This window comes from Veillonella parvula, from assembly GCF_048309325.1.
In the GTDB taxonomy this organism is placed as follows: Bacteria; Bacillota; Negativicutes; order Veillonellales; family Veillonellaceae; genus Veillonella; species Veillonella parvula_T.
The window spans coordinates 57,672-115,342 of sequence record NZ_DBFBTX010000004.1 but is presented as its reverse complement, the minus strand read 5'-3'; the positions used below and the strand labels follow the sequence as shown (position 1 = coordinate 115,342).

51 protein-coding genes and 4 tRNA genes (2 of these 55 cut by a window edge) are annotated in these 57,671 nt (G+C 39.0%); 48 read left to right on the top strand and 7 right to left on the bottom strand.

What is annotated here, in order from left to right; all coding sequences use genetic code 11:
* The 12 genes from ACMKPP_RS03120 to ACMKPP_RS03065 all read left to right on the top strand — a co-directional run.
* Positions 1–292, top strand: partial view of a 1-deoxy-D-xylulose-5-phosphate synthase gene (locus ACMKPP_RS03120; protein ID WP_008602856.1) — the 3' end only. The gene continues 1,466 nt to the left of window position 1, outside the view; only the last 292 of its 1,758 coding nucleotides appear in the window; its start codon lies off the left edge, out of view; it ends in the stop codon at positions 290–292.
* Between the two features lie 329 nt (positions 293–621).
* Positions 622–1,308: a carboxymuconolactone decarboxylase family protein gene (locus tag ACMKPP_RS03115; protein ID WP_038125785.1), complete on the top strand. Its 687-nt coding sequence runs from the start codon at positions 622–624 to the stop codon at positions 1,306–1,308.
* A 201-nt stretch (positions 1,309–1,509) separates the two neighbouring features.
* A complete protein-coding gene (trmB, locus tag ACMKPP_RS03110; protein ID WP_008602852.1) occupies positions 1,510–2,169 on the top strand; it encodes a tRNA (guanosine(46)-N7)-methyltransferase TrmB in 660 nt (219 codons plus the stop codon).
* Between the two features lies 1 nt (position 2,170).
* Positions 2,171–3,496 (top strand): FtsW/RodA/SpoVE family cell cycle protein, encoded by a 1,326-nt coding sequence (locus ACMKPP_RS03105; protein WP_039965363.1) that lies wholly within the window; start codon positions 2,171–2,173, stop codon positions 3,494–3,496.
* A 128-nt stretch (positions 3,497–3,624) separates the two neighbouring features.
* Positions 3,625–4,908 (top strand): uracil permease, encoded by a 1,284-nt coding sequence (gene uraA, locus ACMKPP_RS03100; RefSeq protein ID WP_008602848.1) that lies wholly within the window; start codon positions 3,625–3,627, stop codon positions 4,906–4,908.
* Between the two features lie 197 nt (positions 4,909–5,105).
* Positions 5,106–5,570, top strand: coding sequence for an NfeD family protein (locus ACMKPP_RS03095; protein ID WP_418369290.1), 465 nt, complete (start codon positions 5,106–5,108; stop codon positions 5,568–5,570).
* A 36-nt stretch (positions 5,571–5,606) separates the two neighbouring features.
* Positions 5,607–6,563 (top strand): flotillin-like protein FloA, encoded by a 957-nt coding sequence (gene floA, locus ACMKPP_RS03090; protein WP_004693762.1) that lies wholly within the window; start codon positions 5,607–5,609, stop codon positions 6,561–6,563.
* An 8-nt stretch (positions 6,564–6,571) separates the two neighbouring features.
* On the top strand, positions 6,572–7,228 hold the full coding sequence (locus ACMKPP_RS03085) for a hypothetical protein (RefSeq protein ID WP_008602844.1): 657 nt from the start codon (positions 6,572–6,574) through the stop codon (positions 7,226–7,228).
* Between the two features lie 252 nt (positions 7,229–7,480).
* Positions 7,481–8,212, top strand: coding sequence for a sortase (locus ACMKPP_RS03080; protein ID WP_008602843.1), 732 nt, complete (start codon positions 7,481–7,483; stop codon positions 8,210–8,212).
* Between the two features lie 54 nt (positions 8,213–8,266).
* On the top strand, positions 8,267–9,205 hold the full coding sequence (locus tag ACMKPP_RS03075; protein WP_039965362.1) for a hypothetical protein: 939 nt from the start codon (positions 8,267–8,269) through the stop codon (positions 9,203–9,205).
* A 148-nt stretch (positions 9,206–9,353) separates the two neighbouring features.
* Entirely contained in the window at positions 9,354–9,947 is a 594-nt protein-coding gene (locus tag ACMKPP_RS03070; protein ID WP_008602839.1) for a DNA glycosylase, read from the top strand.
* A 223-nt stretch (positions 9,948–10,170) separates the two neighbouring features.
* Positions 10,171–11,457, top strand: a complete 1,287-nt coding sequence (locus ACMKPP_RS03065) for an MFS transporter (RefSeq protein WP_155086384.1) — start codon at positions 10,171–10,173, stop codon at positions 11,455–11,457.
* A gap of 77 nt (positions 11,458–11,534) precedes the next feature.
* Here the strand turns inward: ACMKPP_RS03065 and pepT are convergent, their stop codons facing one another.
* On the bottom strand, positions 11,535–12,758 hold the full coding sequence (gene pepT / locus ACMKPP_RS03060; protein WP_004693751.1) for a peptidase T: 1,224 nt from the start codon (positions 12,756–12,758) through the stop codon (positions 11,535–11,537).
* Between the two features lie 249 nt (positions 12,759–13,007).
* On the opposite strand from pepT, the gene ACMKPP_RS03055 reads away from it, so the two are divergent.
* From ACMKPP_RS03055 to mmuM, 3 genes are all read left to right on the top strand, one after another.
* Positions 13,008–14,945, top strand: coding sequence for an OPT family oligopeptide transporter (locus ACMKPP_RS03055; protein ID WP_004697976.1), 1,938 nt, complete (start codon positions 13,008–13,010; stop codon positions 14,943–14,945).
* Between the two features lie 351 nt (positions 14,946–15,296).
* Positions 15,297–16,082: a basic amino acid ABC transporter substrate-binding protein gene (locus ACMKPP_RS03050; RefSeq protein ID WP_004693747.1), complete on the top strand. Its 786-nt coding sequence runs from the start codon at positions 15,297–15,299 to the stop codon at positions 16,080–16,082.
* 76 nt (positions 16,083–16,158) lie between these two features.
* Positions 16,159–17,184 (top strand): homocysteine S-methyltransferase, encoded by a 1,026-nt coding sequence (gene mmuM, locus ACMKPP_RS03045; RefSeq protein WP_083791386.1) that lies wholly within the window; start codon positions 16,159–16,161, stop codon positions 17,182–17,184.
* A 96-nt stretch (positions 17,185–17,280) separates the two neighbouring features.
* Here the strand turns inward: mmuM and ACMKPP_RS03040 are convergent.
* The 3 genes from ACMKPP_RS03040 to ACMKPP_RS03030 form a co-directional block, all read right to left on the bottom strand.
* Positions 17,281–17,371 (bottom strand) — tRNA-Ser (locus ACMKPP_RS03040).
* Between the two features lie 225 nt (positions 17,372–17,596).
* Positions 17,597–18,832, bottom strand: coding sequence for an FprA family A-type flavoprotein (locus ACMKPP_RS03035; RefSeq protein ID WP_008602831.1), 1,236 nt, complete (start codon positions 18,830–18,832; stop codon positions 17,597–17,599).
* Between the two features lie 165 nt (positions 18,833–18,997).
* Positions 18,998–22,738, bottom strand: coding sequence for a phosphoribosylformylglycinamidine synthase (locus ACMKPP_RS03030; protein WP_039965361.1), 3,741 nt, complete (start codon positions 22,736–22,738; stop codon positions 18,998–19,000).
* A gap of 267 nt (positions 22,739–23,005) precedes the next feature.
* On the opposite strand from ACMKPP_RS03030, the gene ACMKPP_RS03025 reads away from it, so the two are divergent.
* From ACMKPP_RS03025 to ACMKPP_RS02940, 18 genes are all read left to right on the top strand, one after another.
* Positions 23,006–23,911: a LysR family transcriptional regulator gene (locus tag ACMKPP_RS03025; protein WP_004693739.1), complete on the top strand. Its 906-nt coding sequence runs from the start codon at positions 23,006–23,008 to the stop codon at positions 23,909–23,911.
* 254 nt (positions 23,912–24,165) lie between these two features.
* Positions 24,166–24,741, top strand: a complete 576-nt coding sequence (locus ACMKPP_RS03020) for a xanthine phosphoribosyltransferase (protein ID WP_008602825.1) — start codon at positions 24,166–24,168, stop codon at positions 24,739–24,741.
* 27 nt (positions 24,742–24,768) lie between these two features.
* Positions 24,769–25,215 carry a hypothetical protein gene (locus tag ACMKPP_RS03015; RefSeq protein WP_278466919.1) on the top strand — a complete coding sequence of 149 codons (447 nt, stop codon included), beginning with the start codon at positions 24,769–24,771 and terminating at the stop codon, positions 25,213–25,215.
* Between the two features lie 11 nt (positions 25,216–25,226).
* Positions 25,227–25,667: a hypothetical protein gene (locus tag ACMKPP_RS03010; RefSeq protein ID WP_004693734.1), complete on the top strand. Its 441-nt coding sequence runs from the start codon at positions 25,227–25,229 to the stop codon at positions 25,665–25,667.
* A gap of 433 nt (positions 25,668–26,100) precedes the next feature.
* The gene (purE, locus tag ACMKPP_RS03005) at positions 26,101–26,592 is read left to right on the top strand and encodes a 5-(carboxyamino)imidazole ribonucleotide mutase (protein WP_156697151.1); all 492 of its coding nucleotides are present in this window, start codon (positions 26,101–26,103) and stop codon (positions 26,590–26,592) included.
* 119 nt (positions 26,593–26,711) lie between these two features.
* Positions 26,712–27,440, top strand: a complete 729-nt coding sequence (gene purC, locus ACMKPP_RS03000) for a phosphoribosylaminoimidazolesuccinocarboxamide synthase (RefSeq protein ID WP_287541326.1) — start codon at positions 26,712–26,714, stop codon at positions 27,438–27,440.
* A gap of 11 nt (positions 27,441–27,451) precedes the next feature.
* The gene (gene purF / locus ACMKPP_RS02995; RefSeq protein ID WP_101928954.1) at positions 27,452–28,870 is read left to right on the top strand and encodes an amidophosphoribosyltransferase; all 1,419 of its coding nucleotides are present in this window, start codon (positions 27,452–27,454) and stop codon (positions 28,868–28,870) included.
* Entirely contained in the window at positions 28,857–29,918 is a 1,062-nt protein-coding gene (gene purM, locus ACMKPP_RS02990) for a phosphoribosylformylglycinamidine cyclo-ligase (protein WP_278452069.1), read from the top strand. The genes purF and purM overlap by 14 nt, the downstream gene beginning before the upstream one ends.
* Complete coding sequence (purN, locus tag ACMKPP_RS02985; protein WP_278470626.1) at positions 29,911–30,534, top strand: phosphoribosylglycinamide formyltransferase; 624 nt, start codon at positions 29,911–29,913, stop codon at positions 30,532–30,534. The genes purM and purN overlap by 8 nt, the downstream gene beginning before the upstream one ends.
* A gap of 24 nt (positions 30,535–30,558) precedes the next feature.
* On the top strand, positions 30,559–32,088 hold the full coding sequence (gene purH / locus ACMKPP_RS02980) for a bifunctional phosphoribosylaminoimidazolecarboxamide formyltransferase/IMP cyclohydrolase (protein WP_118091014.1): 1,530 nt from the start codon (positions 30,559–30,561) through the stop codon (positions 32,086–32,088).
* 147 nt (positions 32,089–32,235) lie between these two features.
* Positions 32,236–33,498 (top strand): phosphoribosylamine--glycine ligase, encoded by a 1,263-nt coding sequence (gene purD / locus ACMKPP_RS02975; protein WP_311574191.1) that lies wholly within the window; start codon positions 32,236–32,238, stop codon positions 33,496–33,498.
* A gap of 262 nt (positions 33,499–33,760) precedes the next feature.
* Entirely contained in the window at positions 33,761–34,903 is a 1,143-nt protein-coding gene (locus tag ACMKPP_RS02970) for an isochorismate synthase (protein ID WP_205112885.1), read from the top strand.
* A 40-nt stretch (positions 34,904–34,943) separates the two neighbouring features.
* Positions 34,944–36,707, top strand: coding sequence for a 2-succinyl-5-enolpyruvyl-6-hydroxy-3-cyclohexene-1-carboxylic-acid synthase (gene menD / locus ACMKPP_RS02965; RefSeq protein ID WP_311574189.1), 1,764 nt, complete (start codon positions 34,944–34,946; stop codon positions 36,705–36,707).
* Positions 36,704–37,564, top strand: coding sequence for a 2-succinyl-6-hydroxy-2,4-cyclohexadiene-1-carboxylate synthase (gene menH / locus ACMKPP_RS02960; protein ID WP_418369289.1), 861 nt, complete (start codon positions 36,704–36,706; stop codon positions 37,562–37,564). The genes menD and menH overlap by 4 nt, the downstream gene beginning before the upstream one ends.
* Before the next feature lie 4 nt (positions 37,565–37,568).
* Positions 37,569–38,411, top strand: a complete 843-nt coding sequence (gene menB, locus ACMKPP_RS02955; RefSeq protein ID WP_004693709.1) for a 1,4-dihydroxy-2-naphthoyl-CoA synthase — start codon at positions 37,569–37,571, stop codon at positions 38,409–38,411.
* A 207-nt stretch (positions 38,412–38,618) separates the two neighbouring features.
* The gene (gene menE, locus ACMKPP_RS02950) at positions 38,619–40,025 is read left to right on the top strand and encodes an o-succinylbenzoate--CoA ligase (protein ID WP_418369288.1); all 1,407 of its coding nucleotides are present in this window, start codon (positions 38,619–38,621) and stop codon (positions 40,023–40,025) included.
* 13 nt (positions 40,026–40,038) lie between these two features.
* Positions 40,039–41,190 (top strand): o-succinylbenzoate synthase, encoded by a 1,152-nt coding sequence (gene menC / locus ACMKPP_RS02945; protein WP_316581336.1) that lies wholly within the window; start codon positions 40,039–40,041, stop codon positions 41,188–41,190.
* A complete protein-coding gene (locus ACMKPP_RS02940; protein WP_418369287.1) occupies positions 41,187–41,564 on the top strand; it encodes a PaaI family thioesterase in 378 nt (125 codons plus the stop codon). Before menC ends, ACMKPP_RS02940 begins: the two co-directional genes overlap by 4 nt.
* A 236-nt stretch (positions 41,565–41,800) precedes the next feature.
* On the opposite strand, the gene ACMKPP_RS02935 is transcribed toward ACMKPP_RS02940, so the two are convergent.
* Positions 41,801–42,436, bottom strand: a complete 636-nt coding sequence (locus tag ACMKPP_RS02935; RefSeq protein ID WP_418369286.1) for a hypothetical protein — start codon at positions 42,434–42,436, stop codon at positions 41,801–41,803.
* Positions 42,437–42,756: 320 nt separating this feature from the next.
* On the opposite strand from ACMKPP_RS02935, the gene ACMKPP_RS02930 reads away from it, so the two are divergent.
* The 4 genes from ACMKPP_RS02930 (at position 42,757) to ACMKPP_RS02915 (ending at position 43,851) form a co-directional block, all read left to right on the top strand.
* Positions 42,757–42,832: transfer RNA gene (locus ACMKPP_RS02930), tRNA-Asp, on the top strand.
* A gap of 21 nt (positions 42,833–42,853) precedes the next feature.
* Positions 42,854–42,929, top strand: a tRNA-Phe gene (locus ACMKPP_RS02925).
* 12 nt (positions 42,930–42,941) lie between these two features.
* Positions 42,942–43,027, top strand: a tRNA-Leu gene (locus ACMKPP_RS02920).
* A 182-nt stretch (positions 43,028–43,209) separates the two neighbouring features.
* Positions 43,210–43,851, top strand: a complete 642-nt coding sequence (locus ACMKPP_RS02915; protein WP_008602791.1) for a hypothetical protein — start codon at positions 43,210–43,212, stop codon at positions 43,849–43,851.
* A 109-nt stretch (positions 43,852–43,960) separates the two neighbouring features.
* On the opposite strand, the gene pgtP is transcribed toward ACMKPP_RS02915, so the two are convergent.
* Entirely contained in the window at positions 43,961–45,334 is a 1,374-nt protein-coding gene (gene pgtP / locus ACMKPP_RS02910) for a phosphoglycerate transporter PgtP (RefSeq protein WP_418369285.1), read from the bottom strand.
* A gap of 211 nt (positions 45,335–45,545) precedes the next feature.
* Here pgtP and ACMKPP_RS02905 point away from each other — a divergent pair, with 211 nt between their 5' ends.
* A complete protein-coding gene (locus tag ACMKPP_RS02905; protein ID WP_008715600.1) occupies positions 45,546–45,758 on the top strand; it encodes a hypothetical protein in 213 nt (70 codons plus the stop codon).
* A 101-nt stretch (positions 45,759–45,859) separates the two neighbouring features.
* On the opposite strand, the gene ACMKPP_RS02900 is transcribed toward ACMKPP_RS02905, so the two are convergent.
* Positions 45,860–46,651: a carbon-nitrogen family hydrolase gene (locus tag ACMKPP_RS02900; protein WP_004698326.1), complete on the bottom strand. Its 792-nt coding sequence runs from the start codon at positions 46,649–46,651 to the stop codon at positions 45,860–45,862.
* Positions 46,652–46,820: 169 nt separating this feature from the next.
* On the opposite strand from ACMKPP_RS02900, the gene ACMKPP_RS02895 reads away from it, so the two are divergent.
* The 10 genes from ACMKPP_RS02895 to ACMKPP_RS02850 form a co-directional block, all read left to right on the top strand.
* Positions 46,821–47,384 (top strand): nitroreductase family protein, encoded by a 564-nt coding sequence (locus ACMKPP_RS02895; RefSeq protein WP_004698371.1) that lies wholly within the window; start codon positions 46,821–46,823, stop codon positions 47,382–47,384.
* Positions 47,385–47,452: 68 nt separating this feature from the next.
* Positions 47,453–48,256 carry a polysaccharide deacetylase family protein gene (locus ACMKPP_RS02890; protein ID WP_004693679.1) on the top strand — a complete coding sequence of 268 codons (804 nt, stop codon included), beginning with the start codon at positions 47,453–47,455 and terminating at the stop codon, positions 48,254–48,256.
* Between the two features lie 11 nt (positions 48,257–48,267).
* Positions 48,268–49,206, top strand: coding sequence for a phosphodiester glycosidase family protein (locus tag ACMKPP_RS02885; RefSeq protein WP_004693677.1), 939 nt, complete (start codon positions 48,268–48,270; stop codon positions 49,204–49,206).
* A gap of 8 nt (positions 49,207–49,214) precedes the next feature.
* The gene (locus ACMKPP_RS02880) at positions 49,215–50,162 is read left to right on the top strand and encodes a hypothetical protein (RefSeq protein WP_004693675.1); all 948 of its coding nucleotides are present in this window, start codon (positions 49,215–49,217) and stop codon (positions 50,160–50,162) included.
* Between the two features lie 72 nt (positions 50,163–50,234).
* On the top strand, positions 50,235–51,410 hold the full coding sequence (locus tag ACMKPP_RS02875; RefSeq protein WP_418369284.1) for a glycosyltransferase family 9 protein: 1,176 nt from the start codon (positions 50,235–50,237) through the stop codon (positions 51,408–51,410).
* The gene (locus ACMKPP_RS02870; protein WP_004698343.1) at positions 51,397–51,723 is read left to right on the top strand and encodes a hypothetical protein; all 327 of its coding nucleotides are present in this window, start codon (positions 51,397–51,399) and stop codon (positions 51,721–51,723) included. The genes ACMKPP_RS02875 and ACMKPP_RS02870 overlap by 14 nt, the downstream gene beginning before the upstream one ends.
* Before the next feature lie 544 nt (positions 51,724–52,267).
* A complete protein-coding gene (locus ACMKPP_RS02865; protein WP_008602782.1) occupies positions 52,268–53,620 on the top strand; it encodes a pyruvate carboxylase subunit B in 1,353 nt (450 codons plus the stop codon).
* 449 nt (positions 53,621–54,069) lie between these two features.
* Complete coding sequence (locus ACMKPP_RS02860) at positions 54,070–55,410, top strand: sensor histidine kinase (RefSeq protein ID WP_038149708.1); 1,341 nt, start codon at positions 54,070–54,072, stop codon at positions 55,408–55,410.
* Complete coding sequence (locus tag ACMKPP_RS02855) at positions 55,407–56,096, top strand: response regulator transcription factor (RefSeq protein WP_004693664.1); 690 nt, start codon at positions 55,407–55,409, stop codon at positions 56,094–56,096. Before ACMKPP_RS02860 ends, ACMKPP_RS02855 begins: the two co-directional genes overlap by 4 nt.
* A gap of 668 nt (positions 56,097–56,764) precedes the next feature.
* On the top strand, positions 56,765–57,671 hold the 5' portion of the coding sequence (locus tag ACMKPP_RS02850) for a S1C family serine protease (protein WP_004698370.1). The gene runs 191 nt beyond the window's last position; only the first 907 of its 1,098 coding nucleotides appear in the window; it begins with the start codon at positions 56,765–56,767; its stop codon lies off the right edge, out of view.

The following is a 57,671-nucleotide window of genomic DNA, read 5'->3' as shown; positions in this document are numbered from 1 at the left end:
CGGTATCCATGTAACTGTAGTAAACCCTAAATTTGCATCTGGACTTGATGAAGAACTACTAGAAGAATTGAAAGCAAATCATTCTGTAGTATTTACGTTAGAAGATGGTGTCGTTGAAGGCGGTTGGGGTCAGCGTGTAGCTAGCTTCTATGGTCCATCTAATATGCGTGTTAAAAATTATGGTATTGCTAAAGAATTCCACGATCGTTATGATGCAACTGAATTGTTACGAGAAAATGGCGTTTCTCTAGATCAGATTGTGGCGGATGCAAAACAAGTGTTATCTGTTTAGTTTGATAAAATATTAAATAAATAATTCTCTGTAAATATAGTAGAAATCTGGAATTGGCAGATTTCTACTGTGTTATTTTTTTATTTGTTCAATTTCATTCTATAATTAAGTGTGGTTTATAAATATATAATTTTTATAGATAAATATATATAATTTATTAAAAGATTATAGATTTTTTTCGAATAGGACTATAAAAATTAGATGAAGTATTATATAATAATATCTACAGTATGTATTACAGTAGAACAGTAAAATAAATCCATTGATAATGTACGCTACTATTGCAGTATTATACAATTAGTATTAATGATAAGGGAGATTGTAAGACTTTGAAAAGAGTATTAACCTTAACATTAGCCGTGGCCATCGTTGCCGGTGGCTATATGTTTGAGGCTAATGGGGCGGGAGAACAACCTTCTAAACAGGCACCATCTATATCTGAGATAAATATATATACGCCAAAAGAGCTTAATGCACGTCAGAAAGACTTGGTTGAAATCGGCCGCTATACTGCGTCTGGTGATCAAGGTGCATTAAAGAGTGTAATTGCATCTGCTATTGAGCGAGGCACGTTGACGCCACAAGAGGTGAGTATTGCCATTCGTCAACTTTACTCTGCTGCTGGCTTGAAACAAATGAATGCTGCTTTAGCTACATTTGATCAATTACGTGATGAACGCCCTGAGTTTGGCGATGAGTACGAAAAATTGGTTCCAAAGCAAACAGGACTTAGTGCTTTATTGGGGAATGGCACTAATGGGGCACCTTTAACAAAGCCGAAAGCTGAGGAAACAAAAGAGGGGGTTCAATATAATACGTTCCGTATGAAAAAACCAAAACCTCAAAATCGTAATCGTTCACGTTTAGGTAAATTGGACCGTGAATTGGTCGCTGCGGCAGCACTAGGTACTCGAGTTGGTAAAAATAATCTTTTTACTGCAGCTGAAAAGAGTTTATCTGAACTTGGCTTAAGTCAATATCAAATTGAAAATTTAGAAGCTATGATTTTCCAATAAAATGTAGACCTACTTCTTTCGGAAGTAGGTTTTTTTTTATGGCTTCTACTTTCACAGTTTTAATGATTAGGGTTAAATCCATAGAATGTAATTGACGTTTAAGGTCCCCTTTTCTATAATTAATAAGATAGGTATATGACCTGTAATAATAAATATAAACAAATATAAATATATTATTAAAAATAGATGTAAGGAGAAAGTATGCGCCTTCGTAGAAAACCATGGATTGATGAAGCTATTCACGAATATGACTCTCACATCATTTTGTCTGGCCAAGAAGAGTTTAAAGGCAAGTGGCGTGAATTATTTGAACATCCTGAGTACCCATTATATATGGAACTAGGGACGGGGAAAGGTCGCTTTATTGCGGGGATGTCTGAAGCGTATCCAAATGCTAACTTCGTAGGTTTTGAAGTACAAATGGGTGTTATCTATTATGCAGCACAAAAAATCTTTGAAGGAGAGCGAAACAATGCAAAGGTCTCTCTATTTGATATTGCAGGTATCGAAGAGATAGTGGCACCTGGAGAAGTTGATCGTTTCTATATTAACTTCTGTGATCCTTGGCCTAAGGCTAAACATGCAAAACGCCGCCTTACATATCACACATTCCTTGATCGTTATGCCCGCCTTTTGAAAGATGGTGGAGAAGTTCACTTTAAGACAGATAATGAAGGGTTGTTCATGTTCTCTCTTGAAGAGTTTAAAGCGTGTGGTTGGGAGCTTAAAAATGTAACGTATGATTTACATAGCACAGACCTTCCAAATGTAAAAACTGAGTATGAAGAGAAATTTAGTAAAAAAGGACAACCTATTTTTCGCTTAGAAGCAATTAAGCCAAAAGTTCAAAAGGAGGCTTAACATGCAAACACCGAATAAGGGGGATAGTCGGTGGGGCTCACTCTTTAAAAATGATTTACAAGGTATGCTCTTACCTATTCTTCTCATTACAATTATAGGCAGTGTAAATATCTTTAGTGCTACGTATATCAGCTCTATCTATGAAAATACGGGATTACTAGGATACTTTTTAAAACATATGACATTCTTGTTTTTGTCTATGGCGGCTGGTGTTATATTGTATCGTTACGATTACCGTAAGTTACAGAAGCCTCACATGTTGCAAAGAATTATGATTGCTACACTAATTGGTATGATTTTGGTTCTTGTGATTGGTGCAGTCATTAATGGTGCGCGTCGTTGGATTGTTATTGGGCCTGTATCGATTCAACCTTCAGAATTTGCGAAATTGGCTGCCTTGATATGGACGTCGGCTAAATTGAGTACCATGCGGAAATGGGGAAAACCAAAGCATACTAACCCTCTCATTAATTTACAAGGTTATTTTAGTGAACGTATAAGTTATATGTTGCCCATGTTAATATGGCCAATTATATTTGCAGGCTTAACAATCTTGCAACCAGATATGGGCACGACCGTACTGATTTTTGGCTTTTCCTTTGTGCTCATTTACTTAGCGGGCTTTGATGGAAAATTCTTTGGCGGAGCGTTTGCGATAGCTGGATTTCTTGGCTTTATTGCAGCTCGCATGTCACCATATCGCTGGGAACGTATTCAATCTTGGTTTGATCCTTGGCCTCATGCGCAGGATATGGGGTATCAAACAGTTCAAGGGCTGTTGGCCGTAGGTTCTGGCGGTATTTTAGGCGAAGGCTTTATGCAAGGTACATCAAAGTATTTTTACTTACCAGAAGCACATACGGACTTTGCCTTTGCTGTATGGGCCCAAGAAATGGGTTTCATTGGTGCAGTGTTTGTTGTCGTTCTGATTGCGGCTTTTACCTATTTTGGGTTCCGCATTTCTAATAAGGCTCGTGATGAATTCGGGAAATGGTTAGCAATGGGCATAACATTGCTTATCAGTGGTCAGGCTTTGTTTAACATCGCCATGGTATGCGGTATCATGCCTGTAACAGGGGTACCATTACCGTTTGTTAGTTATGGGGGCTCTTCATTATTGATGAATTTCATGGCTATTGGGTTGTTGGCAAGCATTGGTCGTCGTAATGTAGAAGGGGTAAAAGAAGTTGGTACAGCTGAACCATTACCATCTTTGCGTGAAGAAACACAAAGTCGTTTTAAGCCTGCTGCTACGACGCGTACTAATAAGACAAATATGCCTGGATCGTTTAAACCACGGCCTTCTAAAAAGTCGACTCGTAGATAGACTAAATTTGAACGTTAATATCTAACGTATGTATCATAAGATAAATCTGTTTGTGTAAATTCATAGAGTATATTTAAGGACTGTACTATATGAACTTAGCATCGTTATATTGTGTGTGAGGAGAAATGATGAAAGATTATATTGATATTCAAGAACGCCCATCATGGGGCCGAATGTTACCACTTAGTTTTCAACATTTATTTGCCATGTTTGGCTCTACCGTATTGGTACCGTATTTATTAAAAGTAGACCCTGCAACAGCATTGTTTATGAATGGTATTGGTACATTATTATACTTATTCGTGTGTAAGGGTAAGATTCCTGCATATCTTGGTTCCAGCTTTGCTTTTATTGCGCCTGTAGCAGGTGTATTATCTGCTGGTCTTGGCTATGAAGCAGCAAAGGGCGCCTTCGTTATATTTGGTCTATCTTTTGTTATTTTATCTGTTCTCGTCCGTTATATTGGTACGCGTTGGATTGATAAATTATTTCCGCCAGCTGCTATGGGTGCTATCGTAGCGATTATCGGCTTAGAATTAGCGCCAGTAGCGATGAGTATGTCTGGCCTTATCGGTAATCAAGATTTAGGCATGAGCCATAGTCAAGCTGTTATTATCTCTATGTTTTCCTTAGTTGTTACCTTACTAGGAACTGTTGTGTTCCGTGGTTTCTTAGCTGTTATTCCTGTTCTTATTGGTGTTGTATCCGGTTATGTATTGTCTGCTGTGATGGGAGTTGTTGACTTCTCTGGAGTAGAAGCTGCTCCTTGGCTTTCATTGCCTCAGTTCTACGGCATGCCTGTGTTTGATATCAATGCGATTATCATGATTATGCCGGCGCTCTTCGTAGTATTTGCAGAGCATGTTGGTCATTTAGTTGTTACTAGTAATATTGTCGCTAAAGACTTGATGAAAGAGCCAGGTCTACAAAGATCCTTGCTTGGTGATGGCCTTGCAAATATTCTTTCTGGTTTCTTTGGTGCTACACCAAATACGACGTATGGTGAAAACATCGGCGTACTTGCAATTACTCGTTGTTTTAGCGTATGGGTAATTGGCGGTGCTGCAGTGCTTGCGATGATTATATCCTTTGTTGGTAAAGTGGCAGCACTTATTCATGCTATCCCAGTACCTGTTATGGGTGGGGTTTCTATTCTCTTGTTCGGCATTATCGCAGCATCTGGGTTGCGTATGCTTGTAGAACGTAAGGTGGATTATACAAACCCTGTTAATATGATTCTTACATCCGTTATCCTTGTGGTAGGTCTTAGTGGTGCAGAACTTGCGGTTGGACCTGTAGTTTTAAAAGGGATGGGGCTTGCTACTGTAGTAGGTATGGCGATGAGCATTTGTTTGTTGATCCTTCAAAAAACAGGCGTTGGCAATGACCAATTGAAAAAAACAGAAGTATAACCTTATACGACTTTAAGCTCTTGGCATAGAACCTTGAGATTAAAGTGAATTGATTTGTATTCAATACAATAAACGACTACTGAATCAGATTGTATCTGTGAAAGTAGTCGTTTTTGTTTAGTATCTTTATAATTTATCTTCAATATTGTATAATAAACATATAAGTTGTATAAAATTAATTTTAGAGAGGAGGGCCTATGGAGTTTTTAATATGGATGGCTATCGGTGTTTCTTTGATGGCTGTAGAACTCGTAGTACCAGGCGGTATTCTAGGTCTTATCGGTTACTGCGCGTTTCTATGGAGCGTTTATGTAGCTCTTGGGGAAGGTACGGTAGCATTGTATGCTGTGCTAGGATTAACAGCCTTGTTAATTGTCATTATCATTGTGTTCTTTAATCACTTTGAAAAGACGTGGATAGGCAAATTGTTTACCTTAGGGCAAAGGTCTACGACAAAAGCTGGTTATGTATCTAATGATGTATTAGAAGATTTGGCTGGCAAGGAAGGCGTAGCTCATACAACACTACGCCCTGCAGGTATTGCTAAGATTAATGGTAATTTGGTAGATGTTGTAACCGAAGGTGACTTCATCGATGCCGGTTCACCTATTGTGGTCCTTCGAGTTGTAGGTGGTCGCAATATTGTTAGAAAGCTAGATTAAGCTTTCACAACATCGTCGTAAATCATGGAGGTTATTATGGATGTAGGTATTTTAATTTTGATTCCCATTCTGCTGATTGGTATTATGGTATTCTTATATGTTGTGCCATTAGGGCTTTGGGTATCTGCTTTAGCAGCGGGTGTTAATGTTGGTATCTTTACACTTGTAGGTATGCGCTTGCGTCGCGTAAATCCGTCTCAAATTGTAATGCCGTTGATTAAAGCTAATAAAGCGGGGCTTGATGTGAATGTAAATCAGTTGGAAGCTCATTACCTCGCAGGTGGTGACGTTGACCGCGTTGTAGATGCTTTGATTGCCGCTGAACGGGCATCCATTCCGTTGACCTTTGAACGTTCCGCAGCTATCGACCTCGCCGGTCGTGATGTATTGGAAGCGGTTCAAATGTCCGTTAATCCTAAAGTGATTGAAACTCCAATTATTTCTGCGGTAGCAAAAAATGGTATCGAATTGAAAGTTCGTGCTCGTGTTACTGTACGTGCGAATATCGATCGCCTCGTTGGTGGTGCTGGTGAAGCCACAATTATTGCCCGTGTAGGTGAAGGTATCGTAACGACTGTAGGTTCCTCTGAAGAACATACAGATGTATTGGAAAATCCAGATCACATTTCCCGTACTGTATTGGGTAAAGGCCTTGATGCGGGTACTGCATTCGAAATCTTGTCCATCGATATTGCTGACGTAGATGTGGGACGTAACATCGGTGCTCAATTGCAAACTGACCAAGCGGAAGCAGATAAGAAAATTGCTCAAGCTCGTGCCGAAGAACGCCGTGCAATGGCGGTTGCGACAGAACAAGAAATGCGTGCTAAAACACAAGACATGCAAGCTAAGGTTGTGGAAGCACAAGCTGAAGTTCCTAAAGCGTTGGCAGAGGCTTTCAGAAATGGTAATCTAGGCGTTATGGATTACTACAATATGAACAATATTATTGCAGACACTAAAATGCGTGAAAACTTAGCAGATGGTGAATAGGAGTAGCTATGGACTCTATTTTGTCTTCAGTGCTATCCATCTTTTCGCATAATCCAATCTTTGTTTTAGGTATCATCGCGTACATTGCTTTTTCCATTATAAAAAATAAGAATACTGAAGAGTCTGAAGAATATGATGAGTATGAAAGCTCTGGTGGCGGAACTTGGGAAGATATGGAGCGCGAATATGGCATCTCCATAGAACGCAAGGTAGATGAACCGTCTATGGGTGATTTATCTAAGGTTGATGACTTTTATCGGGACTCTTATGAAGATAAACCGATTGTAAATCAGCAACCAGAAGCTCCATCGCAAACTATGGAGGACATACATTTCAATGAAGAGGCTGCAGCAGCTCAACGAGATATTGAGGCCTTATCAATGAAAAGTTCCAGTAGCAATCCGAGTTATACTACCAGTAAGACTCGCTTAGATAGAGAAGCTGTTACGGGGCCGACCTTAAGTGAAAGACTAGCTGAGTTTAAACGAGATAAAGCAGCTAAAGAGGGACAAGTTCTTGTTGAAAATGTAGGCATTACAACTGCGCCTACTGCTCTAGCTGCGACTTCAACTCATGGGCGTAAATCTAATCATGCTTTAAAAGAGGGCATGAAATGGTCGATCATTTTAAGTAAACCTAAAGCTCTTGAACGTAGATACCGCTAATGAAGCAATCTATTTATAAGCGTATAAACTAATTATGGTTTTATTAGAACATAAATAATAACGGATTGTGCACTGATGTGGTATAGCAACCATACTGTCACATATCATAATGTGGGGCATATAATTACATATTGAAAGAGGTTCCTATTGGTCACCTATGTGACTATTAGGAACCTCTTTTTTATTGTTTTTTCCTAGTGAAACTTTCACAATAATAGGGGAAGGAGTTCGTTTATAAGGAAGGGCAAAATTATGTATCGTAATGTGCGTGTTATACCAAAACAGCTGTTGCAGCAATTATATATAGAGAAACAATGGAGCGTTCGCGATGTGGCGGATTATTTTCAATGTAGTGTAGATACCATCATGCGCCGTATGAAAGCGTACGATATCGAACGGAGGCCTCTGAAGAAAGAAATCAATATGGTTCATGTACAAGCTTTGTATGAGACCGGTAAGTGGTCGCTCCATTCATTAGCAAAGCGTTATGATGTGTCTATTACGACGATGGCGAATCGCTTGAAGGAATATGGATTGGCTTGTCAGCAATCAAATAAAAACGTCTCTATAGATGTAGTACGTATATGTAGGGCTTATAAAAGTGGAAATAGTACAGATGCCATTGCTCGTATGTATGGTATATCGCGATGGAAAGTTCACCATGTATTGCGGCATATGGGGAATTGCTTACTTCCTAAAGTTCGAAAGCCTATGCGCGTAGAAGAGATGGCTTATTTATATATTCATCATCACATGAGTACAGATGACATTGGACTGGCTTATGGGATACGTGGTTCTACAGTGGCGATGTATTTGCGAGAGCAAGGTATAGAAATAAGGGCAAATACTCTTGATCTAGACGAAAATAAGATTAAAAAACTCCGTGCACAAGGTTATGGAGTTGCAAAGATTGCACAGGTGATGGGATGCTCTACCTCTGCTGTGCGAAAGCGTCTAGCTATGAAAAAATATATCTCTCCTTGATGTAGTGTGGTAGATACTATATACTTAAATTTATACAATGATGGGAGGAATATTATGCTCGAAATTATATCTGCTTTAACCCCGTTTTTATTACTGGGCTTAGTGGCTGCTGGTTTATCTCGCCTTTCTGGGGTAGCCTTATCTATGGTTGTAGTACCAACTTTATTGATTTGGGGTGCAACTGCGGTTGACGTAATCGCCTTTATGTTGCTCTTTGTGGTGTACAATAACTTCACTATGGAAACACAAGATATTCGTTTAGATTATAAAGATCTTGTTTTATTCCCTAAATGGCGCTTGTGCATTCCCTTCATTTTGAGTTTGGTAAGCGCGTTCTTTGTTCCTGCTGCAGGCATTGCTGTTTTTATGGCTTGCTTTGTTTTAGAGTTATTGGCTACTGTGTATAAACGCATTCCTGAAAATAAACGACCTCGTTTACAGCGCGTAATAGTAGCATCGATTTTGAGTGCTGTTGCAACAGCTGTAGGTGCTTATATAGGTCCTAAAATTCCTAGTGAATTCTATTTTGTCTGTGTAGGCTTATCCATTTTAATCGTTACGGACTTTGCATGGTATGCCGGCAAGCATAGAGATGCTTTTAGAAGCGTATGGGATAGCATTTGGGCTGGTTTTAATATATTCTTAGGCATGTTTGGCGTAGAGGCTTCATATTATCCAGCTGCACTTACGCGATCTATTCCAAATCCAATGGATCGCATGTTGCCTATGGTTACTGTAGTAGGTGGCTATGCAGGCCTTATGGTAGTATTCGGCTTTTATAACATTTTTTCTATACCGTCTTTGATTACAGCTATTGGTGCTGCTATAGGGATACGCCTCTTTGGTATGTATGAATTTCCTCGGAATGGCAGTTTCTCTTATTTAGCAATCGGTTTTGCCGTGGCTGCTGTAATTTGCTTGTATCTCGTATCTCCGACACCAGTTGGTTTTGATCATATTAATACCTTAGTTTCTCAACCAATTGGCCAATAATAATAGATAATGTAAGTCTGTTGATATATTTTAATAAGTTCTTTAGTTGCTTTCACCTAGGAGCTAATTGGATTATAATGTGTGATATATCTCATATATTGTATTGAAAATTAAGTTCATATTAGAATGTGAAAGGAGTTGATGCTATATGGCAGAAACAATTGAAACAAGACCATTCCCTCCATTCTTACCAAAGAAGGCAACAGTCATGATGATGGGCACATTTCCTCCAGAACAATCAAAACGTGCTATGGAATTCCATTATCCAAATTTCCAAAATGATATGTGGCGTGTTTTTGGCCTCGTATTCTTTGATGAAAAGGATCATTTTAGAAATGGTGAGGAAAAAGCGATGGATCCTGAGAAGATTAAAGCCTTTTTGTCTGAAGCTGGAATTGCATCTTGTCCTACTGTTTTGAAAGCTATTCGCGAAAAAGGGAATGCATCTGATGCATTTCTTAAGGTCGTTGAACCAGTTCCACTTGCGGACGTACTGGAGCAAATCCCTGACTGTAAGCATATTGGTACAACAGGCGGCAAGGCTACGGAGATTTTATTGAGCCTTTTACCAGAAAAGGTTAAATTACCTAAAACTGGTGAAACAATTCCTTTTGTATTTAATGGTCGGGAATTGACATTGACACGTTTGCCATCTACATCACGTGCCTATCCGTTGAGCCTACCGAAAAAGGCTGAAGCGTACAAGAATTTCTTCAAAGCTTGTGGTCTAAAAACAAAATAAATATTTAAAGTAGCACCTTTAATAGTTGGCTTTGAGTCTTTTGGTCTCATCTGTCGCTATTGAAGGTGCTTTTATATCGTAAAAATATATGAGGTATTAAAATGGAAATTAATGCATATTTATTGTGAATATGTAGTTTGTTATAAATAAAATTGATGAGATATATAATATTTTAATTCTTGTTTTTTATAATGAGAGGTTTATAATTAACCGTTGTCGCAAACTGGTTGACAATAATTTAAAAAATGGAGTTGATAATATGGATAAGGCTAAGGAGGCCTTGTGGACAAAATCCTTTGTCCTTGATACTTTGATTAATTTCTTAGTATTTTTAATTTATTATTTATTAATCGTTATTATTGCGGTTGTAGCAAAAGATAATCTTCATGCTACGGCTAGTCAAGCGGGACTTGCTGTTGGTATATATATTATTGGCACCGTTGTAGCCCGTTTGTTGGCAGGGCGGTTTATCAGTATCCTAGGGTGTCGCAAGATGCTCTATTTAGGGTTATTGATTTACTTGATTTCAACGGCTATGTATTTCTACACACCTAATTTACTAATGCTTGATAGTGTTCGTTTCTTAAATGGTTTTGCTTATGGTATTACATCTACTGCTACAAGTACTATCATAGCTGCTATTATTCCTACGTCACGCCGTGGGGAAGGGATTAACTATTATGGTTTATCTACCTCTCTAGCAGCTGCAGTAGGGCCATTCTTAGGTATCTTGATGCTTCATAGTCTTGGTTATGATTTCATCATCGCATTCTGTGTTGCACTTATCATCCTCTGTGGTATTGGCTCAGTAATCATGAAATTTAATGAACCTAAACTTGGTATCGAATCTGAAGCACATAAGGGCATTAGAATCTCGGACTACATTGAACCACGGATGAATTCAATCAGTCTTGTTTCCATTCTAGTCGGTTTTGCCTACTCTGGTGTTATTGGCTTTATGGCAGCCTACACAAAAGACCTAGATCTTATTATGGCAGGTACCTTCTTCTTTGTTGTATATGCTGTAGTTATTACTATAACAAGACCATTGCTTGGCATTGTGTTTGATATGAAAGGGGAAAACTTTGTTCTTTATCCTTGTTTTGTATCCTTAGCACTTGGTATTTTCTTATTATCCATCGCTCACTCCACATGGCTTGTGCTTTTATCGGCTGTGTTTGTTGGTCTTGGATATGGTACATTTATGTCCAACGGACAAGCTGTTACTGTTAAAATAGTACCTGTTCATCGTATTGGTGTTGCTACATCCACATACTTCATTGCCTTGGACATGGGGCTAGGCTTTGGCCCCTATATTTTAGGTGCTGTTAAAGAGGTTGTAGGTTATACTAGTATGTTCCATGTAACCGTTGTTGTGGCGCTCCTTGCACTAGTTGCTTATTATTTATTATATGGTCGTTATGTGGGGACTGAAAGAGATCTTTCTTTAAAAGCTCGCGCTGAAGAGGAAGAAATTAGAAATCGTAAGCGTAATAATAAGCTTGCGTAATATGTAAATTAAAAGGACTATACGAGCCTAGGCTCGTATAGTCCTTTTGGTTATCTACTACTGCTTTGCTAATGCTATTATTTTTCAATATTTACAATATTAACGATAACTTCAACAGCTTTTTTCATATCATCGATACATGCGAATTCATGACGGCCATGTAGGTTTTCTACGCCTGTAAAAATATTTGGTGTAGGAATGCCCATGAAGGAGATTTTGGATCCATCTGTGCCACCGCGAATAGGATCACAAATAGGTGTAATCCCAGCTTTTTCCATTGCTGCTTTGGCTACATTTACACATTCCATATTATCTTTGATGACATCGTACATGTTGTAGTATTGGTCTTTTACAGATACTTCACATACTTCACGACCATATATTTCGTTCAATGTTTGACCTGCTTGTAAGAAAAATGCTTTTTTCGCTTCAAACAATTCCTTATCATGGTCGCGGATAATGTAGTTCATTTTACCGGTATCTACTTGTGTTTCCATGCTCATGAGCATAAAGAAGCCTTGGCGACCGCAGGTGTGTTCAGGAACAGCTGCTCCTGGTAATAAAGCGTCAAATTGCATAGCTAGTTTAGCACAGTTAATCATAATGCCCTTGGCTGTTCCTGTGTGAACAGAAACGCCTTTAAGGATAACGGTACCGCCTGCGGCATTAAAGGTTTCGTATTCGAGTTGACCTAGGCTTTCACCATCAATAGTGTAAGCATAGTCTACAGGGAATTGTTTAACATCGAAGTGGTCTGCACCAGTACCGATTTCTTCGTCTGGACCGAAAGCACACATGATTTTACCGTGTTTGATTTCTGGATGAGATACGAGATAGGCGAGAGCTTCCATGATTTCACAGATTCCAGCCTTGTCGTCACCACCGAGGAGTGTTAAACCGTCAGTTACGACTAAAGATTTGCCAATGTAATTTTTTAGATTTGGAAAGTCGGCACGTCGGGTGAAGATTTGGTGTTCTTCGTTGAGGCAAATATCACTACCATCATAGTTTTCTACGATACGAGGTTTAATATTTTCTGCATTATAATCAGCTGTATCCATATGGGCAATGAAGCCGATGGAAGGAGCTTTCTCATCAGTGTTAGCATGTAATGTGCCGATGACAAAACCATTTTCACGATTGTAAATAACCTCATCTAAACCTATTGCCTTTAAATCGGGAACGAGCACATTCGTAGCAAAGTCTACTTGAGTTTGAGTACTAGGAATGGTTGTACTTTCCTCATTAGACCGTGTATTTATGCTCGTATAGCGTACAAAACGTTCGACCATTGATTCCATAATGAGCCTCCTCGTAAGTAAACATACGTGTTATACAGGGCAGTATACGATACCGTTACATAATAATAGAGATTCTTAATATACTTTCATTGTAGAACAGGGACGCCAAAAATGCAAAATAATTATTTATAGAGGGTGTATTGTTTTATTCGCATAGTGCATAGAAAACCATTGAACCATGTGTAGTACCGTGTTAGTATAAAGGTGAATAGTTATACGTTTGTACTTTTTCTGTGAGGAGGTTTTACTATGTCGGACGAGGTTCGTTCCATTCCACCCATAGAACCGGTGTTAGATCCTAAGAAAGATTACGTAGAGATTAACTCATATGTAGTCTTCTGGGGCTTGTTCTATGCGGCAGTTTTCACACTGGCTGTTGGCTATTTATGTTTGAAAATCGGTCAAACAGTAGATGCTTTTGCACCAGTATCTGTACTTGCTATGGGTACAGCAGTTATTTTAAAGCGGCAAAATGCTTTTGCCGAAACGGTACACATTCAAGCTATCGCTAGTTCTAGTACGAACACATTGGCAGGGGCTATGTTCTTCTTGCCAGCTCTTTACATCTGGAATGTAACAGATGTATCCTTTGTACAAATGGCGATTCCTATCATTCTTGGCGGCGTTTTAGGTGTTTTATTATGCGTTATGTTCCGTCGCTATTTCGTTGAGGAAATGCACTATGTGTATCCGTTCCCAAGTGGTCGTGCTGCAGCGGAAGTATTGATGAGTAATGAAGGTAGCAAAGCAAAACTCATGCTTGGCTCTGGTTTAATTGCTCTTGTGTATGACTTTATTCTCAATAGTTTGGGGTGGTGGCAAGAGGTTATTCGCACTGCTACCTTTAAGTGGGGGGCAGCCCTTGCAGATCAAACTAAGCTAACCGCAGCGGTAGATACTGATGCAGCATTGCTTGGCCTTGGTTATTTTACGGGACTTCGCTATGCGGCTATCATTGCAGCCGGTTCTTTCTTCTCTTGGTTTGTATGTATTCCGATTGTGTACTATTTAGCGCCTGAACATATCATGCAAATTGGCGGCCATGCAGTTCCATTAGGGGAGGCCCCAATTCGCAAGGTATTCCTTGATTATGTTCGTCATATTGGTATCGGCATGCTCGCTATGGCAGGCATCATCGGTCTAATTACAATGTCTAAAGTGGTAGCAAATGTTGTTAAAAATGCAGTGCTTGACATCTTTAGTTCTAAAACTGTAGATGTTAATTTGCTTCGTACACAACGTGACGTACCTACATCTTGGATTGGTGCTGGTATCTTGTTATGTACAGTTTTATTTGCAGCATATTTCCATTTTATGTATGCTGAAAGCTTCGGACAAACAATTGTAGCGTTCTTAATCGTTCTTATTATGTCCTTCCTATTGTCTGTAGTGGGGATTAGCTCCATCGCTTATACAGGTACAGAACCGGTTTCAGGTATGACAATCTTTATGATTATTATCTCCGCTGTATGCTTAACCGCAGCAGGTATGACTGGTAAGGTCGGTATGATAGCAGTCCTCATGATGGCATCCTTTATTGGTACTACTATTGGGATGGCTGGTAACTTCATGTCTGAGCTTAAGGTGGCACATATGACAGGTGCTACACCTAAGAAAATGGAACAATGGCAAATCGTTGGTACTATTCTTTGTGCCGTACTTTCTGTAGGTGTTATGATTCTTTTGAACGATGCTTATGGATTTGTAGGAGATCACGCATTAAATGCACCTCAAGCGAACGCTATGGCTGCCATCATTGAGCCAATGATGACTGGTGGTAGTGCTCAATGGCCTCTATACATGGCTGGTGCATTATTTGCAATTATCTTGTGGATGGTAAGAGTTCCACCGTTGGCATTTGCCTTGGGCACATACTTGCCAATGGAAATTAATACACCATTACTTATCGGAGGTTTGATTGCGTATCTTGTACAAAATAGTACAAAAGACAAAGAATTGGCAGATCTTCGCTTCTCCAAAGGTAGTACAATTGCCTCTGGTCTCGTAGCTGGTGGTGCTATTGGCTCCTTGTTTAGTGCAGTGCTTCGTATTGCAGGTGTTGATGTATTTGCTCAAGCTTGGGTAGAAACACCTGAAGCGACATATCTCAGTATCGTAATGTATTTATTACTCTGTACGTTCTTGTACAAGGTAGCTATGTATATAAAAGCTAAACATGCTAAATAAATTACATACTATATATCCTAAATGAATTGAATAGCTTATTTATTCTATAAATAACCAGGAATCCTCCATTTTGGAGATGACCGCCTTTATCAAGTTTCATCTATGCTTGGTAAAGGCGGTCTTTTTATATACTTAGGAATGTTATTTTTGATATAGCTAAAAACTATATCAATTCAATACCTATTGGTATAGTTGGATTTATTGACCCGTACTATATCGAATGTTATCATAAAACTATAATACCTTTAGAGGTATTATTTTTATTATGCTCATAAGTGTAAGTATAGATATATTAGTTGATTAAGAAGAACTCTGTTTCTAGATAGAACAGAGAGAAGTAAGGATAATAATATGAAATTTAAGAAAATAGCAGCTCTATTAGGGGCTTTCACCATTGCTAGTAGTTTATTAATCGCAGGCTGTGGTCAGGAGGGGAATAGTCAGAAGGCATGGCGCGTAGGTACTGATGCGACCTATGCACCATTTGGTTTTAAAGACAAAGATAGTGGTAAATTAGCTGGATTTGATATTGATATTATCAATGCGATTGCAAATGAAGAGGGTATAGAAGCAGATATTCAAAATCTAAACTTTGATGCGCTTTTACCAGCATTACAAAGTAATACCATCGACATCGCTATTTCGGATATGACTATTTCTGAAGAACGAGCAAAATCCGTTGATTTTAGTAAACCGTACTATATTGCAGGTAATGGTCTCGTTGTGAACATAGATAACACCAATATTAATAGCTTTAAGGATCTAGAAGGTAAACGCATTGGTGTATCCATCGGCTCTACTGGTGCAGAGATTGCTAGCAAGATTCCCAATGCCGATGTACATCAGTTTAATATAATTGTCGATGCGTTCTTAGAATTGCAAAATAAAGGCGTCGATGTAGTTATCAATGATACACCAGTAAACGAATATTATGTTAATGGTAAGGGCAAAGGTATCGCAAAGGTTACTGGAGAGGACTATGATGCGGCACCACTAGGTATTGCTGTGAAAAAGGGCAATACAGAATTGCTTAACAAAATCAATGATGGTTTGGCTAAGATCAAAGCAAACGGTAAATATGCAGAAATTTATAAGAAATGGTTTGGTAAGGAGCCTCCAGCAGAGGTATTAAGATAGTTTGTAGATAGTACCAGAATGTATTATTTGATATAATATGCTAGGTAAGCCTCGTGTTATAAGAGGTATGTATAGAATGGGTGGTATGATGGCTAAACGAAGTGCATTTTTAGATATTATTAAGGAAAAGGGCGCCCTCGTCTTAGATGGGGCTTTAGGGACCGAATTAGAGCGTTATGGCTGTGATATTCAACATAAGTTGTGGTCTGCTAAGGTTCTCATGGATCAGCCAGATATCATTAAGAAAATACATATTTCTTATTTAGCTGCGGGTGCCGATATCATTCAAAGCTCTGGCTATCAAGCGACAGTAGCAGGCTTTAAAGGTTTAGGTTATGGAACGGAAGAAGCGATAGAGCTCGTTAAACTATCTGTTCGTTTAGCCGTGCAAGCTCGTAATGAGTTTTTAGAAGCAAAGGCGAGTGGGGCGCTTACATTGCATGGTATTAAGCTCGGTGAAGAGACTCCTGAGGGGGTTAGATATTTTTCTGAAGGTGCTTTACCTAAACCGTTGGTGGCAGCCTCTGTAGGACCTTATGGCGCTTTCTTGGCTGATGGCTCTGAATACCGTGGTTATCCTGATGTGCAAACAGAATATCTAGAGATATTCCATATTCCACGGCTAGCATTATTCTGCGAAGAACATCCAGACATATTATCCTTTGAAACTATACCGTCTTATGCTGAAGCGATTGCTATTGCGAGAGCTATGTCTGATCCATTTACATCAAAAGGTATTCCCGGATGGATTGCTTTTTCCTGTAAAGATGGGCACCATGTTTCTAGTGGCGAAACCATTATTAAATGTGCACAAATGATCGATAAGGTACATCCTATTACGGGGATTGGCATTAATTGTAGTAAACCGGAATATGTAGAATCATTGATAAAAGATATCCGTACCGTTACAGATAAACCAATTGCTGTATATCCTAATCTTGGTGAAAGCTATGATAGTAAAACTAAAACTTGGTATGGCGATGCTGCATCATTTGTAGACTACGTTGAGGTATGGCGAAAAGCTGGAGCTGAAATCATTGGTGGCTGTTGTAGAACGACACCTGAAATTATCGGTGATATTGCAAAGAAAATTCACAACTAATATAGTGTGACATACAAAAAGCTATTCGAGTATAATTCGAATAGCTTTTTCTTTATATGCAAATAAAAAAGCAGTGCGAAAGCACTGCTTTTACTATGGCGGAGAGACAGGGATTTGAACCCTGGGTACGGGATAACCGCACACATGATTTCCAATCATGCTCCTTCAGCCGCTCGGACACCTCTCCATGTATTCTGTTGTGTAACAGGTACTTGTATAGTATATGAAAAAGTTAGATTTATGTCAAGCAAAAAAATAGTAGAATTATTGCATATTTACAAGGCTTTTAAAATATAGTATTTGATCTCAATAAATGGATATAAACCAAAAAACATAGCCTGGTTTTAGGCGTATAAAATCTAGTATATAAAAAGAAAAAAGCCGCCTAAATAGGCGGCTCTTGTATTAGGTATTAGAATACGTCTTTAATTTCAGCAGCTTCAATGGATGCTTTGATATCGTCTGCCATTTTTTCAATTAATGGAAGATCTTCTTCTTTCAAAGAGGATTTGATATCTAGTGGTTCGGAAACGATTTCAATGTCTTTGAAGTCATTTTCGAAATGGGAAACCATTGTTTTCATCGCAGCGGAAGCCCAAGAGTGGTTACCGATGATGGATATCTTATGGTTTTGGAAGTTAAGGGCTTTTAATTCATGGATAAAGTTTTCCATAGTAAGGTATAGATTCAAGTTATATGTAGGTGCGATAGTTACCAAGTTAGTATATTTCCAAGCATCGGAGATGATGTAGGAAGCATTAGTTTTGGAAACATCGTAAATTTTGATATCTGTAACGCCACGTTTGGAGAGTTGTTTAGCCAATTGTTGAGCAATAGCACGAGTATTGCCATACATGGAACCAAAAGCGATGACAACACCTTTTTGCTCGGCTGTATAGCTGGACCAATGTAAGTATTTGTGCGTGATATATTGGATAGATTCAGGGGTGCGCCAGATTGGACCATGAAGTGGAGCAATGCGTTTGATATCAAGGCTAGAAATTTTGCGAAGTGCATTTTGTACTTGCGGTCCGTATTTACCAACGATATTTGTATAGTAACGGCGAGCTTCTTCTTCGTATGTAGCTACGAAATCGGTTTGATCAGCAAAGATATTACCATTAACTGTACCGAATGTACCAAAAGCATCTGCAGAGAACAATGTGCCTGTAGATTTTTCGTATGTACAAGTTACTTCAGGCCAGTGAACCATAGGCATAGTGTAAGAAACCAAAGTATGTTTACCTAAACAGATTTCATCGCCTTCTTTAATTTGATGGTATTGTTCTGGTTTTGGAGTGTTATAGAATTGCTCAAACATGCGGAATGTTGTAGCATTACCTACCATTTTACAATTTGGATACCGTTCCAATGTTTCCAATAATGTTTGGCAATGATCAGGCTCCATATGGTTTACGACGATGTAATCAAGTTCACGACCATTTAAGAGGTGAGTCAAGTTGTCGAAGTACTCTTCGCGAATTTCAGCATCTACGGAGTCTACCACACAAGTCTTTTCATCGTCGATGAAATAGCTGTTATAGCTAACACCATTTGGAATAGGGAATAAGTTTTCGAAACGTTCTGTTGTCCAGTCATTACTACCAATCCAGTAGATATTATGAGTCATTTTCTGAGCACAATGCATAATAAAATCCTTTCTTAACCCACACTAGGTATGTATAGCTTTACATGAGAACTCATGTCTGTAAATATAGTATCAATTTATAATACTAATATTTTCGAAAAAAATCAATATTGAAAAAGCCTACTTGAAGAAGTAGGCTTTCACATGAAAGTTCATAGTGACCAATTATTTGAAGTATTTTACACCAGATGTAAAGATTGGCATTTCTAATTGGCCAGGAATATTTTTGCTGATGCCTGCACCACAGCGTTCGGAGTGTGCCATTTTGCCGAATACGCGACCATCAGGGCTATAAATACCTTCGATAGCAGCTACAGATTGGTTAGGATTGAAGTGACTATCCATGGAGGCGATACCATCAAAGTCTACATATTGTGTAGCGATTTGGCCAGTTTTATTGAACTCCAACACTTGTTGAGGAGACGCTATAAAGCGACCTTCGCCGTGAGAAATTGGTACCGTGTAAATTTCTCCAGCTTTAGCATCACTCATCCAAGGGGACTTTGTGGAAATAACTTTCGTATTAACCATGCGAGATAAGTGACGACCAATAGTATTGTATGTCAATGTAGGATGATCTGCAGTTAACGTTTCAATATGTCCACCAGGTAACAAGCCTAACTTGATGAGCGCTTGGAAGCCGTTACAAATACCTAATACAAGGCCATCTTGTTTATACAAGAGGTTTTCTAAACCTTCTGCAAGGTATGGGTTGCGGAAGAGGGTGGCTATGAATTTACCAGAACCATCTGGCTCATCACCAGCACTGAAACCTCCTGGGAACATAAGAATTTGAGACTCTGCTAATTTAGCTTTGATTACGTCGATAGATTCTTTTAATTGTTCTGGAGTTTGGTTGCGAATGAGCACGATATCTGTTTCTGCACCAGCTCGTTCAAAGGCACGAGCAGAGTCAAATTCGCAGTTTGTACCAGGAAATACTGGGATGAGAACTTTTGGTTTTGCACCTAAGGATGTGCTACGAGGCTTAGCGTGTTGGTCATGGATGTAAGCGACTGCTTCACCAAAGCCGTTTGATGCGTACATTGGGAAGATATCGTTTAGAGGTGCTTCATAGGCCGCTTGTACTTCTTTGAGCGATACGGATTGACCTTCCCATTCGATAACAGGTGTGGCTTGGGTTACGCCGATAACTTTCACATCAGGTAATTCTAAAAGATAATTAACAGCCGTAATATCTACTTCAACGATGAAGGAACCAAGGGCTGGTTGGAAGATACCACGTTCAGCGTATTTATCGAATTTAACACCGATATTGTTGCCAAGGGCCATTTTTGTGACTGCTTCAGGAATGCCGCCTTGATCAACTACATAGGCAGAGTAAACGCGACCTTTTTCAATTTGTTCTTGTAGTGTATCGCAGTTTTCTTTGAATCGATCCCAATCAGGGGTGTCATCGTATGTACGAGGTACATCGAAGAATACGAGGCGGTGATCTACGCCTTTAAGGTCTTGGCTCACGATATTATCTACATGAGCTGTACCAACTGCAAAGGATACGAGGGTAGGGGGAACGGTAAGATCCATAAATGTACCGCTCATAGAGTCCTTGCCGCCGATAGCGCCGATTTCAAGTTCTTTTTGTGCTTTATAAGCACCAAGTAAAGCTGCTACTGGCTTACCCCAAGATTCTTTAGAGTTGAGGCGTTCAAAATATTCTTGTAATGTTAAGTATGCGTCTTCTCGGCGACCGCCAAGAGCTACTAATTTTGCTACAGATAAAAGTACTGCATATTGCGCACCATGATAAGGGCTCCATGCAGATAACTCAGGCACAAAACCATGAGTCATAATACTAGCCGTTGTAGTTTCACCGTTTAGAACCGGTAATTTAGCAACCATGCCTTGGGTAGGCGTTTTTTGGAATTTGCCACCGAATGGCATGAGGACTGTATTGGCGCCCACAGTGCTGTCAAAGCGTTCTGCTAAGCCTTGTTGGGATGCTGCATTTAAATCGGATACGGCTGCGATCCATTTTTCCTTGAAGTTATCTGCACTAGCTGAACCACGTAAGAAGTAGGATCGATCTGTAGGTGCTTTTACGATAGCTTCTTGTTGTTGACTAGCACCATTTGTATTTAAAAAGTCGCGGCTAATATCTACAATTGCTTCGCCATTCCAGTTCATAACAAGGCGATTTGTATCAGTTACCTCTGCCACAACTGTACACTCCAAGTTTTCTTCGTCGCAGTATGCTTTGAATGCCTCTACATCAGAAGCATCGATGACACAGGCCATGCGCTCTTGGGATTCAGAGATGGCTAACTCTGTACCATCGAGGCCAGCATATTTTTTAGGGACTAAGTCGAGATTGATTGATACACCATCAGTTAGTTCACCGATAGCAACAGATACACCACCTGCACCGAAGTCATTACAACGTTTGATAAGTGTCGTTACTTCGCCACGACGGAATAAGCGTTGGATTTTGCGCTCTGTAAGAGCATTGCCTTTTTGGACTTCTGCACCGCATGTAGAGAGAGATTCAACGGTATGTTCTTTAGAGGAACCTGTAGCGCCACCACAGCCATCACGGCCAGTTTTACCACCTAGCAATACTACCACATCGCCTGCAACTGGTACCTCACGGCGAACTTGGTTGCGAGGTGCAGCACCGATAACTGCGCCGATTTCCATGCGCTTTGCTACGTAGCCAGGATGGTAATATTCTTTTACTTCACCTGTAGCAAGGCCGATTTGGTTGCCGTAAGAGGAGTAACCACGAGCTGCTTCTTGGGTGATCTTTCTTTGTGGTAATTTGCCTTCCAATGTATCTTCAAGTTTTGTATGTGGATCGCCAGAGCCTGTGATGCGCATAGCTTGGTATACATAAGCGCGACCGCTCAATGGGTCGCGAATACAACCACCTAAGCAGGTAGCTGCGCCACCAAATGGTTCGATTTCAGTAGGGTGGTTATGGGTTTCGTTTTTGAATAGTAACAACCATTCTTCAGTCTTGCCATTTACATCGACAGGGACGATGATTGTACATGCATTGATTTCATCAGATTCATCGAGATTTGTAAGTCCTCCAGCGTGGCGTAATTCTTTTACAGCCAATGTAGCCATGTCCATGAGGGAGCGAGCTTTTTTCTTAGTCGTGTAGAGCTCAGCACGGCCTTCCATATATTCTTCGAAGGCTTCCTTTATAGAACCGGTGAAGCGGCTGTCTTCAATGGTAATATCTGTTAACTCGGTCATAAAGGTAGTGTGACGGCAATGGTCAGACCAATATGTATCGAAGAGGCGAATTTCTGTAATCGTAGGATCGCGGTGTTCCACCTCTGCGTATTGTTGTCTAATCATTTGAAGGTCTGCTAATGTCATAGCAAGACCGTAGTTCTTGATGAGAGCTTCTAAATCATCATTGCTCATCGTAGTAAAGCCATCGATTGTTGCTACCGGTTTTGGATCTTCTAAATCGAGAGCTAAGGTATTTGGTACGTCAAGGCTCGCTTCGCGGGAATCAACAGGGTTAATGTAGTAGGCCTTAATGACATTTTCTTGTTCTTTTGTAAAGGTGCCTTCGATAGCATATACGCGAGCACAACGCACGATGTGGCCGGATGTAAGTGTGAGCATAGAAATACATTGCTCTGCGCTATCAGCACGTTGATCGTATTGACCTGGCACATATTCAACAGCAAATACAAAGCCTTGTACACTTGGAATTTCTTCTAATACAGTATCTACAGGAGGTTCAGAAAAAATTAAATTTTTAGCAGACTCTAGATCTTTTGCATCTAAATTTTCGATGTCGTATCGCTCATAGATTGTCACATCTGTAGCAGGCATAGATAATTCCTGTTGTAAGGTTTGTAACATGCGTTGCGCTTCTAGGTTGAAAGATTCTCGTTTTGTTACGAATAATCGTTGTATAGCCATTGTAGCCTCCTGTAATGTATATAATTCCCTATGGGATATTGACAAATTAAGTATAGTCGGTCTAGACTTATAAGTAAAGATAATCTTACTAATGAAAAGATTAGAAATACTAATAAATATGAAAAGTTCATGAAGGTCATAAGACCTAACTTTCATGAAGATTTCTACATATTCATTATATATTGAGAGTCTATAGTTATAATAAGGTAATGATATGTGTATTTAAAAGTAAGACGTTACTATTAGTATATAACAGAGGTGAATAAAATGGCAGTATCTGCAGATTTATATAGAACCTTTCTAGGGGTAGGCTTATATTTATCTTTTTCCCGTGCCGCAAAAGAATTAGGCGTGTCCCAATCCGCCATCAGTCAAAGTATTAAACAATTAGAAGGAGAACTTAATATGCCTCTCTTCGTGCGTACTACAAAATCTGTAGGGTTCACGCCAGAAGGTAAAGAATTGTTTGATACGGTAGCTAAAGCTTTCTCCATTCTTGATAATGGTGTTACCCAATTACAAGAACGGGTTAGTCAAGCTTATGAAAGTTTAAATTTGGCTGCCACAGATACTTTGTGTCGCCATTTCCTATTGCCTTATTTCCACAAATGGCAATTACAAGAAAGTGAAATTGGCTTACATATCATTAATCGTCCGTCTCCTGATTGTGTAGAATTAGTACTCAATAAAGAGGCGCAATTAGCCGTGGTTAATGATTATGAGGGCTTGAGAGATAATCCTCAGTTAGAGGTAACTACGCTAGCTACCATTCAAGATGTCTTTGTTGGCGGTCCTGACTATAAAGGGGCAGGATTCTTTGATCAAGGGCGCCTTCTTAACGAGCCTATTTTACTCTTGCATAAAGGCTCTGCTAGTCGTACATTCTTTGACGATGTAACACATGGTGCTTGTCGTAAGCCTCGCTTTGAATTGGGTAGCGTCGATGTATTACTAGATCTTGTAGAAATCAACATGGGTATTTCCATGTTACCTAATCATGTGGTACAACAAAAAATGCAAGAAGGGACTATTGTGCGCATCGATACAGATATTCCGGTACCAACACGCGACATTGTGCTTGTGCGTTCTCGCTTGGTTCCTCAATCTGAAGGGGCTGCAAGATTTACGTCCTTGCTAGTTAATCGTGAAAGTACTCGAGATAAAGTTTTATAAGAAAAAGACATGTTTAAAGACATACTTTAGGAAAATTTCTTAAAGTGTGTCTTTTTATATATTAGTGTGAGTTTTACCGTGCTATATTATATTCCTATAAAGCAGTTGAGTTATATAATTCATATATGAAATATTTAAGTCTTATTTGCAATGATATTTATGGGGTATATTATAAGACTTTTACTAGATATAGGTTGACCCTAAGGGGTTGTTTACGTTAAAATTTAAAGATAGTTATGCGGAGGTATGAGCACATGGAATTATTAAAAGAACGCATTCGTGAAGAGGGGATTGTCCTCAATAATCGAGTGCTGAAAGTAGATGGGTTCTTAAACCATCAAATCGATCCACAATTGTTTAAGGCGATTGGTAAAGAAATCGCGGATCGTTACCGTGATGCAGGTGTACAACGTATTGTTACCATCGAAGCATCTGGTATTGCGTTGGCGTTGATGGCCGCGCTTGAACTAGACGTGCCATTGGTATTTGCGCGTAAGAAAAAATCCATCCTTATGGTAGATGATGTATATCATAGTGTTGTGTACTCTTATACAAAAGAAGAGAATTATGATATCACTATTTCTAAAAAATTCTTACCAGCTGGCGAAAAAGTGTTGATTATCGACGATTTCTTGGCGTCTGGCGAGGCGGCTATGGGCCTTGCTAAGTTGGTTCAAGACGCAGGTGATGAAGTAGTTGGCATTGCGATTGCTATCGAAAAGTCCTTCCAACCTGGTCGTGAACGCTTGGAAAATGCGGGCTACCGTGTAGAGTCTTTAGTTCGCATTAAAGAATTCAAAGATAATGGTTGTGTGTTTATCGAAGACTAATTAGTCTGATTATTGTTAGAGGGAATTATGAATAAAAAAGCAGAAAAATTCGACTTACTCGTTGCTGACCTTAATAAAGGCGGTAACACTTGGTTTACAAAGGAAGAAATGACAGACGATCTTAACACAGTTGTATATCATGGTCGTTTGGATGTTCATGAGCATAGCTTGCCTGTGTTCATCGTTGTAGACGATTCTGCGTTCACCTATGTACGCATCGCTATCACAACAACATCTATTGATAGAAAAGTGATTCCTGCGGTATTGAAAGAACTTAACACGTTAAATCAAGATTACAAGATATCTAAATATTACGTGAGCAATGAAGACAATAACATTTATATGGATGTGTCTATACCATGTTTGAATGAACAATTTGATCCTACTGTAGTAGTGAATCTTATGCTTGAAGTTATTCAACCGCATTTAGATGCTGTACATAAAGATATTCTTAAAGTAGCTGGCTTAGCTTAATAGAGGTTGTTATGAATCCTAAATCCTTATTATTTGATAAGTTTTTGAAAGAAGAAGAAATCATATCTTTTGAACGGAAGGATTTTGATGATGAAGACGGTACAGTAGTATATCGTTCTTATATCAAGTCTCCTTTATGGGATATGCCTTTATTCGTCATTCTCGATAACAGTATTTATAGTGTAGTTCGTTTAGTGTTAGGCCCTGAAAAGGTAACAGCACAAAATATGAATGCCTTGAATGCATTAATTAATCGTGACAATGCGACATATAAAAATTACAAACTATATATTGATGAACAAGATTCTAGCCTATACTTGGATTGCGTATATATGTGTGGTGATGATGCGTTCGAGCCTGCATTGATGTATGCGTTGATGTCTTCTATCGTAGATTATATTCCAGAATCTGTAGGTGAATTGAAGGCTGCCTTTGAAAGTGGTACTCACTAATCAATAATAGATACAAGTTAAGTGATCTAATGTTCGGAATTATGAAAAGAGGATAACCTGTTTATAAATGGGTTATCCTCTTTTTGTATGGATAAGAAAAAACATATAAATATTTTAATCGATAGAATAAGTTTGTGTTGTTATAAGATTGAATAGGCAGTATTTTATTTTATAGATTTATTTAAAATTAATTTATACGATGCAATCTATATTTTTATAATAGTTCGGAATATAACGAATAATAAAAATATTTAATAAAAAAATATTCGAAAATAGTATTGATTTTGTAAATGTTAGGTGTTACAATTTGAGTACAAGAAGGAGGTAGCACCGTGAACTATGCAAATCAACAAATTCAAAGCAAGTCTACGGAGGCTATTTGCGCGTATTTGTCCCAGTCTGTTTTGGCTGGGCTTTTTTATTAGGAGGATCTATGAAGGTCGGTATTATCATGGGCAGCAAGTCTGACCTAGACACAATGAAAAAGGCATCTGCCGTACTTGATGAATTCAAAATCCCTTATGAAATGGTTATTGCCTCAGCTCATCGTACCCCAGAGGCTGTGAAGAACTTTGTCACACGACTTGAAGATGAAGGGGCTATCGCTTTTATTGCTGGTGCTGGCGCGGCGGCTCATTTACCTGGTGTGGTGGCGAGCTTCACTACATTACCTGTTATCGGCATTCCTCTTAATGCAACGGCTCTAAAAGGCATTGATTCTTTGCTTGCTATCGTTCAAATGCCATCTGGTATGCCTGTAGCAACTATGGCTGTAGATGGTGCTAAAAATGCAGCGCTCTTTGCAGTACAAATTGGAGCAGCTTTCAATAAAGACCTGAAAGAACAATATCAACTATATCGTAAAGATATGGCTGAAAAAGTCTTAGCAGACAATGCAGAATTACAAGGTGCTATTCATATTTAATCATGTAAATCATCGGCGATTAAATATTGGTTAAGAAAAACAGTTTATTTAGATATCTATTACATAGTTTGTATCATTAATTAGTTTGTATCATTAATTTATGATAAAGGAGAAAGATCATGGCTAACATCGATTTGGAAAAATTAACATTATTGTACGAAGGCAAAGCAAAACAAGTATATGCAACAGATAACAAAGATGAGTACATCGTTCATTACAAAGATGATGCCACTGCATTTAATGGCGAGAAACATGATACCATTCTTGGAAAAGGTGTTTTGAACAATAAAATTTCCTCTTTCTTCTTTGAATTGTTGAAAAAAGAAGGCGTACCAACTCATTTCGTTCGTCGTGAAGATGATCGCAACCAAACAGTACTTGCATTGAAAATAGTTCCTCTTGAAGTTATTGTTCGTAATATTGCGGCTGGCTCTATGGCTAAACGCTTTGGCATTGAAGAAGGTACACCACTTAAACATCCAATCCTTGAATTCTGCTACAAAAATGATGAATTAGGCGATCCATTTGCCAATGAATCCCAAATCACAGCACTTGGTTGGGCCACTCAAGAGCAACTTGACGTAATTTCTACAATTACTTTAAAGGTAAACGATATTTTGAAAAAATTCTTAGCTACTAAAAATGTAACCCTTGTAGATTTTAAATTAGAATTTGGTACCCATAATGGTGAAATTTTATTGGGTGATGAAATTTCTCCTGATACATGCCGTTTCTGGGATGCTACAACTGGTGAAAAACTCGATAAAGATCGTTTCCGTCGGGATCTTGGTAATATTGAAGAAGCATATAAGGAAATGTTATTCCGCCTTACAGGTGAGCGTGCCTAATAGGGGGGAAGATGAACTACGATTCTGTTTTTGATAAATGGCACGAAGAGTGTGGTGTGTTCGGCATCTATGATAGGACCGTTGATGTAGCACGCTATGTATATTGGGGGCTATTTGCTCTCCAACATCGTGGTCAAGAAAGTGCGGGTATTGCTGTTACCGATGGTCATGATGTAGAACTGAAAAAAGGCATGGGCTTGTTGACTGAGGCTATCAAAGAATTACCAGCATTGCCAAGCTATATGGGGACTGGACATGTGCGGTACTCTACGACAGGGTCTAATAATCCGCGTAATATTCAACCTTTGGTTATTCACTACCAAGGCGGTCAAATTGCGGTGGCTCACAATGGCAATTTAACGAATGCCTTATCTATTCGAAAACGCCTAGAAGCCGATGGTTCCATCTTTCAAACGACGATGGATTCTGAGGTTATCGTAAACTTGATAGCTCGTTCTAAAGCAGAAACACAAGCGGAACGCATTGCCGATGCGGCGCGTCAAATTGAAGGGGCGTTCTCTTTAGTCATTACTACGAACGACTCTTTAGTAGGTGTACGAGACCCTCAAGGATTTAGACCACTTTGTTTAGGTAAAACTGAAAATGGTTATGTGCTCTCTAGTGAAAGTTGTGCTTTTGATGCGATTAAGGCAGAGTTTATTCGTCATATAGATCCTGGTGAAATGGTTATCATCGATGACTCTGGTGTGCGTAGTACTATGTATGCGGAACCAGAAAAAATCGACAAAAAACTTTGCGTCTTTGAATACATCTATTTTGCACGTGGCGATAGTCATATCGATGGTCAATCCGTATATCAATCTCGGCTAAATATGGGCCGCGAACTATATAACGAAACTAAGTATGATGCAGACATCGTAATGTCCATTCCGGATTCCGGTACAACAGCTGCATTAGGTTATGCTCGTGCATCGGGTATCCCTTTTGCGGAAGGTTTAGTTAAGAACCGTTATAGCGGCCGTACCTTTATTAAACCAAATCAAGAGGAACGAGAATTAGCTGTTCGTATGAAGCTAAATGCATTGCCACATATTGTTGGAGGTAAGCGTATCGTCCTTATTGATGATTCTATTGTGCGCGGTACTACGAGTGGTATCATTGTAAAAATGCTAAAAGAAGCTGGTGCTAAAGAGATTTATATGTGTATTAGTTCTCCAACTATTGAGTATTCCTGTCACTATGGCATTGATACATCAGTGCGTAAAGAACTTATAGCAGCTACTCATACAGTGGATGAAATTAGAGATTTTATCAAGGCTGATAAATTACATTACTTGTCTCGTGAAGGCCTATGTCGTGCTGTATCTGATGTAAAGCCAGATGATTTATGTTTTGCATGTTTCAATGGTGATTATAGTGTAGCGGTTCCTGCGGACCAAGAGGAAGGGGTCAAATATGTGCTCGAATAAAACTAGTTTAACCTATCGCGATGCAGGTGTTGATATCGATGCAGGTAATCGCGCCGTAGAATTGATGAAAGAATCTGTTAAACGGACGTATACACCAGGTGTTGTTGGTGATTTAGGTGGTTTTGGAGGACTCTATTCTTTAGCTGGTCATGCTATGTCTGATCCTATGCTCGTATCTGGTACAGATGGGGTGGGCACCAAATTACGTCTCGCTATCATGATGGATAAACATGATACTATCGGTCAAGACTGTGTAGCTATGAGTGTTAATGATATCCTCGTACAAGGTGCTACACCTTTATTTTTCCTCGATTATATTGCGGTTGGCAAACTAGAGCCTGTAAAAGTGGCAGATATCGTACGCGGTGTAGCTGAGGCGTGCGAAGAATCAGGCTGCGCCTTACTAGGCGGTGAAACTGCTGAGATGGCAGGTTTCTACGATGATGAGGATTATGATGTAGCTGGTTTTGCCGTTGGTATCGTAGATCGTCCTAAATTGATTACTGGTGAAAGTATCAAGGCAGGAGATGTTATCCTTGGGTTACCATCTTCTGGGGTTCATTCTAATGGTTTCTCGTTAGTTCGTAAAATTGTATTTGATCATAAGGGTTTCTCCATTGATCAAGATATTCCTGAATTTGGCAAAACACTGGGAGAAGAATTATTAACGCCAACGCACTTATATCCTAAAGCTGTATTACCGTTGATTAAAGAAGATTTAATTAGAGGTATGGTTCATATTACGGGCGGCGGTTTCTATGAAAATATTCCTCGCGTCTTACCTACGGGAGTAACGGCAGAGATCGATTGTGATACATGGCCTCGCCTTCCAGTTTTTGAAAAGCTACAAGAATGGGGCAATGTAGATTGGCATGAAATGTACCGTACTTTTAACATGGGCATTGGCATGATCCTCATAGTGGACGCTGCGGATGTGGATCGAGTAAAGGCAAATCTTGAAAGTCGTAATGAAGCGGTTTATGAAATTGGTCATATCGTTAAAGGCGAAGGTCCAGTTGTTGTAAAAGGGGCGGTATTTAATGACTAGTTCCGTAGTTAAAAAACGTCTAGCTCTATTCGCAAGCGGTAGAGGCTCCAATGGGGAAGCCCTCTATAAAGCCATGCAAGAAGGATATATTAATGGTGAGTTTGTAGTTATCATTACAGATCACGGTGATGCAGGGATTGTTAAACGTTCTAAACCTTGGAATATCCCACTCATTGTCATCGAGCGTAGCGACTATGATTCTAAAGCTAGCTTTGAACAGGCTCAGTTAGATGCGTTAGAGCCCTATAAGGTAGATGGTATCGTTTTGGCCGGATATATGCGCATTGTAGGGGCTCCATTGATTGAGCACTATGAGCATAGAATTTTAAATATCCATCCTGCCTTGTTGCCATCCTTTCCGGGACTACATGGACATCAACAAGCTATTGATGCGGGCGTAAAGGTAACCGGTTGTACGGTACACTTTGTTGATGCCGGAATGGATACAGGACCTATCATTATGCAGAATACGGTTCCTTTATTACCGGAGGATACAGAGGATACTCTGAGTGATAGATTATTGCCTATTGAACATAAAACATATAAAGAGGTATTACGACTATTTTGTGAGGATAAGCTCACTATAAAAGGTCGTGTTGTATATATTGAAGATTGATGTGTAAGCAAAGGAAGACGTTAGATGATTAAAAATGCATTACTTAGTGTTTCTGATAAAACAGGTATTGTAGACTTTGCGAAAGGTTTAGTTGATTTAGGGGTAACCATTTATTCCACAGGTGGGACCCTTAAAGCCATAACCGAAGCAGGTATTCCGGCAAAATCGGTAGAGTCTTTGACTGATTTTCCTGAAATGATGGATGGCCGCGTAAAGACATTACATCCTAAGGTGCATGGTGGTATTTTGGCGATCCGTGATAATGCGGAGCATCAACAAGCTATGGCAGAACATGGTATTGAACCAATCGACCTTGTTGTAGTCAATCTTTACCCGTTCCGCGAAACCATTGCAAAACCTAATGTATCCTTAGAAGAGGCCATCGAAAATATCGATATTGGTGGTCCTACGATGGTTCGTTCTGCAGCAAAGAATCATGCCTTTGTGGGTATCGTAGTAAATCCAAATCATTACGATGAAATCTTAGAGATGCTCAAGGATCAAGGTGAATTGACTAAGGAATATCGCTTTGGACTTGCCAAAGAAGCCTTTGCTCATACGGCGGCTTACGATGTGGCCATCGCTAATTATATGAGTGGAATCTTGAATGAAGGCCCTACACCTCCAGAATATTTGAGTGCTTATGAGAAGGTAACAGATCTTAGATATGGGGAAAATCCGCATCAACAAGCCGCATTCTATAAAGAAATTGGTACAGCTCATGGCATGGGGGCCTTGAAACAATTACATGGCAAAGAGCTTTCCTATAATAATATTGTAGACATGGAAGCGGCATGGAATATGGTATGGGAGTTTACTGAGCCAGCTGCATGCATCATTAAGCATACGAACCCATGTGGTGCCGCTACTGCAGCTACATTACATGATGCCTATGTAAATGCTTACGAAGCTGATTCCGTATCCGCCTTTGGTGGCATCGTAGCCTTAAACCGTGAAGTAGATGCAAGTACAGCGGAGGAAATGAGCAAAATTTTCTTAGAAGTTATTATGGCACCTGCTTTCACAAAAGAAGCATTAGAAATCCTTGAAGCTAAGAAGAATATTCGCCTCATTGAACTATCTAAGCCGGAATCTGGCCAAGTGACAGTGAAAAAGGTGTCTGGTGGTTTATTAGTGCAAACAGAAGACGATATCCTAGAAGACCGCGCCAATTATAAAGTTGTTACGAAGGTACAACCAACAGAGGAACAATGGAAAGCTCTTGAATTTGCATGGAAACTCGTAAAACATGTAAAATCCAATGCGATTTTGATTTCTAATGAAAAGCGTACTCTTGGAGTTGGGGCCGGTCAAATGAATCGCGTAGGTTCTGCAAAAATTGCTCTTGAACAAGCCGGGGAAGCCGCTAAAGGCGCTGTATTAGCATCCGATGCATTCTTCCCATTTGGCGATACCGTAGAAACAGCGGCAAAGCATGGCATTGCAGCTATTATTCAACCAGGTGGCTCTATTCGCGACGAAGAGTCCATCAAAGCGGCTGATGAAGCGGGCATCGCTATGGTATTTACAAATATTCGTCACTTTAAACATTAACTAGTTAAGAATTTTTAGCGGATTGTTAAGCACTATTAGGGCAAAATATCTATTGAACGGTCACAACAATTATTGATGTTTGGAGTGCCCTGTTATGTGTTTATATTATTATGGATTTGATGGCGTTTAGGCGCCGATGGAGGACTTATGAAAGTATGTGTAATCGGTAGCGGCGGCCGTGAACATGCATTGGCGTGGCGATTGTCCATCAGCCCTAGCGTAACAAAGGTATATGCTATTCCTGGCAGCGCGGCTATGTTAGATTGTGCAGAGCTAGTTGGCATCGATTGGCAACAAAGCGATCATTTAATTAGCTTTTTGAAAGATAATCAAGTTGATTTAGTTGTTGTTGGGCCTGAGGCTCCTTTAGTAGCGGGCTTAGCAGATGTACTTAATAAGGCGGGAATTCCAGTTTTTGGCCCATCTAAAGCAGCCGCTCAACTAGAGGGATCAAAGGTATTTGCTAAAGACCTCATGAAAAAATACAACATTCCCACTGCTGCGTATGGTGTATTCCACAAGGTAGATGAAGCAAAAGCTTTTATTGCTCAAACAGGAGCTCCTATTGTTGTTAAAGCTGACGGCTTGGCGGCAGGGAAGGGCGTTGTAGTAGCCATGACCATCGATGAAGCGAATGTAGCCGTAGAAGATATGCTCAGCGGTAATCGATTCGGTGACGCAGGCAGCACCGTTGTTATTGAAGAGTTTATGGAAGGTGAAGAGGCTAGTTTATTAGCCTTTGTAGATGGCAAGACCGTAGTTCCTATGATTGCCTCTCAAGATCATAAACGTATCTTTGATGGTGATAAAGGGCCTAATACAGGTGGCATGGGGACCTATGCACCGGCCCCCGTTCTTACAGATGCATTGCGGGACGCAGCGATGAAAACCATCTTAGAACCTATGGTAGCGGCTATGGAAAAAGAAGGCATGCCGTATGTAGGCTGCCTTTACGCGGGGCTTATGATTACTGACGAAGGTCCTAAGGTGGTAGAATTCAATGCGCGCTTTGGTGATCCTGAAACACAAGTTGTATTGCCGCTGCTCGATAGTGATTTAGGTGAGATTATGATGGCCTGTGCTAAGGGCACATTAACCTCTAATATGGTGAAATGGAAAGATTCCTCAGCGGCTTGCGTTATCCTTGCTTCTAAGGGCTATCCTGAAACTTCATCTAAGGGCGATGTCATCAGTGGGGATATTAAACAATATGACACAACCATTGTATTCCACTCTGGTACAAAGCTTGTTGGTGAAAATTATGTCACTAATGGCGGTCGTGTGCTTGGTGTTGTCGGACTTGGCAAAGACCTTAGAACGGCACTTGATAGAGCCTATGAACGTATAGAGCATATCGACTTTGAAGGCATGCAATATCGTACAGATATTGGGGCTAAGGCTTTTAAATAAAGTAACAACATTTTGAATATAATGAAAACCTCTACATTCATGCACGACGCATGCGGTGTAGAGGTTTTATTTTCTACCTTTTAACTGTTACCTATGATATAATAAATTAGATATAAAGAGGGCCCATCGACGTGTGATGGCGTTAGGCTCATCTCAAAAATTTGGAAACTTATTGATGACGCCTGACGTGTAGAAGTAAATCTTCTACACGTTAGGTGTTTTTACTATAGTCTATTTTATTTCTTAATAGTGATATACAACTATGATATATAATAAAGAACCGTTAGAACTGAATAGTCCGGTAGCCTTTTGGCTGAATTTTCCAAACGAAGAACGCGTATTTTGGGTGGATCGTCAAAGTGACCGCATCGTTGTAGGCGCTAAACGTTTGGCGACGGTCAAAGATGATGAAGATCGCCATAATTACGCTTACGTGTTTTATGGAGATACTTTTTTTGAGAACTCTAAGGACCCTAAATGGGCTGGCATGGGTCATGAAATGATTGCTTTCACCCATTATTACATCGTAGAAAATGGGGAGTCTTTCTACTTGCACGCTGGTGAAAGCGTCCCTATTACGGATTTCGAGGTGCCTCGAGTTCGCCATAACTACAAGGAAACCAGTGATGATAAGGCTGCTTGGAATAGATTGATGAATGCTATTTCTGAAAGCATTAGTAGTGGTGAAATGACGAAGGTCGTTTCTTCTCGAGAGGTACAGTTTACTAGTGAAACACCATACAATGTGGCAAGTATTTTGGAAAATTTAGTAGATAATAATCCCAATTGCTTTATCTTTGGTTACGAAAAGAATGGACGTACCTTTGTGGGCGCATCGCCAGAGATTCTAGTTCGCCATCGAGGTAGTGAAATTCTTAGTTATGCTTTAGCGGGTACAGCTCCTAAACATGGACCAAATGCGTGGACTAAGGAACAACTGTTAACAGATAAGAAAAATCTCTTTGAACATAATATTGTGCGCGATCGTATCGTGAAAACAATGGAGACTATAACACCTGATGTTACCATAGGTGAAACGGGCATCATGGAGTTAGCTCATCTCTATCACTTGCGCACCATTATTACTGCTAAGGATAGCACAAAATCCCTCGTAGAATGGGCAAAGTTGCTCCATCCTACACCGGCTCTCGGTGGTGAACCGCGAGAAAAGGCGTTGGCATTGCTACAAAAGTACGAAGCTCATGAACGCGGCATGTATGCAGCACCTTTTGGCTTTATGAAAGATATGGGGGACGGCATTGTCATCGTTGCTATTCGATCTGCCCTCATTATGGATAATGTTCTTTATGCCTATGCAGGATGTGGCGTCGTAGCCGATTCTGATGCGGATGAAGAATATGCAGAAACTAATAATAAAATGCGCACCATTTTGGATGCGTTATGATAAATTTCCAAACCCTTAGAAGTTGTTGAAAGGGAATATAATGAACGAATATATTGCTGCCTTGGTAGATGAGTTTTACCAACTCGGCGTCCGGCATGCTGTGTTTAGCCCTGGTTCTCGTTCCACGACGATGGCTATGCTTTTCACGGAGTATGAAGGCTTTGAAACATATATGAATATAGATGAGCGCTCTGCTAGCTTTATGGCACTTGGCATTGCAAAGGCTCATAAAGAACCAACTGTGTTAGTTTGTACATCCGGTTCCGCAGTGGCTCATTATTTGCCCGCTATTTTAGAGGCTCAATATAGTGGGGTACCTCTTATCGTATTGTCTGCCGATAGACCTTATACCTTGCTACATACAGGGGCTCCACAAACAGTAGATCAACAAAAAATCTTTGGTACAGCTGTAAACTATTATGAAGAATTATCGGTGCCCCAAGATGAGCATTACTACACATATCCACGACAAGTAGCACGCAAGGCGTATATGAAAGCTATAGATACTAAAAAAGGACCCGTGCATATCAATATACCTCTCTTTGAGCCATTAGTGCCTGAACTGGACCGTAAGCACTTTGAAGCGGGACGTAGCCCTTACAAAGTATTTAAACCTAATTACGGTGATGTGTTTAGCTATCAGAATAGAAGTCTATTGCTTGCACAGTATAAGAGAGTTCTTATTTTAGCTGGTCCACAAATTGATGTAGATGAAGTTGAGTCTATTCATTCCTTTGCGGAGAATTTACAAGCTCCTATCTTGGCGGATCCATTGTCCAATGTAAGACGTTGTCATAAGACTGGTACTATTGATGACAATCATGAAGTTGCTAGCAATCGTAACAATGATACAGATATGATTCAGAAAAAACATTTCTCTGATGTTGTCATTTCTACGTATGATGCGTTTTTAGCGGATAAAGACCTATGGCCTGTACTAAAGCCAGATTGCGTAATTCAGTTTGGACAAATCGTTGTATCGAAACGGGTACAGCAAATGGTGGCAAGTTGGGATAATGTGGAGTATATTGAGGTAAATCCCACGATGGACTCCATGAACCCTATGGGGAAAACCACCATACACATGCAAGCAAGCATCGATATGTTTACGCATTTGTTCGCTGTAAAGAACGAATCTAATGCATATCTTAATAGATGGCAACGTTTAGAAGTAGCTGGTAAAGCTCAACTAAGTACAGCTATAGAAGAACCAAGTTGCTTTGAAGGACGCACGATACGCGAGTTGCAACAGCATATTCCTGACAATAGCCAAGTACTTGTGGCGAATAGCATGACCGTTCGCGACTTTGATTACTTTTGGCTTTCTGGGGAGTCCGATGCCGTTCTTTACGGTAATCGTGGTGTTAATGGTATCGATGGTACAGTTTCCACTGCGCTTGGACTTGCAACGAATCATCAGCCTACATATCTCGTAACGGGTGATTTGTCTTTATTCCATGATCTAAACGGTTTAGCGGTTGCTAAAACGCACAATCTCAATTTGACGATTATTTTGCATAATAACGATGGAGGCGGTATTTTTGAATATTTACCGCAAAAGGGAACGAAATATTTTGATTATTTGTTCTCTACGTCACAAGGTTTAGATTATAGTGGGGTTGCTAAACTCTATGGCTGTGGGTACACTAAAATCTCTAGTCCTGATGAATTGGTCCCTGTATTAGCTAAAGTTAGCGAGGAATCTGGCGTTCATATTATTGAAATACCAACAGACCGGGAATATAGTCGTCAGTTACATAGGAAATATACAAAAGTTTCAGTTGATATGGAGGCATTACTATGAGTCAGTATTTTTGCAGTATTGTAGATAATGCTTTGTGTAATCCAGCTCAGCGCATGTATTTTGACTTGGGAGAGTATCGCTACGGTTTGACTGTGGTAGGTGAAGGGGAACCTATTGTATGTTTCCACGGCTTCTCTGAATCAAGCTATACTTGGGATGCTATTAATCTGCCGGGGTATCGCGTGGTCCGTATCGATTTGATCGGCCATGGTGATTCAGATATTCCTGATGAGGATAAGGCCTATACCATTCCTCAAATGATAGAGGACTTGCATACAGTTATCTATCATATGGTTGGTGAAAGCTATTACCTCATGGGCTATTCCATGGGTGCTCGTATTGCACTTTCCTATGCGTTGGAGTATGAACGTGAAATCAAAGGTCTCATTCTTGAAAGTGGCTCGGTAGGCATCGCTTCTGACGCTGAGCGAGCAGCACGCCGCAAGGCGGATGAAGACTTAGCAGTTCATATCGAAGAGCATGATGGTGCTTGGTTTGCTGCACGATGGGCGGAAGCACCTATTTTTGAGAGTCAAAAACAGCTTTCAGAGGGGGTAGAAGAATTAATATATTTACGCCGTTCCAATAATAGCCCATATGCCTTAGCTTGTACGTTGCGTGGGTCAGGGCAGGGCGTAATGCCTTATGTAGGGGATAAATTAAAAAAATTCTCTGTTAAAGGTTTATATGTGAGTGGCGCATTAGATACAAAATATACTACAATAGGAAGAGATGTATTTGGCAAGTTGCCAAGTTTTAATCATGTCATCGTCGACGGGGCGGGGCATAATGTACATATAGAGAAACCGCAGGTTTTTGAACGAGCGGTATTGGATTTTTTACAGAAGAAAGGTTAAGTCCATGAGCAAATTTGATTGGAAAGTATTGGATCGTAATTATGAAGATGTAATTTACGAAACATATAATGGCATTGCAAAGATTACTATTAACCGTCCAGAAGTGCGCAACGCATTCCGTCCTAAAACGGTAATGGAGTTAATTGATGCTTTCACAGTAGCTCGTGAAGATAACGAAGTAGGCGTAATCGTATTGACTGGTGCTAACCACGGTAAGGGCGAAGATAAAGAGGCATTCTGCTCCGGCGGTGACCAAAGCGTACGTGGTCACGGTGGTTATGTAGGTGAAGACAATGTGCCTCGCTTGAACGTTCTCGATTTACAACGCTTAATTCGCGTCATCCCTAAACCTGTTATTGCAATGGTTAATGGTTATGCTATCGGTGGCGGTCATGTGTTACACATCGTATGTGACCTTACAATCGCTTCTGAAAATGCTAAATTCGGTCAAACTGGTCCTCGTGTAGGTTCCTTCGACGCTGGTTACGGTGCAGGTTATTTGGCTCGCATGATTGGTCACAAACGCGCACGCGAAGTATGGTTCTTGTGCCGTCAATACACAGCAGCTCAAGCGTATGAAATGGGCATGGTTAATACTGTGGTACCATTTGACAAATTGGAAGAAGAAACAGTTCAATGGTGTAGCGAAATCCTTGAATTATCTCCAATGGCTTTGCGCATGTTGAAAGGCGCTTTCAATGCCGACACAGATGGCCTTGCAGGTTTACAACAATTCGCAGGGGACGCTACATTGATGTACTATACAATTGATGAAGCGAAAGAAGGTCGTGACGCGTTCAAAGAAAAACGGAAACCTAACTTCAAACAATTCCCTAAATTCCCTTAATTGGGAGTCGATACAGTCCTATATGACGGACTATATTAACGGTTAAAACGACAAGTGCGCCTCTATAGGAGGCGCCTTTCTTGTAATATTTCTTTATTTATCATATTTCAATTATTATTTTTTTAGTTATTACTTATTATTTACTATTTATTGGTAATTGGTAATTAGTGATTACGTATTAGTGATTAGGTTTAGATACGAGGTGAGATGATGGAGTGGTTACGTTATGGTGCACAGCACTACCCTAATCGTAAATGTATAAATGAATATACCTATAACGATATATACCGTGGTGTACTCCATGTAGCTCGTAATTTAGTGCCTTTAGACGCATCTCGTGTGGCTATCTTGTCTGATAACTCTGTGACCATGGCAATGTATGTGTTGGCTGCTATGCTAGTTCATAAAGAGGTACTTTTACTTAATGTACATCTTAAGCCAAAGGAAATAGAAAACCAATTGGATCAACTAGGTGTTACCACCGTATTACATAGTAAAGAACGACGTAATCAATTATCTCATTTCGTTGATTCGAAGGCCTCTAATTCAATTGTTACAAATGAGTTTGAAGCTCTAGAAGATATTCTATCGGATTTAGTGGTCGAGGACTCCTTTGATTGGGTATTTGTGGACACAGACATAGCTGCTATCATGAATACGAGCGCTACTACGGGGCAATTTAAGTCTGTACCGCTTCAATGGGGGCAAATTAAAGCTCATGTACAAGCATCCCAAGAGGTACTAGGAAAAACGGATCAGGATAATTGGCTAATGGTACTGCCTCTGTTTCATGTAAGTGGTTTATCTATCTTGATGAGGTCTCTTTACAACGGGACGGCTGTCACTATTTTGCCTAAATATGATGAAGCTCAAGTTCTAAAACTTATAGAATCTGGGCAAATCAATATGATGTCCTTAGTGCCTACCATTTTGACTCAATTAGAGCCACATATTACGCACCATGCATTACGTGTTATATTGCTCGGTGGAGAATTCATTCCCATGGCGCTAATCGATGCTTGTGAAAAGAAATCTTTGCCTATCTATAAGACTTATGGCATGACGGAAACCTTTAGTCAAAGCGTGACCTTCTCCGTATTGGAGTATCCTCATAAACGAGAATCTGTAGGTAAGCCATTGCCTGGCATGCAGGTTCGTATCGATAATCCTGATACAGATGGGGTAGGCGAAATCCATTTGACGGGCTCTATGGTTATGACTGGTTACATCAACAAGGAACCTATTGATGGAGACTTTAATACAGATGATATTGGTTACATCGATGAGGACGGTTTCGTTTATATTTTGAATCGTCGTAAGGATCTCATCATTTCTGGGGGTGAAAATATTTACCCTAAGGAACTAGAGGATTTAGTCTATACGTTGACATCGGTGAAGGAATGTGCCGTTGTGCCTGTGTCCGATGTTAAATGGGGACAAGTGCCAGCCCTCTTTGTGGCCTTTCATGATGGTAAAAGTTTGCCACTAGAGGATATTATAGTCTTTATGAAAGACTCTTTAGCAAAATATAAGATTCCGAAATATGTAAAAGTATTAACCGCATTGCCTCGAAATGGAACTGGCAAAATATTGCGTAATGAATTGAAATTATAAAATTGAGGCGCCTATGAATAATATTTTAAACTTTAAAAGTATAACTACATATCGCCTTAAATTGCCACTGAAGTTCAATTTTAAGACTGCCAAGGGCGAGGTGAAAGAAAGAGAGACTATCGTTGTTCGCATTGAAGACCAACAAGGGTATGTAGGATATGGGGAATGCGTAGCTTTCACAGAGCCATTCTATACATTTGAGACCGTAGAAACCTGTTGGAAAGCTATGGTAGACGATTATATCTTTAATTTGCGCTTGATGCGGCCTAAACCACTGATGACCTATGTACGACAATTACAATTTTGGCGCAATCGAGATAATATGCCTATGGCTATTGCGGCTCTAGAAAATGCGCTTATTCATCTTCATTGTGAACGGATAGGTGTAAATTCTGTTTCCTACATTATGGATCAACCTTTACAAGAGACAATTGAAAGTGGTATCGTCGTCGGTGATGTGCCAATAGACCAATTACTTGATGTTGTAGCGCATCATGTAGTAAATGGTTGTAAGCGGATTAAATTAAAGGTAAATCCTATAGATGGTTATGAACGCGTAGCTTTAGTTCGCAAACATTATCCGGATTTGGTCTTAGCGGCTGATGCAAATCGAAGCTATTCATATCAAGAAATAGATAAGGTCCGTCAGTATGATGATTTAGGTCTAGCTTGTATTGAAGAGCCCTTTGCGATGGTAAACCTTCAATCTTATAAAGATTGGAAGTGGGAGCGTCTTAATCATGGTGATTGGAAAATCTATACGCCAATTTGTTTGGATGAGTCCATTTTAGGATATGATGATTTGTCCTATGCTATCGAATATGGTTTGATTGATGTGCTTAATATAAAAGTAGGGCGCATGGGGGGGCTTATTCCAACAAAAGCAGCTATTAATCTATGTAGAGAACGTCATATTCCATATTGGATTGGTAGCATGGTAGAGTCAGGGGTTTCTAAAATGCTTCATGTTCAGCTAGCCGCTTTAGGAGATTCTTATATGGCAGGGGATTTGTCCGATTCAAATCGATATTTTGAACAAGATCTTATTTTCCCAGATTTAACCTTTAAAGATGGTGTTATGCAGGTCCCTGATGGTGATGGACTAGGTGTAACAGTTTTTGATGACCGGCTAGAAACTTATTGTATGGAGAAACGAACACTATGAATCTAATTGAATCCTTACAAATCGATGTACCTCGTATGACGAGCGATACTACATGTATTGCAAAAATGAATTTAAATGAATTTCATAAACAACTGCAAGGCTATTTAAATGGTGGTGCTACATTAGCTTTTGCAGAAATTATTGCAGGTATGATGAGCAATGAGCTGGTAGGCTCTCATAAATTTGGAGTAGGTCAGTCTATAACTGCGAATCACCTACGTCCTGTAACATGCGAAGGAACTTTAACAGCCTTAGGAACACTACTAGTGAAAGGCAAAACATCCCACGTATGGCGCTTTGATATGATAGATGATGCACAACGTCTTATCTCACAAGTGACTGTAACCTTGGCTATTGTAGATTTTGATAGATAAAATCTCATTTCAATGGATTTAGTTATATTTGCTAATTAAGTTGTGTATAATTTCGTCCTACATGAGAACTTACGATTGTTAAGACCATAGGATAATAAAAGGACAGTATATACTTTTCAGTAGATACTGTCCTTTGTTAGTTTTACAATGTAAATGGCTCATCTAGAAAAACGACATAGCTCTTTTTTACGTTTTCTAAGATCTGCAATTTAAAATGTTAGAAAAGACAAAGATATTTATTTTCTAGTGATAGTATATAGGTCCTCGATATCAGGAATATCGTAAATTACCCATGTTCCATCTCCTAAATGACGCATCAAAACTCTTATATCTTTTGTCATATTCTTTTTATTATTTTGTATTGTTACAGTTACAGTAGCCGTATCACCATTATCTTCTGACTTTAGGTTTTTAACCTCTACATCATGTTCCTTAAATAGGCGACCTTCTACAAGACGATCTACCATAGACTTATTATCATCATTTGCTGTAGTGGTATTATTGGTAGGTGATTCAGATTTAAAGCTGTCAGGATCTTCGATATATGTTCGTATTACGTCTTCGATAAGAGCTGGTCCAAATGTTTTGGTAGCTGCTATTGTAGCTTTACCAAGTGGGGTAGATGTATCGATATATTTATTGCCTTCTCGTTCTACAATATTTTTTACAATGGATTTTATATCTACGTGACGCAATGCTTCGTCTGCATCTTTGTCTTGTACTGCTTGGTGAATGATTTTTAATGTGTAGGCCGGTGTATGTGGCACATACCACAAGAAGTACCATGCTGCGGCCATCGCTCCTACAATGGCTATGATAAGAGCGATAATAACACCTTTGGAATTGAACTTATTCACAGCGAATCCTTTCATGTTTCTATAGAGTCATTTTCATACTGAATATATACATATTGTAGCATATTGAGTAAAGAATAGGATGATTTCTAGTAAAGCCTATACCTAGTGAAGCTTGTAGAGAAAATTGTACTATTGTGAAAACTGATGAATTATGACGATATAAGGGGGATTCCTGTAATATATTATAGAGATACATTTATAAAAGCTATAAAATAACGATTATCAAATATAATCAATTATTTTAATAGATTTGTAATAATATTTTTTAAAAAAATAGTTGCATTGCTCTAAAATCCATGATATTATGTACAAGTAGTCAACGCGAGTTGATACGCGGCCCCGTGGTGTAGCGGTTAACATGTCGCCCTGTCACGGCGAAGATCGTCAGTTCAAATCTGATCGGGGTCGCCATTTTTTTTTACAAAAAATCATGCCTCGGTAGCTCAGTTGGTAGAGCAACGGACTGAAAATCCGTATGTCGACAGTTCGATTCTGTCCTGAGGCACCATTTGTATTCCATGCGGTTGTGGTGGAATGGCAGACACGCCATCTTGAGGGGGTGGTGAGCTAACGCTCGTGCGGGTTCAAGTCCCGCCAACCGCACCAAAATATAAAGACCTACAGTTTACTGTAGGTCTTTTTTTCGTTATTTTGATATTAAAATACATTTAATGAGTTTATCTTCTCCTTTTAAATCTGAGAAGTGTTGGCAGGTTTTCACAATCCGTGTACAATCATAGTAATTAGTAATATACATTTATATATAGTTTTCAATATGAGAGAAGATTATGGTTTTTAATTATGGTGAGACGTTACGTATCCGAAGGGATCTATATACGATTTTAGGCAAGATACGCTATATTGATACTCATGGAAAAATTGGGTATGAGTATAAGTTAGTTAGACATAAGAATAATGCAGAGTTTTGGCTCAGTTGGGATAAGAAGCGAGATGCGTACCAGTTTTCCAAGTTGTGTGGAAAAGCACTACCAGCCGATATGAAACTCATAGATAGTGGTTATGAGATGGTAACGGGCACTTGGGGTGAGGTAGACGTAGGTACTACTGATACTGCTAAATATAAAGAGTATGAAAATGCTGATGGTACTGCTACGTTTTCTGTTCAAGAGTGGGCTTTTGAAACGGAATATTCAAAAGGCTTTTACATTAATAAAGAATACGTATCTGTCGAAAAGGATTCAGAGGTAACCGAGTCTATTCTAGATAAAATGGATACGATTAAGAAGCTAAAGTTCATAGGACCAATCGGTTGGATTTTGGGGAACTTACTACTTTATATGCCAATCTTTGATATAAAAATATTGAATGATGTACGGGATGTACTTACATGGCCTTATATAGTAGCTGGGAGTATAGTCCTTGGTATCATTGTGGTTTGTGCTTTCATTATTTCCAGAACTATGCGTTGATGAAAACACATCGGTTATATAGGAGTCCCTTTCGTGGGGTAAATAAAAGGTCGTAACATGTATTAATACATATTACGACCTTTTTACTATAGGATTTATTTGTTAGGGGTTAGCTATTAGCTTCAGCTGGTTGAAGTTGTTCAAGTTCAGCTTCTTTAGCATCTAATTCTTTGGCGCCAAAATGAGCCAATACACAGAATGTAATACAAAGAACACATGCTACTAATAAAAGATAGAAACCTGCATTCCAACCAAATTTATCTGCTAAAACACCAAATAGTGTTGTACCTAAGTTTGCACCAACAATGTAACTCATGAATCCACGAAGACCAACAGCAGAACCTACTGCAAATGGTGGTACAATATCCATAGTTTGTACTGAAGCTAAGAATTGAGGAATGTAGATTAAACAACCTACAATAGCAGCGAAGAAAGTAACCCATAAGAGAGACTCGCTTTGCCAATAACCAAATATACAGAAGAAGATAATACTTATAGCAATGATTGCAGGTGGCATGCGATAACCTTTAAAGAATTTATCGGAAATGTAACCTGCAAAAATAGTTGAAGGGATAGCCGCCCATTCAAAGAATAAAAAGGCAACAGACATTTCTGCTTTGGAGAAACCCTTTACTTGTAATAAATAAATTGGAAGCCAAGTAAGCATACCAAAGCGAATCATGTAAACGAAGGTGTCAACTAATGATACATACCAAGCATTTTTATTTTTCAATACGTATTTTACAAAGATTTCTCTTGTGCTCATATGCGGTGCTTCAGAACTTCTGTGTGCCTTATGAGCTGTGTCGGCGATGATTTCACTTGTTGGTGGTAAGCCTTCACGTTCAGGGCTTTCTTTGATTAAGAAAGAAATGGCAATTGCTATGATAACTGCAATAAGCGCTGGTACACCATAACTCCCTAATTGCCAGTAATCTGTAGTAGTGAAATATAATGCGGCGGCTACGATTGGTGCTACGATACCACCACCGAGATTGTGTGAAATATTCCAGATAGCTCCATAACGGCCACGTTCCTGTTTTGGGTACCATTTAGCTAAGGTGATAAAGGATGGTCCTACACCAAATCCTTGGAAAAAGCCATTTAGTACTACTAAAACTAAGAAGAAGGCGAGACTATCGGCAAAGCTCATAAAGATATTGATAATTGCACAGCAAATGAGACCGAAAGCCATAAACTTGGCAGGACTTGCTTTGTCCGCAAGACTACTCATAAAGCCTTTACTTAAACCATAAGCGATAAGCATACCACTAGATAGCAAACCAATTTCTGTTTTGCTCATATGGAGGATATCTGATAAAAAGTGTGTTGATAAGGCAAAGTTATTACGAACAATATAGTACGCAGCATAACCTATAAAAATACCAATTAATGATTGCAATCTATATTTATAATATAGATTCATAATCATGCTTTGTGGAACTGATGATTTTGCCTCTTTAGGTTGTAGAAATGAAAACATAGTTATTACCTTTCTTTCTTAATAACTAAATCCTATTGCATTGTTAATACTACCATTTCTATAGAATTCATGTAAATGATTTATGAGATAAAAATATTAATTTATAATTTAAATTGTTGATTATTAGCTGAAGATGTGTATAGAAAATATTTGAATTATAGACAAGTACTTTTTAATATATTAGATTAAATATATTGGGAGGTTATTATCTATGAAATATTTACGCCGTGAACTTAATCAAGTAGAAAAAGAATATGTAAAACAATTTGGTGAAGATTCTTTAAATCGTGTCATCCTTCATGATCCTGATACAAAGGATAAACAAGATGTGCAAGATACTATTGATATTCTAAAAGGAGCAATTGCAAAAAATAAACCTCTAGAACAGGTTCCAGAGGAGATGTGGAAGCTTATTGAGTTTTAATGTATATGAATTCCATACAATAAAAAGGCACATTGTTTTATGCGCAGACCATCTATAAATGAATTGTTTAAGATGGTAGTTAAAAACAATGTGCCTTTGTTTTATAGTTTGTAGAGTTCAGGTTTGCGATCTCTAAAAATGTTAATTTTATTGCGAATATCCTCTACTACGGTGAGGTCGATATCTACAGATGAGATGCCCTCCCTAGTGTCCATTTCGAGGAGGTTTGTACCCCATGGATCGTATACAGCGGAGTGACCAGTGCTTTGAACTCGACCTACTGTACCACAGCCGTTGACAGCACATAAGAAGAGTTGGTTTTCAATAGCTCGCACTTCGTTTAATACTTGCCAGTGGCGTAAACGCATAGTAGGCCATTGAGCAGGTACAAATAATAGCTCTGTATTTGATAATGCAGCCATTCTTACGAGCTCAGGGAAGCGAATGTCGTAACAGATAACCGTACTACAAGGAATGCCATCCAATTCAAAATGAGTGGTATGCGTACCGCTAGCGAAGTATTGGTCCTCTTTAGCAGGACTAAATCCGTGCATTTTGGAATACTCTCCTACGAGCTTGCCTTCACGGTTGTAAGCATAGGATGTATTAAATACTAAATCCTCTTTTGCTACGGCTACAGAACCGCCCACAATGTTTACATTGTGTTCTTTTGCGAATGTACTTAATAAAGCTTTTGTTCTTTCTCCATTTCTGTCAGAAATATTGATTAAATCCTTAGATGGATGAAATCCTGTATTCCATGTTTCGGGCAAGACGATAATGTCAGGCTTTTCTGATAGGGCTTGTGAAAGTAATTCTTGGACGCGCGCATAATTGTATTCCACTTCGTTTACATAGACGTCCATTTGTATAAGGCTTAAGCGTTTTTTCATAAGAAATCCTTTGTCTATTGGATAAGCATAATTTTAGAAATATGTATTATAATTAGAATATTAAAGCATTATTGAACGGATTACAATATAGCTCTAAATAATCGTAGAAGTTTTGAATGATTTTAGATACCGAAGATTTATATGAATTTAGATGTTTTGGTGAAATATTATGGAATTAACAGAAGTTATAAACTCTCGTACTAGCGTACGTAAATATAAAGAAACTCAATCAGTAGGGGTCAACATAATTCAGGAGTTAGTATCTCTTGGTATGCGAGCTCCATCGCCTAAAAATCGTCAGCCCTGGCAGGTTATTCATGTGACGACAGTGGAGAAAGAACATTTTGTGAATTTAGGCTTTCAGGTGTTAGAGCAATATAAAGAACATAAGGAACATTTTGGTAGTTTAGAGATTAGTCTTAAGGCTATGCAAACTGCTAGTGACTTGCTATTTGTGTTTAATCCTTATGATCACTTGCCTGACTATACTCGCGTGTGGGAGAAAAGTGACTTACAAGCTATTGGCGCTTTTATAGAACATATTTTATTGGGGGCAAAAGCAATTGGGTTAGGTACACTATGGATGAATGATGTGTATTTTATGCAGTGTGAAAGCAAAACCTTTTTAAATATTCCTCACGATGTACAGGCAATCATTGCTATAGGTATTCCAGATGAAACTATGTATCCTAGACCTCGAAAATCGATTGATGAAGTACTAATAAAGCGTTAATTTTTACTATTCTTCATGGAAATGTTATAATATTCTGTATATAATTGTGTTCTAATAGAGGAGGACCTATGAAACGGATTCCGTTGGTAACACTGTTAGTTTTGGTATTGGCAATGGTTGTGGCAGGTTGTGGATTGCTTTCACAAAAAACAGAACCTACTAGTTCAGTACCGCCTGCAAAAGAAGTTAAGATGGTACATCCAACGGGTATTCCTGTTCTTATGTATCATAAAGTCGGCGACGACAAAGATAATGATGCAGTTATTCGGGAGGATTTGTTTAGAGAACAAATGAAGTTCCTCAAGGATAATGGCTATAATCCATTGACGATGGATCAATTGTATGATTATGTTGTAAATGGTGCTGCGGTGCCTGAAAAACCTGTTGTTTTAACCTTTGATGACGGTTATGCAGATACATATTCTATCGTATATCCAATTATGAAAGAATATGGATTCCCGGCGACTGTATTTATCAATCCTGGCGATGTTGGGACGCGTCTAACTTGGGATCAGGTGCGTGAAATGCACAAAAATGGTATTACTATTTCAAACCATGGTTTCCAACATATAGAAATGGGCCAATTGTCAGAAGCAAAACAAATTGAAAATATTACAAAGGCCCAAGAGGCACTTGCTAAAGAAGTAGGCATTAAGGATAATCCTTGGTTCTGCTATCCATATGGAGATAAAAATGAATTCACCGACTCAGCATCTAAGAAAGCTGGTATTAAAATGGGGATGGCTATGAAATCTGGCTGGGCTCATACTGGTGATAATCCATATAATATTTTGCGTGTTTGGGTAGGTAATGCGGTGGATATCAAGCATTTTGAAGAACGCATTAGCACTGAACATTTCACTGATTTATAAGGAGAAATACATTGTTCAAAAAGAATTGGGTAAAGTTCATCATTATGGTGTTCTTATTTACCGTTGTCACATCACCCTTCGTGGTGCTCTTTGGACCATTTAATAATGTAAAGCGCGCTGTAATTGGTGCTATCTTACAATCTCGCCATCCTCATTACATTACATGGTTGTTTAATGAAGACGAGTTACAATCTATTTTGGGGACTGTAGGGGTTGTTAAAAGCCAAGATTTGTTCAAGTTTAATGCTCGTGAAGATAAGACTTTAAATCTTGAAAAAATCCAGTCTGCTCGTTATGTAGGCTATATTTTAGAAATTCCTGATCCTCGTCGTATTCAAGTAGGTACAGCGGCTAATATTCAAGAAAAAGGCGATACTACAAGTAATATTGCAAAAATGAATAATGCTGTAGCAGCGATTAATGGCGGTGGTTTCCACGACCCTAATGGTACTGGTACAGGCCGTTTGCCATATGGTTTCATCTTGCATGATGGTGAGTACGTTATCGGTAAGGATGTAGGCCCTGATGAAGACGTAGACTTTGTAGGTTTCTCTAAATCTGGTAATCTTATCGCTGGTAACTATGATAAAACTCAGCTTAGTGATATGAAGGCTATGGAAGGTATTACCTTTGGTCCACCTCTTATCGTTGATGGTAAGAAGATGATTACCGAAGGTGATGGTGGCTGGGGCGTAGGTCCTCGTACTGCTATCGGTCAAAAGAAAGATGGTACAGTGCTATTTCTCGTAATCGATGGTCGTCAACCAGGGTATTCCATTGGTGCTACCTTGCGTGACGTACAAGATATTCTTTTTGAAAAGGGTTGCTACATTGCAGCAAATTTAGATGGCGGTTCTAGTTCTACTTTGTACCTAAATGGTAAAGTCGTAAATAAACCTGCCGATTTGTTAGGGGAACGCATGATCCCAACGGCGTTTATCGTGAAATAGGAGGACAGATGAAACCTTTTACGCGTGTACTGAGCGCCTTTGCGGTAGGTATTCTTCTGCAAGGTGGGGTATACCTATACCTTGATCAATATATATTTGCACCGACTACAGAGTTTAACGTAGCAGGCGCATCAAAAGATGATACTAAAAACTTCCCTGATGTGAAGGAAGGTACTAAGTATGTATCTTATGACCGTCAATTTATGGCCGTTGTTACAGAGAACTCTTTGAAAATTTACAAGGCTAATGAAAGCAAGCCCACAAATATCGATTTGAAGGGCCGCTCGATTAGTTACTTCAACTGGATGCCAGACCGTAACTATGCTGTCATGGGTTTATATGACTCCAGAGATGTTGTCATGGCTCGTCTTAATGCGGATGATCCAGAACACGAAGTTGATACGAAACTTGAAGACTTGCCTCGGGGCAGTAAAATTGTAGATGCTGCGTACTCTGAAGCGACAAATGTGGTGTATATGAAGGTAAAAGTTCAAGAACACACATATCGCATTTATCGTACCGATGCTAACTACGATACACGTCGCGTTTACATGCAAGCTACTGATATCGGTCATATCGGTGTATTCTACGATGAAGATAACTTCTTCTACGATAATGTGAGAACTGGGGATGTATTCATGTTCAACGGCATTGAAGGGGGATGGCGTGTTATCAACCCTGAAGGGCGTTTCCGCTTTATCGGTGTTGATATGGACAAAACTATCTATATCGCCCGTGTTGATGAGGACAATAATGCATTGACTGTTTACACTGGTAAATTAGGTGTAGGCTTCAATCCAGTTTACAAATACAACCACCCTACTACATTTAATGAGTTGACATTATCAGATGTAAAAAACATCATTAAGAATGGTAGTGAAGAAACTACTAAGGTAACAGAAGATACTACATCTTCTAAATCATCAAATAGTAGTGGTAGTAAAAAGAAATCTTAAGAAAAAGCCTTTATAATGTTCTTTCATTATAAAGGCTTTATTCCTATAATAGTATGTACCCTAAGGATATCTATGAATATATTATTTGTACGCCTTAGTTACATAGGTGATGTTTTGCATGCTACACCTGCTGCGCGGTGGATTAAGGAACAGTATCCTGATGCTAAGTTGCATTGGATTGTAACGCCTAGTATGGTAGAGCTCCTGCAGGGCAATCCCTATGTAGATAAAATAATTCCCTGGGAACGGGATGAATACGAGGCACATTCTAAAAAACTACATATTCCTACAATGTGGCGCATGTGGTGGGATCTTAAGGCCAAATTAGAGCCTTATAAATTTGATGTAGCCGTTGATGTGCAAGGGCGACTCATAACAGGGCTAGTACTATTAGCTTCAGGAACCCCCATTAGACTTGGCCTTGGTGGTACAAAAGAGTTGAATTGGCTGTTTACTAACTATAAAACGAAGCCTAGTACAGAACACGTGATTAAACGCTATGTAGAGGTAGCTCAGTTGTTAACAAAGGCTATTACTGAACATGCAAATTTAGATACATCGCTTAACATTGATAAATACGGTATTGAGAGCAGTTGTTTACTAAATGAATCTAATGCTAATACGCTATACCACATGGATTTTCAGGTGCCAACAAATTTACATAGTTGGGCAGAAAATCAATGGAAGTCGATTGATAATGACGTTTCTTTACATCGAGGCGTGGTAGAAACTCCGTTACGCATTGGGCTGGTATTAGGTACCTCTTGGGTAACGAAAGAGTGGTCTCAGGAAAAATGGTATTCTCTCATTAAATCCCTTCAATATAGAGCGAAATTTGTTTGTTTAGGTGGCCCTAAAGAGGCTGCTCAATACAAACCCTTGCTGGACTCTTTGACAGATGAGGGTATTGATAAAATTGTTCTGAATATGTTAGGGAAAACGACACTTCAAGAATTAGGGGCTTTAATTGAAAGTTGTGATGTAGTAGTTACTGCAGATACGGGAGCTCTGCATATTGCGTTAGCTTTAAATAAGCCTGTAGTAGCACTCTTTGGCCCTACTGACCCTAAATTATGGGGCCCTCTGACGGGGACATTTAAGGTGCTCGTAAATGATGAATTAGATTGCTTAGGCTGCCGAAAACGACGTTGTCCTAAGCCTAATCAATATTGTATGTCTGGTATTGATCCAGTACGTGTAAAGAAAGCAATTTTTGAACTGATAGGAGATACACATGGCAAAGTTTAAAATTCAAAAAGGTTTATCCGATGCGGATATGATGAAAAATTTTAAGGATACAGAAAATTTCGAAGATACTATGCTCAATATGGAGCGAGATGCTAAGAAACCAGTAGTTCATCAAAGTCCAAAGCAAAAAGAAGATGCTTTTTACCGTGAGTTCTTAACTGAAAAAGTAGAGACTATGATTGGTAAAATGCTCCTTGATATTAAGATGGAGTATTTTAAAGAAGGGGAAGGGGCTTTCTCTATTCAGGTGAAACGGGAAGGTAAAAATATTGTCCTAGAAACTGCGCCTAAAAAGGTTAAGCCTGAGAAGTAAGCCGTATAATGGGGACTCTCAAATTTTAAAGATTAGGTCAGAACCTGTCCGTAAATGGGCAGGTTCTTTTGCATGTTTATGCATTTAAAAATATCGGCTTAGTTATTAATAAAATTGATGAGCTTATAAACATACCGACGTTTATCGAATTACTACATTTATAAATACCGATATATTTTGAAAAGTATTTAATAATAACCAAAAATTATTACGATATAATTTTTAGTTTCTCATTAAAATGAGCAATTACAAAAAAATTAATTTGATTAAACATACATGCTAAACTCTAGTTCCTCTGCAGTTTTTTGTGATATTCATCACGAAAAAATCATCTTTGAATACATGAGATTATGAGTAAATAGCATAATGTGGTTGTTGACAAAGAATTTTATAAGTAGTCTAATATAAGTATGTATTACGATTTTAGCGCGTTTGGCTAGTGTGAGCAGACATCGAAAAAATCGTAAAAAAAATAGGTATGAGATAGTTGTTTAATGAGTGTATAAAGTTACATACACAGACTATTTCGATTTGGAGGATTAACATGGCTAAAAAATTAAGAATTTGCGAAACCGTTCTTCGTGACGGTCATCAATCTATTTTGGCAACACGTATGCGCTACGAACAAATGGAACCAGTGCTCGGCCTTTTAGATGATATTGGTTATGAAGCTCTTGAATGTTGGGGCGGCGCTACTTATGACAGCTGTCTTCGTTTCTTGAATGAAGATCCATGGGAACGCCTTCGCAAATTGAAAGCTAATTTGAAAAATACCCCATTGCAAATGTTGCTTCGCGGTCAAAATTTGTTGGGCTATAAACACTACTCCGACGACGTAGTAGAAGCATTCTGTAATGCGGCTGTAAAAAATGGTATCGACCGTATCCGTATTTTCGACGCATTGAATGACCCACGCAATATGGAAGCTGCTATTAAGTACTCCAAAAAAGCTGGTGCACACGTTCAATCCGCTATGGTATACACAATTTCTCCAGTTCACACAACTGAAAGCTTCTTGAAAGTAGCTGAAACTTTGGTAGAAATGGGTACTGATTCCCTTTGTATCAAAGATATGTCCGGTTTGTTAGGACCTGCTGATGCATATGATTTGGTTTCTACTTTCAAAAAACGTTTTGGCGAATTGCCAATCGACTTGCATAGCCATTTCACTTGCGGTCTTGCTAGTACTACATACTGGGAAGCTGCTAAAGCTGGCGTAGATATCATCGATACTGCTATCTCTCCATTTGCTCATGCAACTAGCCAACCAGCTACTGAAACTATGATTGAAATGTTCAAAGGTACTGAATGGGATCTTGGTCTTGACCTTGATAAATACATTCCATTAGTTGACCACTTCCGTAAAGTAAAACAACAAATCGCTGAAGAATTCAACTTGAAACCAGCTAGTGATGTAATCCCTGCTGTTCGTCGTTACCAAATTCCTGGCGGTATGTTGTCCAATACTCAAAACCAATTGAACGAAATGGGTATGGGCGATCGCTTCTTTGACGTTATGGATGAAATGCCACGCGTTCGTGAAGACTTGGGTTACCCTCCATTGGTAACTCCAACATCCCAAATCGTTGGTACAATGGCTATGATGAACGTTATGATGGGCGACCGTTACAAAATGGTTCCTAACGAAGTTAAAGATCTTGTTCGTGGTAAATATGGTCAATTACCTGGTACAATTTCTGATGAAATTCGTCAAACTATCATTGGTGATGAACAACCTATTACTTGCCGTCCAGCAGATCTTATCGAACCTGAATTGGAAGGTTACCGTCAAGATTTAGCTTCTAAAGGCTACAATGGCATCACTGACGAAGATGTATTGACTTACGCTATGTTCCCAGAAGTTGCTATTAACTTCTTCGATGCAAATCGTCGTTAATCCAAATTTTAAAAGAGGATTCTTAGGAATCCTCTTTTTTTTGACCATATTTAAACTATCCTCATAGAGAAATAGTATAATCTAGTATATATTTTGTTTTATTAAATGAAGAGATTCAATAGTTGTTTTATTTTTTATATTTTAGCTTTTTTATAAACAGTATAGACAAGTTCCTATTAAATGGGGAGACTAAGGAACTATGAAATATCAGATATTACCAATTTTCATATCGCCATAAGATACATGGGTGCGTGTGAAAATATAATTTTTACGAAAAGTATTAGATATTAAAAGGGGCGAGATACCTTTTAATAATCGGTCAATTATAAACTACGTATGAAAGAATAGTGAAAAATATGTTGGATATTTGCGTGTTTTACTTGCGTTAAGTATTAAAAATAGCGTAAACTATAGAGAGTATCTACTATTTATGATATTGAGGTAATCCTGTGAATTTACAAATACGAATTTGGATATCCAATGTTGTGCTGTTTGTTGTACCTATTTTAATAGCAATCATCTTATTTTTGCTATATTTTACAGGTTTGCGCATATTGGCCAATGCCGGTTACTATTTGCGTATTGAGCAGGAACAACAGTTTAAAAGTGTCAGTCGAATAACTGAAACCATTACCTTTTATGGGTTAGAAAATGATCTAATTAATAGCTTGGTTAAGCCTAGCTATAGCTTACTTGATCCAAAGGAAGTATATGTTGAAGTACTTGATCAAGGAAGTATGGTGTATAACTACGGTAATCCACAAATCTATAGTGCTTCTGCCATTGTTGGTCTTATTGATGTTAACCCTGAATTACAGGGCATTGTATATCAATCCAATAATACTTTCGTTTATGAAATGAGAAAGTACGATGGACGTCATTCCTATGTATACCATATTGCGATTAGGCGTGCTACTCATGGTAGTGATAGCTTAATGGAATCCGTATCTTTCTATATTATCGTAGTATCCATATTGCTCTTTATTGTTACATTTTTTGCTATTAACCGATTTGTTACACGATTTATCATGATTCACGTTAAGAACATGACAAAGTCGTTAGAAATGGCAAATCGTCAGATTGAAATGGAACAGGAGCAACAAAAAGAGTTACTCGCTGGTATATCCCATGATATACGAACTCCGTTGACGGCTATTAAAGCGTATGCTGAAGGCGTTCGTGACGGTATTGCACCAACGGAAGAGCAACAAAAAAGATACATGGGGATTATTTTGAAACGGGCCAATGATTTAGATTCTATGTTAGAGGAACTATTCCTCATAACAACATTGAACTATAAAAAAGAATCTCGTCCATCTGAGCGAATTGAATTAGGTCAGTTTGTACGTGACTTTGTAGAAGATCATTTAGCTCCGTATCAATCGAAGGGGCTTGAGATTAAGGCCCGTATAGCTACGGAAACACCTTTTATCAATGCTAACCCACAATTGTTACAACGTGTTTTGCAGAATGTGTTGAACAATAGTGCTAAGTATAAAATGACCGATATTGGTCATTGCGTCATAGATGTAACGAGTGATGATGATTTTGTATACTGTGTCATCAGTGATGATGGACCAGGTGTACCGCCAGAATCTCTAGAGCGTCTGATGCGACCATTCTATCGTGTAGATTCGTCTCGTACGAATCCTCAAGAAGGTAGTGGCCTAGGATTGTCGATTATCCGTCGAATTATGGAAATCTTTGAAGGCCGAGTTGTGATTGAAAATGTAAGGCCACATGGTCTACGTATTATATTAGAGTTTCCTAAGCAAGGAGAAGAATCATGAGTGAACATATCTTAATTATTGAAGACGATTTGGATATTGCCAATATTGAGCGTGATTATTTAATGGTGGCGGGCTATGATGTAACGATTATGACTAATGGTACAGATGGCATTGAAGCAGCATTAAATACTCCTGTAGACCTTATTATCCTTGATGTTATGTTGCCAGAAATGGATGGCTTTGAAGTTTGTCGTCAAATTCGTGACAAAGTTCGTGTACCAATCGTTATGGTAACTGCGCGTCTTGACGATATCGATAAAATCCGTGGCTTAGGCGTAGGTGCTGATGATTATATTGAAAAGCCATTCTCTCCATCTGTATTGATTGCGAAGATCAAAGCTATGTTGGCGCAATATAAACGTTTAACAGAGCGCGATGCAATGGAAACAAACGCTATTCAATCCGGTGAAATCCGTCTCGACCCTAAGATGATGAAAGTATGGGTGAATGAAAAAGAGGTTCATCTCAAAAAGAAAGAATTCCAGTTGTTAGAGTTCTTGATGCGTAACCGTGATATTGTATTTAGCAAAGAAGAATTGTATTCTCGTGTATGGGGACTTGACTCCTATGGTGATTATGCAACTGTAGCGGTTCATATTAATCGTTTACGTGAAGAAATTGAGGATAATCCATCCGATAGTAAGCATATTATTACAGTGTGGGGTGTAGGGTATAAATTCGTTTAGTATCGAGAATATGCATTCACATTATACTCACGTTGTTCGTGGCTGTTGATTAGATATGACTTTATAGAGATTTTATTATAGAGATATAATCAAAGGTTTAAGAATTGTTTATATAGTTACTTTGATAGTTTAGATATTCCATGTATACTTATTTAAGTAAGGCTGACTATGACTCTAGATAAGTAATATTTTAACTTCTCTCTCTTAATAAGTTCTCTCTAAAGCTTATCTAGATCACATATACTCTCTCTCTCAATAGTCCTTACACTCTCAAACTATATGCATAAAGGGCATTTGCTAGCGACGGCTAGTAAATGCCCTTTATGTTTTTTAGATTTTAGATATTTGAATACATTCTATACAGCTTCTTTCAGGATTCTAGGTATTTATCTAGTGGAGGATATACGGTTATAATAATTATACTTTCATAAGAAAAGTTATAAATTGATATCTTGCATTGTAAAAGCAGGCGTACTATAATAGGTTCATCAAAATCAATTTTATAAAATTGATTTTGAGATGATTTGAATTATTGTGAGACGTGGCGTATTTATAAAGTATCATAATTATATGATTTATGATTTGGTTCTTATTTTACCTTTTATAATCATCATTAAGACGTTATGGGTGATGTAGAAGAATATTAAGAAGAATATAAGGAGATCTACATGACATTTTCAAAATATAAGAAAACAGTAATTGCGTGTATTCTTGCTTTGGGTATTGGGGTAGGCGGAGGATACTATTTCTTTGGCAGCCCTGTTAATACGCAACCAACAAACGTGAGAGAACAAACTAAACAGACTAAGCCTATTACTGAAACGCGTAATACCTATGTAGTACAAGCAGCTAAAGAATCTGGGCCAGCTGTAGTAGGGATTACAACACAAGTATTTCAAAAGGATATTTTTAACCGTACTATCTATGCTGGAGAAGGTGTCGGATCTGGTGTGCTTATCGATAATGACGGACATATTATAACAAATAAACATGTGGTAGCGGGGGCTAGAAATGGGGAGGTTACAGTATCATTGTCTGATGGCAGTACGGTGACGGGGACTGTTATAGGTTCAGATTCACAGACGGACTTAGCAGTTGTAAAAATTAAACCTCCAAAAGATATTAAACCTATCAAAATTGGTGACTCTGACTCCTTGCAAGTAGGGGAGCCAGCTATTGCTATTGGCAATCCTTTAGGTCTTGAGTTTAAAGGTTCAGTTACCTCTGGTGTTATTAGTGCCTTAGCACGTACAATTGATGATCAAGGTCAACGATTCCCATTGATTCAAACTGATGCAGCCATTAATCCAGGTAACTCAGGTGGTGCGCTTATTAATGCAGATGGTGAGTTAATTGGTATCAATAGCTCTAAAATCTCTAAAGAGGGAATTGAAGGTATGGGCTTTGCTATTCCAATTAATTCTGCGATGACAATTGTTGATTCTATTATTAAAAATGGTAAGGTCATTCGCCCTTATATTGGGGTGTGGGCTGTAGACCGTCAAACTGCAGCGCGCAATAATGTAACCTATGAAGGTGATGGACTTCTTGTTGTTCAACTTGATCCTAATGGTC

Excerpts from the sequence above, each read along its gene's own strand:
- ACMKPP_RS03075 (WP_039965362.1), top strand. The coding sequence starts at position 8,267 with ATGCTCGAAATTATATCTGCTTTAACCCCGTTTTTATTACTGGGCTTA.
- menH (WP_418369289.1), top strand. The coding sequence starts at position 36,704 with ATGAGTCAGTATTTTTGCAGTATTGTAGATAATGCTTTGTGTAATCCA.
- floA (WP_004693762.1), top strand. The coding sequence starts at position 5,607 with ATGGATGTAGGTATTTTAATTTTGATTCCCATTCTGCTGATTGGTATT.
- ACMKPP_RS02940 (WP_418369287.1), top strand. The coding sequence starts at position 41,187 with ATGAATCTAATTGAATCCTTACAAATCGATGTACCTCGTATGACGAGC.
- ACMKPP_RS03010 (WP_004693734.1), top strand. The coding sequence starts at position 25,227 with ATGAATCCTAAATCCTTATTATTTGATAAGTTTTTGAAAGAAGAAGAA.
- pepT (WP_004693751.1), bottom strand. The coding sequence starts at position 12,758 with ATGGAATCAATGGTCGAACGTTTTGTACGCTATACGAGCATAAATACA.
- menD (WP_311574189.1), top strand. The coding sequence starts at position 34,944 with ATGAACGAATATATTGCTGCCTTGGTAGATGAGTTTTACCAACTCGGC.
- ACMKPP_RS03025 (WP_004693739.1), top strand. The coding sequence starts at position 23,006 with ATGGCAGTATCTGCAGATTTATATAGAACCTTTCTAGGGGTAGGCTTA.
- pgtP (WP_418369285.1), bottom strand. The coding sequence starts at position 45,334 with ATGTTTTCATTTCTACAACCTAAAGAGGCAAAATCATCAGTTCCACAA.
- purC (WP_287541326.1), top strand. The coding sequence starts at position 26,712 with ATGGCTAACATCGATTTGGAAAAATTAACATTATTGTACGAAGGCAAA.
- menB (WP_004693709.1), top strand. The coding sequence starts at position 37,569 with ATGAGCAAATTTGATTGGAAAGTATTGGATCGTAATTATGAAGATGTA.
- ACMKPP_RS02875 (WP_418369284.1), top strand. The coding sequence starts at position 50,235 with ATGAATATATTATTTGTACGCCTTAGTTACATAGGTGATGTTTTGCAT.
- purH (WP_118091014.1), top strand. The coding sequence starts at position 30,559 with ATGATTAAAAATGCATTACTTAGTGTTTCTGATAAAACAGGTATTGTA.
- ACMKPP_RS03050 (WP_004693747.1), top strand. The coding sequence starts at position 15,297 with ATGAAATTTAAGAAAATAGCAGCTCTATTAGGGGCTTTCACCATTGCT.
- ACMKPP_RS03055 (WP_004697976.1), top strand. The coding sequence starts at position 13,008 with ATGTCGGACGAGGTTCGTTCCATTCCACCCATAGAACCGGTGTTAGAT.
- ACMKPP_RS02900 (WP_004698326.1), bottom strand. The coding sequence starts at position 46,651 with ATGAAAAAACGCTTAAGCCTTATACAAATGGACGTCTATGTAAACGAA.
- ACMKPP_RS03030 (WP_039965361.1), bottom strand. The coding sequence starts at position 22,738 with ATGGCTATACAACGATTATTCGTAACAAAACGAGAATCTTTCAACCTA.
- purN (WP_278470626.1), top strand. The coding sequence starts at position 29,911 with ATGACTAGTTCCGTAGTTAAAAAACGTCTAGCTCTATTCGCAAGCGGT.
- mmuM (WP_083791386.1), top strand. The coding sequence starts at position 16,159 with ATGGGTGGTATGATGGCTAAACGAAGTGCATTTTTAGATATTATTAAG.
- ACMKPP_RS03095 (WP_418369290.1), top strand. The coding sequence starts at position 5,106 with ATGGAGTTTTTAATATGGATGGCTATCGGTGTTTCTTTGATGGCTGTA.
- ACMKPP_RS03105 (WP_039965363.1), top strand. The coding sequence starts at position 2,171 with ATGCAAACACCGAATAAGGGGGATAGTCGGTGGGGCTCACTCTTTAAA.
- trmB (WP_008602852.1), top strand. The coding sequence starts at position 1,510 with ATGCGCCTTCGTAGAAAACCATGGATTGATGAAGCTATTCACGAATAT.
- ACMKPP_RS02865 (WP_008602782.1), top strand. The coding sequence starts at position 52,268 with ATGGCTAAAAAATTAAGAATTTGCGAAACCGTTCTTCGTGACGGTCAT.
- ACMKPP_RS02870 (WP_004698343.1), top strand. The coding sequence starts at position 51,397 with ATGGCAAAGTTTAAAATTCAAAAAGGTTTATCCGATGCGGATATGATG.
- ACMKPP_RS03070 (WP_008602839.1), top strand. The coding sequence starts at position 9,354 with ATGGCAGAAACAATTGAAACAAGACCATTCCCTCCATTCTTACCAAAG.
- ACMKPP_RS03035 (WP_008602831.1), bottom strand. The coding sequence starts at position 18,832 with ATGCATTGTGCTCAGAAAATGACTCATAATATCTACTGGATTGGTAGT.
- ACMKPP_RS03080 (WP_008602843.1), top strand. The coding sequence starts at position 7,481 with ATGTATCGTAATGTGCGTGTTATACCAAAACAGCTGTTGCAGCAATTA.
- uraA (WP_008602848.1), top strand. The coding sequence starts at position 3,625 with ATGAAAGATTATATTGATATTCAAGAACGCCCATCATGGGGCCGAATG.
- menC (WP_316581336.1), top strand. The coding sequence starts at position 40,039 with ATGAATAATATTTTAAACTTTAAAAGTATAACTACATATCGCCTTAAA.
- ACMKPP_RS02935 (WP_418369286.1), bottom strand. The coding sequence starts at position 42,436 with ATGAAAGGATTCGCTGTGAATAAGTTCAATTCCAAAGGTGTTATTATC.
- purF (WP_101928954.1), top strand. The coding sequence starts at position 27,452 with ATGAACTACGATTCTGTTTTTGATAAATGGCACGAAGAGTGTGGTGTG.
- ACMKPP_RS03015 (WP_278466919.1), top strand. The coding sequence starts at position 24,769 with ATGAATAAAAAAGCAGAAAAATTCGACTTACTCGTTGCTGACCTTAAT.
- ACMKPP_RS02890 (WP_004693679.1), top strand. The coding sequence starts at position 47,453 with ATGAAACGGATTCCGTTGGTAACACTGTTAGTTTTGGTATTGGCAATG.
- ACMKPP_RS03020 (WP_008602825.1), top strand. The coding sequence starts at position 24,166 with ATGGAATTATTAAAAGAACGCATTCGTGAAGAGGGGATTGTCCTCAAT.
- menE (WP_418369288.1), top strand. The coding sequence starts at position 38,619 with ATGATGGAGTGGTTACGTTATGGTGCACAGCACTACCCTAATCGTAAA.
- ACMKPP_RS02880 (WP_004693675.1), top strand. The coding sequence starts at position 49,215 with ATGAAACCTTTTACGCGTGTACTGAGCGCCTTTGCGGTAGGTATTCTT.
- ACMKPP_RS02915 (WP_008602791.1), top strand. The coding sequence starts at position 43,210 with ATGGTTTTTAATTATGGTGAGACGTTACGTATCCGAAGGGATCTATAT.
- purM (WP_278452069.1), top strand. The coding sequence starts at position 28,857 with ATGTGCTCGAATAAAACTAGTTTAACCTATCGCGATGCAGGTGTTGAT.
- purE (WP_156697151.1), top strand. The coding sequence starts at position 26,101 with ATGAAGGTCGGTATTATCATGGGCAGCAAGTCTGACCTAGACACAATG.
- ACMKPP_RS02905 (WP_008715600.1), top strand. The coding sequence starts at position 45,546 with ATGAAATATTTACGCCGTGAACTTAATCAAGTAGAAAAAGAATATGTA.
- ACMKPP_RS02970 (WP_205112885.1), top strand. The coding sequence starts at position 33,761 with ATGATATATAATAAAGAACCGTTAGAACTGAATAGTCCGGTAGCCTTT.
- ACMKPP_RS02895 (WP_004698371.1), top strand. The coding sequence starts at position 46,821 with ATGGAATTAACAGAAGTTATAAACTCTCGTACTAGCGTACGTAAATAT.
- ACMKPP_RS02855 (WP_004693664.1), top strand. The coding sequence starts at position 55,407 with ATGAGTGAACATATCTTAATTATTGAAGACGATTTGGATATTGCCAAT.
- purD (WP_311574191.1), top strand. The coding sequence starts at position 32,236 with ATGAAAGTATGTGTAATCGGTAGCGGCGGCCGTGAACATGCATTGGCG.
- ACMKPP_RS03085 (WP_008602844.1), top strand. The coding sequence starts at position 6,572 with ATGGACTCTATTTTGTCTTCAGTGCTATCCATCTTTTCGCATAATCCA.